Genomic DNA, 57,671 nt, shown 5'->3' with positions numbered 1-57,671 from the left:
CGAGGACATCTGCGCGGCCTTCACGCTCCAGTGCGTCGAACAAGCCCACGAATTGCGACAACGAGCCGCCCTGCGCCAGTTGCCCGTTTTCGACGACGAGCCGCACGTCCGCGCCTTGCAACTGCGCGGCGATTGCATCGCCGTGCGCCTCGCTAGCAAAACCGCCGAGTTGCAGTTTCACGAGGCGCGCGCCGAGCGCGAGCGCTTCGTCCAGCGCAAGGCGCAACGCGGCGGCGTCGAGCCGGCCGCCTTCCACGTACAGCGACGCCGGCGTCGAATACACGGACCACAAGCCAAATTCCGCAATCTGCTTGCCCAATTCCCGAAGGCGCGACAGCGAGGCGTCGGCCTCGTAACCGAACAACTCCCGGCGCACTTCGAAACCGGCCGCGCCGGCGCGCTTGCTCGCCTCCGCCCACTTGCGATGACCCGCCGTGCGCACTGCGTCGACGCCAAAGGCGCTCGCGACAATCGTTATGTCCACCGCATCTGTCATCTGTGGATACCGTCATTTGCCCTGCTTCTGCGTCTTGGAACCGGTTCCAAAAGCAGGTTTCAAAAAAGCGCCGAAGCGCTTGCGATGCCCGAATATTGCGCCGAGGCTCGCGCTGCGCACCATAGTGGAAATCCCCAGGCGCGGCGCTTGGAGCCTGCCCACCGGTTCGATAACTCAAGCGCCATCTGCCAGACAAAGCGCAAGAAACTGCTGGACCACGCGCGACGGCGCGCTCGCGTGCGGCACGACAATAGACAGCCGCCGCGTCAACGGCTCGGGGCTGAGCGAAAACACGCGCAAAGCGCCGTCTTCGTGCCGCATCGACATCGCCGAAACGAAGCCGATGCCCATACCGGCTCGCACTGCTTCCTTCACGCCTTCAACACCCGCTATTTCCAGCGCCACGCGCATCGGCACGCCTGCGCGGGCGAACGCGCGCTCGACAATCTGGCGCACGCCCGACCCCGCCTCGCGCACGATCAGCGGCTCGGCACCGAGCGCCGCGAGATCGACGCCGGCTCCCTGCGCCGACGCTGCAAGCGGGTGCGCGCGCGGCATGATCGCGACGATCTCGTCTTCGCGCCACGCGTGGACCGCGGTGTCCGGCGGCAGATCCGCGCCGACCGGACCTTCGATCAGCGCAATATCCACCGATCCCAGCGCGCCGACGATGTCGGTCGTATTGCCGTCGGCCGTATGCAGCGCCACTTCCGGATATCGCCGGTGAAAATCAGCGATCAGATACGGCAGCAGGTAGCTCGCAGGCGTCGTGGTCGCGCCGATCCGCAGCGTGCCCTGCTCCAGGCCGCGCAACGCGTCTCTATATGCATGAGCCTGCCGCCACGTGTCGCGTAGCCGCACGGCATAGCTCGCCAGTTGCTCGCCGGCCGGGGTCAGGCGCACGCCGCGCCCTTCGCGCTGATAGAGCGGCTCGCCGAACTCATCCTGAAGCTGGCGCAGCTGCCCGGACACCGCGGGCTGCGACAGATGCAAAGCTACCGCCGCGCGACTGATGTTCAGGTGTTCGGCGACTGCGGCAAACGTTATAAGCTGATCGGGGGTCATGGTACGAAAATATCGGATTCGCTGATACTTGTCATTCTAAATGACGATTTTTCATATCCATATATCTAAATTAGGATTAGACCTATCCGATCCAGTCAGTCCCAGAGGCTGCAACCATGACCACCGCTCGCCTCACCGCCGCTACCTCCGAACAGTCGTCAACCCGTGGGCAACTCAACGGCATCCTGTTCGTCGCGCTGTTCGCCGCAGCCGTCACGCGCATTGCCGAAATCCCGGCCGTTGCGGGGCTGGGCCTGAGCCCGCTGATCGTCGGCATCGTCGCGGGAGCAATCTACGGCAACGCGTTGCGCGACGGCATGCCGGCAAGCTGGGCCGCCGGCGTCAATTTCTCGGCGCGCAAGCTGCTGCGTATTGCGGTCGCTTTCTTCGGACTGCGAGTGAGTCTTCAGGAGATCGCCCAGGTCGGCCTGCCCGGTCTTGCGGAATCGGTACTGGTCGTCGTCAGCACGCTGCTGATCGGCACCTGGGCCGGCATGAAAATCATGAAGCTGGACCGCGACACGGCGCTCCTTACGGCTGCCGGCAGTGCGATTTGCGGCGCGGCGGCCGTGCTCGCGTTCGAGTCCACGCTGCAGTCCAAGCCGCACAAGAGCGCGATGGCCGTCGGCAGCGTGGTTCTGTTCGGAACGCTTTCCATGTTCCTTTACCCGGTTCTGTTCAAGGCGGGCTGGCTGCATCTCGACACGGTCGGCGCGGGGCTCTTCTTCGGCGGCACGATCCACGAAGTCGCTCAGGTGGTCGGCGCGGCGAGCAACGTGAGCCCGGAAGCCACACATATCGCCACCATCGTCAAGATGACTCGCGTGATGCTGCTCGTACCGGTGTTGCTTCTGGTAGGCCTGTGGGTGAACCGCGCTGCGCGCCGCGACGCGTCAGCCGCAGGTACGCAGCAAGGCGCTGCCGTTCACCAGGGCAAGCTTGCGATTCCCTGGTTCGCACTCGGCTTCCTGGCCTTCGTCGTGATCAACTCGCTGCATGTGTTGCCGCAAGCCGCCACTACCACGCTGAACACGCTGGATACCTTCGCACTGACCATGGCCATGACCGCGCTCGGCATCGAAACGCGGCTCTCGCAGATTCGTCAAGCGGGCCCTCGCGCACTGACCACCGGCTTGATTCTTTATGTATGGCTGATTGCGGGCGGACTCGGAATCACATGGACTGTCCAGCATTTCCTCGGCTAAGCCCCTCGTTTCAGAAGCCAACCCCGCCGCGCGCGGGGTTTTGTGCGTTATGCGCGAGCGCCCGGTGCGCTCGCGCGGCATACTGGCTGCCCGAGCGGCGCACGAGCCGTGCGCGCTGCGTTGAGCGAGCGTTCATGCAACCGGAATGAGGACCAATCGATGAGCCTGGAACTTTACTACTGGGACGGCCTGCAAGGCCGTGGCGAATTTGTGCGGCTGGCGCTGGAAGAAGCCGGCGCCGACTATGTCGAAGTAGCGCGCGGCGACGCGTCCGAAGGTCTTGGCACCGGCGCGATGATGGCAGTGATGAAGAGCAAGGACGAACCGTACCCGCCGTTTGCGCCGCCGTTCCTGAAAGACGGCGACCTGGTGATCTCGCAGACCGCGAACATCCTGTTCTATCTGGGCCCGCGCTTGAACCTCGCGCCCTCGGTGGAGAGCCTGCGTTACGTGGCAAACGGCTTGCAATTGACGATCGCCGACGTGGTCACGGAAGCGCACGACACGCATCATCCGCTGGCAAGCAACCTCTATTACGAAGATCAGAAAGACGCGGCGAAGGTGCGTGCGCACGACTTTATCGACAACCGGATTCCGAAGTTCATGAAGTACTTCGAGCGCGTGCTGAAGCAGAATCCAGCCGGCGATACATTCATGGTGGGCGACTCGCTGACCTACGTCGATCTGTCCATGTTCCAGCTGATCGACGGACTGCTGTATGCGTTCCCGCGCGCGTTGAAGCGCTTCGGCGAGCACTACCCGCGGCTCGCCGCATTGCACGCGGCGGTGAGGGAGCGGCCGAACATCGCCGCGTACCTGCAATCGGAGCGCCGCCTCTCACATAACGAGGCGTGCATCTTCAGGCACTATCCCGAACTCGACAAGGCGGCGGCTTGACCCGCGTCGCGATTCCCCGCTCATGCCCGGCAGCGCGCCCGCTTCGTCCAGCGGGCGCGCTGCCGTTGTCGTGTGCGCTTTTCTAACTTTTCATCACGCCTGTACCGTCGACGTGCTCTCATTTCTGCTGAAGCTGCGCACCCGCGCCCATGACCTTTTCCGTCTCTCCGACGCCCATACGATGCTGGTCTGGTCCGTGGTCGTCGGCGTCGCGGGCGCCTTTGCGACGATCGCATTCCGCCAGGGCATCGAGTTGCTGCAACTGCTGGTGGCCGGCAAGTCCGGCAGCTTCGTGGAAATGGCCCGCAGCCTGCCGTGGACGGTGCGGATCTGGCTGCCGGCGGCGGGCGGGCTCGTCGCCGGTTTCCTGCTGCTGATCGCGCAGCGTCACGCGGACAAATGCAATCACATCGACTACATGGAGGCGGTGGCGATCGGCGACGGCGTGGTCCCCGTGAAGCTGAGCCTGTGGCGCAGCCTCTCGTCGCTGTTCACGATTTCGAGCGGCGGATCGATCGGCCGCGAAGGTCCGATGGTCCAGCTTGCCGCGCTTGCCGCCTCGCTGATCGGACGCTGGGTCCACTTCGATCCGCCGCGGCTGCGCCTGCTGGTCGCGTGCGGCGCGGCGGCGGGCATTACGTCGGCGTACAACGCGCCGATCGCGGGCGCGTTCTTCGTCACTGAAATCGTGCTCGGCTCGATCGCAATGGAGAGTTTCGGGCCGGTTGTGGTCGCCGCCGTCGTCGCTAATATCACCATGCGCGAGTTCGCTGGTTACAAGCCGCCGTACGAAATGCCGGTGTTTCCGCCGGTGGCGGGCATCGAAGTGCTGCTGTTCGTCGCGCTCGGACTGCTGTGCGGCGCGGCGGCGCCGCAGTTCTTGCGACTGCTCGACGGCTCGAAGAAATTGTTTCGCAAGCTGCCGTTGCCGCTGCCCGCGCGGCTCGCGCTTGGCGGGCTCGTCGTCGGCATTCTGTCGGTCTGGACGCCGGAGGTCTGGGGCAATGGCTACAGCGTCGTCAACTCGGTGCTGCACTCGCCGTGGACGTGGACCGCGCTCGTCGTCGTGCTGGTGTTCAAGCTGGTGGCAACGGCGGCCACCGCGGGCTCCGGAGCCGTAGGCGGTGTGTTTACGCCGACGCTTTTCGTCGGCGCGGTGGTCGGCTCGCTGTTCGGCCTCGCCATGCATGCGCTGTGGCCGCACGGCACCTCGGCGCCGTTCGCGTATGCAATGGTCGGCATGGGCGCATTCCTCGCGGGCGCCACACAGGCGCCGCTGATGGCGATCCTGATGATCTTCGAGATGACGCTCAGCTACCAGGTCGTGCTGCCGCTGATGCTGTCGTGCGTGGTTGCGTATTTCGTGTCGCGCGCGATCGGCAAGACCTCGATGTATGAAATCACGCTGCGCCGCAATCAGGAAGAAATGGAGCGCACTCGTCTGCGCGCCACGCAGATGCGCGAGCTGATTCGTCCCGCGCAAACCGTCGTGCCGCCCAACGCGACCGTGCACGACATGACGCGGGTATTTCTCGAATATCCGGTGAAGTATCTGTATGTGGCGAACGAATCGGGCGCGTTTCTCGGCGTGGTCGCATTGAAGGACATCACCTCCGACCTGCTCGACAAGCGCGACACCTCGACACGAACGGCCGCCGACTATCTTCAGCCGCATTTCGACGTGCTCACGCCGGACATGCCGCTCGGCGTCGCGCTGCAGCACTTCATGGCTTTCCAGGGCGAGCGGCTGCCGGTTGTCGAAAGCGCCGCGCATCCGCGCCTCGCGGGTGTGGTCTATAAGACGTCGCTGCTCGACGCGTATTTCCGCATGAATCCGACGCGCTGACGCCAGTCGGCGCGGGACCAGGCGCGGGCGCGGGCCGCGCCATGCAAAGCACGACAAATTCTCTACAATGGGAAGACGCTGCGGTCACGCGCCGCAGCGCGGTTACGCGAGGACGGGCGCGCCGGGACGCCCGCCATTCGATCGGAGCGAAGATGAGCGAACCGTCCCTCGACGCCGTACGCCGCGACCAGGCGGGCTGGATTTTCCTGCATATCGAAGGCGAGCCGTACGATCGCGGCGAACAGCACGGCCAGTTGCTTTCCGCGGAAATTCACAACGCTATCCGAACCGCCCGCTACCTCGCAAAGTGGGACACAGGGGAAGATTTCGACACGTTCGTCGAAGCCGCCGTCTCCCAGTTCGCCAACAAGCTCGACACCGAATTCGCCGATGAAATCCAGGGCATTGCCGACGGCGCGAAGCTGCCGTTTGCCGAAGTGCTCGCCTGGAACGGCTACATGGATCTACTCCAAAGCTGGTGGCCCGCGCACGCGGCCGAGCAGAAACCGAGCCTCGGGCTCAAACCGTGGCGCGGCCGGCGCGGACATCATTGCAGCGCGTTCATCGCAACGGGCAATGCGACTCGCGACGGCCGCATCGTCATGGCGCACAATTCCTGGGACCGCTATGCCGCCGGCGACGCATTCAATGTCGTGTTCGACATCGTGCCGGATCAGGGCAACCGGATTCTGATGCAGGGCGTGCCAGGCTGCATTTCGAGCCTCACCGATTTCTGGGTGACGGAAGCCGGATTGATGGTGACCGAAACCACCATATCGAACTTCGTGGGCTACAACGCGGCGGGTGCGCCCGAGTTCTACCGCTCGCGGCGGGCGTCGCAGTACGCGAACAGCATCGGCGAATGGTGCGAGATGTTCTCGATTGCGAACAACGGCGGCTACGCGAACAGCTGGCTGCTGGGCGACACGAAGAGCGGCGAAATCGCCCGCTACGAACTGGGGCTGCACTATTCCGGCTTCGAAAGCACGAAGAACGGTTTTTACAGCGGCTACAACACGGCGACCGATCTGAAGATCCGCAATCAGGAATGCATCGGCGAAGGCGAAGACTATACGGACGTGCGCAAAAACGGCGCGCGACGTTTGCGCTTCATGCAGCTGGAGGAGATGCACCGCGGCAAGATCGACGTGGAACTCGCCAAGGCGATGATCGCCGACCATCACGACGTCTATCTGGATCGCAGCGACAACCCCTGCTCGCGCACGATCTGCGGGCATCTCGAACTGGATGACGCGCGCTTTGGCGGCTCGGATCATGGGCCTTTCAACCCTTGGGGCGCCAACGACGGCAAAGTGGTCGACAGCGAGATGGCGCGTGAAATGGCGTTCGCCGCGCGCTGGGGGCATCCGTGCGGGCGGCCGTTCGACGCCCAGGCGTTCATGAAACGGCATCCGCAGTGGAACTGGCTGAACGGCTATATGCGGGACCGGCCGTCATGGCCGTGGACGCGGTTTGAGATTTTGCGCTAGAGGGACGCTAGTTGCGGCTCGGGTTGGCGCTTGGGGGCGAATCCGCAATCAGGCTGCCATTCCCGCGCCATTATCGGCGATCTACAATGAGTGGTCGCGAAGCGCGCGTTGCAGGATTTGCGCGTCGGGCATGACGAAAGCGCGCGGCCTGCAAGCCCGGGCCATGCGCGGCTTGCGCCATTCTTTGGTGCGTGGACGGCACAGCACTTGCTCAACCGTTAGCGCCGCATGAGCTTAGGAGGTCGGGCATGAAAACCTCGACACTGTTGACCATGGTGACGCTGTCCGCTTCGTGCTTTGCCGCGCCGGTTCATACGGCGCCGGACGGCATGCCCGCGAACGCCCTTGCCGAAACTGCCAACGCCGCACCCGTCGCCCCGCCGGCGCCGGAGGTGGCGGTCACGGACGAGAATCGTCCACAGGAATGGCAGCATATTGTGTTGCCGAAGTCGCGACATCCCGAGCGAGGCTTCGCGGCGCACAGCGAGCGGCTGCAGACCTGAGCGCGGCGTTGGAGCTGTGCGCTGAACCGCGAAGAAGCGTGGCTGGGCGCGGCTAAGCGGGACTGGGCGGAACCAGGCGCGCTAAGGTTCAACTAGCGTCCCGCTCGACCAGCTTTGACAGCCTCCGAGCGTCCAGAAGAGCGGGAGCGAACTCGATACGACGCGAGAATTCCGGGCCCTCGAGTGGCAAGCAGAGGCAGTCACCCGCCAATCCGGCGACAATACGCAACAACAGACGCCGATCGAACGCGAACCAAACCGGCATCCGACCGCCACCAATCCCTCCCAACCGTACCAACAGGAGCTTGCATGACGACATCGTCCATCCCCGGGGAATCCATCGACTTGCAGATCTCCGACGTGCTCAGCGACGTCCACTTCCCGGCGAACAAGGACGCTCTGGTCGATGCCGCCCGCGAAGCCGGCGCGAGCAACGAGGTACTGTCGATGCTCGACGGCCTGCCTGAACAGGATTACCCCGACGTCGCGTCGGTCACGAAACTGATCGGCGGCAATTACGGGCCGGGTCTGAGCGCGTGAGCGAACCCGCAAAGGCGCCCCGGCACCTCGCCGCACCGCTGGAACGGCGAGGCGCGGACTGGATCTATCGCTCGCCTCAATCCGGCAGCACGGGTGGGCCGTCCGGCGGCTCGGGGCGCGGCGACATACACGGCGCAGGCGGCGCAGGCGGCATCGAAAGAATCGAGGCGTTTTTCCACGGCGCCGGCTACGCGATGCACCGGCACGATACCTACGCGATCGGCCGCACGCTGGCCGGCGTGCAAAGCTTCCGCTATCGCGGCAGCCTGCGCCACAGTTTGCCCGGCGGCACCATGGTGCTGCATCCGGACGAACCGCACGACGGCCAGGCCGGCACCGGCGAAGGTTTCCGTTACCGCATGGTTTATGTCGACCCGGCCCTCTTCCAGCAGGCGCTCGGCGGCAAGCCCCTGCCCTTCGTGCAAGGCGGCTTGTCGAACGACCCGCGTCTTTTCGCGGCCACGGAGAATCTGCTGCGCAGCATGGATCGCGCGATGGACCCCTTGGAACAGGATGACGGGCTCTACGAACTGGCCACGGCGCTCGACGCGGCAGCGGGCACCCGGCCCGTGCACCGCCCGGTGGATTACGCCGCTGCCCGCCGTGCCCGCGAGTATTTACTTGCGTCGCTCGAACACACGGTGACGCTCGACGAACTCGCGGCGGCCGCGGGACGCGACCGATGGAGCCTGTCGCACGATTTCCGCGCGCTGTTCGGCACGAGCCCCCACCGTTACCTCACGATGCGGCGTCTCGATCTCGTGCGCCAACTCGCGCTGGCCGGCATGCCGCTCGCCGAGGCCTCCGCCGCAAGCGGCTTCTCAGACCAGAGTCACATGACGCGGCACTTCAAACGCGCATGGGGCGTGGCGCCCGCACAGTGGCTCAACATGCTCGGGGCTACATCGCCAGCCACGCGCTAGGCGCGAAAATGCCGCGCGTCGCGCGCGGCGCTCGCCCACAAACGTTCAAGACTCGCCGGCACTTCGCGCAGTACGCTCGTTCCAGAGACGTCAATCATCTTTGGAGAAGGAGCACAGCATGTCGGACATTCAGGCAACCCAGCAAACCTACCGCGCGATCAATTTCGCTGACAAGCTCGCGCTGTTCAGCGATCAGTGGCAAGCGCGGGTCGTCGCGGAAATGAACGACTACCAGTTCAAGGTCGTGCGCATCGAGGGCGATTTCGTGTGGCACCAGCACGCGGACACGGACGAAACTTTCATCGTGCTGGACGGCCAGTTGCGCATCGACATGCGCGACGGCTTTGTGATGCTGTCGGCGGGCGAAATGTTCGTCGTGCCTAAAGGCACCGAGCACAAGCCGTTCGCCGAACGCGAGGTCAAGCTGCTGCTCATCGAGCCGCGCGGCGTCAAAAATACCGGCGACGAAACCAACGAACGAACGGCCGCCAACGACCTGTGGATCTGAGCGCGACTAGCCCCTATGCGGGCAACGGCGCCGACAGCGGCGCGTTTGCAGGCGGGCGCGGCCACGGCTGACAGACCGCGCCGGCAGTTGGGCGCGCGTGCTTCGCGCGTCGAGAATCGCGCGCGGGCACCGTCGCGTCCGACTGGAAATGCTCGACGAGGTGATCTACGAAAGTGCGCACCTTCGCGGGCAAGTGCAGACGGCTTGGATAAGCGATCGTGATCTCGATCTCCGGCAGACGGTAGTCGCCGAGCAGTTCGACGAGTCGTCCAAACGCGAGGTCGCGCGCGATCAGATAGCTCGGCAGAATAGCCACGCCCATGCCGAGCAGCGCGAATTGCCGCAGCATTTCGCTATTGTTCGCGGCAATCGCGGTCGCGGGCCTCACGCGAACGAGCCCTTCCGGCCCGCTGAACACACGCTCCTCGCCGCCCTGCTCGGGTGGCCGGCTCAGGCACGGATGATCCAGCAGATCTTCCGGCCGCGTCGGCGCGCCATGCTGGGTCAGGTAGGCAGGCGTCGCGCAGACGGTCAGCTGACACGTAGTCAGCCGACGCGTGACGATACTCGCGCTGCGCGCCGGGCGCCCGGCCAGAATACCCACGTCGAAGCCTTCTTCGACCAGATCGGCGTGACGGTCGGCGAGCGTCACGTCGGGCACCACCTCGGGATAGCGCGCGGTGTACGACTGGACCGCCGGCGCGAGGCTCTGCAACCCGAAGACGACCGGCGCCACGATGCGCAACGTGCCGACGGGCTCGTGATGACGCGCGACCACCATCTGCTCGACGCCGTCGAGGTCGTCGAGAATGTGGCGCACGCGCTCCAGATAAGTCGTGCCCGATTCGGTCAACGAAAGACGACGAGTGGTGCGATTCAGCAGGCGGGTGCCAAGACGCGCCTCCAGATCCGCCACATGGCGGGTGACAACGGCGGTGGAAAGATCCAGCGCGCCCGCCGCGCGGACGAAACTGCCGAGGTCCGCCACCTTGACGAACACGCGCATCGACTGCAATTGATTCATGGGACGACTCCTGCCTCGAGATGCCGGGCCGGCGCAGCGCTGCCGCCTGTATCACCCCGCGCGGCAAGGCTCGCGCGGATTTGCCCAACGAATCGATTGTATCGACCCGACCTGTCCCAACCCTGACCTGTACATGACAATCACGTCAGCTTTACCGATGCGCACGCCCCATTGTTTCAAGCATTATTGCGGTTTTTGGCTAGGTATAAACCCTTAGCCGCTGGTAAGATGGCGACCGGAAGAAATTCATCGCTATACCGTTCGCAAACTGCCATGCCACATCGTTTCCAACTCTTCGAAAAAATTGCGTTTTCTCTGGTCTGCTGGTCCGCCGCGGCCTGCTCGGCTTTCATCGCTTATGAGCGCTGCCCGGATATCCAGGTCGTCCTGCATGCAGGCGAGGAAGTTTTGCGCACCAGCGGGGAGTATTCGTTCGTCTGCGCGAGCCCAGTTGCGGATAGCTGCACGCAACTCGCGACTAACTGATTGAGCCATCGTCGCGCGCAAGGCGGCCGACCGGCCGCCTCGCGGCGTTATGCGCTGCGGCCGAACACCACGCGCGAAAAGAATCCCGCCAGCACCGCTTCTGCCATTTCACTCGGCACATTCTGCGGATCGACGGTATAGAAGAACTGCACACCGTCGCACAAGCCCATCAGGCCCATGGCCAGCATCTCCGGCGGCAATAGCAGCGGCGTGCCGACCCGCGCCGAAAATTCGCGGACGTAGGCGGCCAGTTGTTCGAGCTTCTCGTGCAGGAACGCGTTGAAACGCAGCCTGAAGCGCCCGTCTCGCGCAGCCAGAAGCTTCGCCTCCACCCACAGCAAAAAGCATTTGTTCTCACGATGCAGGTTGCTGTAGTAGCGCATCACGCGCTCTTCCATCACTTCCCGCGTGGCCGCGTTCTCGAAAATGGCCCGCAAACCCGCCTGCATGGTTTCGTGGTCGCGCCGCAGTAGCTCGAGAAACAGCTCGTTCTTGCTGCGGAAATTCGAATAAAACGCGCCGCGCGTATAGCCTGCCGCCCCGGCAATGTCTTCGACACTCGCCGCGACAAAGCCCTTCTTCATAAAAATTGCTTGCGCAGCGTCGAGCAGACGCTGACGTGTCTGGTCTTTGCTTTGCTCGCGTGTCAATCGTTGCCGTTTCATGGGCAAGAGTCTAGCACCTAAAAGAATTCCAATTCGCCTCCACATTCAAATACAGGTGTGTATTAGAATGCGAATCATCATTGGAAGTCAGGCACGTATGCCAGTTGCATGAACCGGCATGCGCTCTTCGCTGGCGAGCCGCTGCGGCTTGCCGTGTTCGTTCGCTGTCTCCTGTTGGGGTAATTGTGAAGCGTCCCGGTTTTCCCGCATCGTCGGCGATGCGCGAGCAGTCCCATCGTCTCGCGCGGCCAAGGCCTGTGCGCCGCGCCGCGTTCGCGCTCGCGCTCGCTCTTGCAGGCGTCGTCGCGTTGAACGCATGTTCGAAGAAAGAAGCAGGCGCGCCCGAGCCGCGTCCGGTGGTAGCCGTCGCGGTTCATGTGGACGGCAATACGGCGCCCGTCACGTCGCTGCCCGGTGAGGTGCAGGCGCGCTATTCGACGCCGCTGTCGTTTCGGGTCGGCGGCAAGATCGTCGAGCGGCGCGTGCGTCTTGGCGACGTGGTCAGGAACGGCCAGGTCGTCGCGCGGCTCGACCCGGCGGATGCACAGAAGAACGCAGCCAGCGCGCAGGCCCAACTCGCCGCCGCCGAGCACAGCTATAAATACGCGAAGCAGCAACTGGACCGCGATCAGGCGCAGGCAAAAGAGAATCTGATCGCACCCGCGCAGCTTGAGCAGACCACGAATGCGTATGCATCGGCTGCCGCGCAGCGCGATCAGGCGGCGCAGCAGGCGGCCTTATCGAAAGACCAGTTGCAATACACCACCCTCGTCGCCGATCACGCCGGCGTCATTACCGCAGAGCAGGCCGACACGGGCCAGAATGTGTCGGCAGGCCAGGCGGTCTACAACCTCGCGTGGAGCGGCGAAGTCGACGTAGTCTGCGACGTGCCGGAAAGCGCGCTGGCCGGACTTGCGCTCGGGCAGACGGCAAACGTCACGCTCGGCGCGCTGCCGGGGCGCAAGTTCACAGCGCGTGTGCGCGAGCTCTCGCCCGCCGCCGATCCGCAAAGCCGCACCTATCGCGCGAAACTCACACTCGACAATCCGGGCCCCGACGTGCGCCTCGGCATGACCGCGGACATCGCGTTGTCCGCGCCGGCGCCGTCGTCGGCAAGCGGCGCGCAAGGCCAGCACGGCTTTATCGTGTTGCCGGCCACTGCGCTCTTCCATGACGGCGCGCAGCCGGCCGTGTGGGTCGTGCGTGCCGCGGACAGCATGCTCGAACTGCGCCGCGTCACCGTCGTGCGCTATAACGAACGCACAATCGTCATCAGCCAAGGCCTCAAAGACGGCGAACATGTCGTGCTGCAAGGCGTGCACACCGTGAGCGCCGGCGAGAAAGTCCGCGCAATCGCACCGCTGCATCCCGAGGACTTCGCTTCATGAGCACGACGCATGAAGAGGGACGCTTCAACCTGTCCGCGTGGGCGCTGCGTCATCAGGCGCTGGTCGTCTTCCTGATCGCGCTTGCTACCGCATTCGGCATCCTCGCCTACACGCGGCTTGCGCAATCCGAAGATCCACCGTTCACGTTCCGCGTCATGGTGATCCGCACGTTCTGGCCCGGCGCGACCGCGCGGCAGGTGCAGGAACAGGTCACGGACCGCATCGGCCGCAAGTTGCAGGAGACGCCCGCAATCGACTTCGTGCGCAGTTACTCGCGCCCCGGCGAGTCGCTGATGTTCTTCACGATGAAAGACTCGGCGCCGGTGAAGGACGTGCCCGAAACCTGGTATCAGGTGCGCAAGAAAGTCGGCGACATTGCGGCGACCTTGCCGCAAGGCATCCAGGGGCCGTTTTTCAACGACGAGTTCGGAGACGTCTACACCAACATCTACACGCTCGAAGGCGACGGCTTTTCTCCCGCGCAACTGCACGATTACGCGGATCAGTTGCGCACCGTTCTGCTGCGCGTGCCCGGCGTTGCCAAGGTCGATTATTTCGGCGATCCGGATCAGCACATCTACATCGAAATAACGAATACGCAGTTGACGCGTCTCGGCATTTCGCCGCAGCAACTCGGCCAGGCGATCAACTCGCAGAACGCGGTGTCGCAAGCGGGCACGCTCACCACGACCGACGACCGCGTGTTCGTGCGCCCGAGCGGCCAGTTCAAGGACGTGACCGCGCTCGCCGACACGCTGATTCGCATCAACGGCCGTTCGTTCCGTCTCGGCGACATCGCGACGATCAAGCGCGGCTACGACGATCCGGTCGTCACCCAAATGCGTGCGGGCGGCCAGGCGGTGCTCGGCATCGGCGTAACGATGCAGCCGGGCGGCGACGTGATTCGTCTCGGCAAGGCGCTCGACGCAGAAATGGTCCGCCTGCGTAAAGCCTTGCCCGTCGGCTTGCAACTGACCGAAGTGTCGAGCATGCCGCACGCGGTCGCCCATTCCGTCGACGACTTTCTGGAAGCCGTGGCCGAAGCCGTGGCCATTGTGCTCGTGGTGAGTCTCGTGTCGCTCGGCGTGCGTACCGGCATGGTGGTGGTGATCTCGATTCCGGTCGTGCTCGCCGTCACCGCGCTGTGCATGTACCTGTTCGACATCGGGCTGCACAAGGTGTCGCTCGGCACGCTCGTGCTCGCGCTCGGCTTGCTCGTCGACGACGCGATCATCGCTGTGGAAATGATGGCGGTGAAACTGGAACAAGGCTGGAGCCGCACGCGTGCCGCGGCGTTTGCCTACACCAGTACCGCGTTTCCGATGCTGACCGGTACGCTCGTCACCGTGTCGGGCTTCCTGCCGATTGCGTTGGCCAAGTCGAGCACAGGCGAGTACACGCGCTCGATTTTCGAAGTCTCCGCCATCGCGCTGATTGCGTCGTGGCTCGCAGCCGTCGTGTTGATTCCGCTGCTCGGCTATCACCTGCTGCCCGAGCGCAAGCGCGCGGCGCACGAAGCCGACGACCACGAGCACGACATTTACGACACGCGTTTCTACTCACGTCTGCGTGGCTGGATCGGCTGGTGTATCGAACGGCGCTTTGTCGTGCTCGCGATCACCGTCGTATTGTTCGTTCTCGCGATGGCGGGTTTCACGCTCGTGCCGCAACAGTTCTTCCCGAGCTCCGATCGGCCCGAATTGCTGGTAGACGTGCGGCTGCCCGAGGGCGCCTCCTTCAATGCCACGTTGCGCGAGGCGCAGCGGCTCGAAAAAGTGCTGGTGGGCCGGCCCGAAATCGATCACACGGTGGATTTCGTCGGCACCGGTGCGCCGCGTTTTTACCTGCCGCTCGACCAGCAGTTGACCCAGCCCAACTTCGCGCAGTTCGTGATTACGGCGAAATCCGTGAAGGACCGCGAGAAACTCGCGCAATGGCTCGAACCCGAATTGCGCAACAACTTCCCTGCCATTCGCACGCGCCTGTCGCGCCTCGAAAACGGGCCGCCCGTCGGTTATCCGGTGCAGTTCCGCGTGAGCGGCGACGACATCGCGACGGTCCGCTCAATCGCGGAACGCGTTGCCGCGACGCTGCGCAGCGACCACGGCACGCGCAACGTGCAGTTCGATTGGGACGAGCCTGCCGAGCGCTCGGTGCGCTTTGAAGTCGACCAGAAGAAAGCCCGGGAACTCGGCGTGAGTTCCGACGACATCTCGAGCTTCCTTGCGATGACACTGTCCGGCTACACCGTCACCCAATACCGCGAGCGCGACAAGCTGATCAGCGTCGATCTGCGTGCGCCGAAGGCCGAGCGTGTGGACCCGGCGAAGCTGCTTACGCTCGCCATGCCGACGCCGAACGGCGCGGTGCCGCTCGGTACGCTCGGGCATCTGCGCAACGATCTGGAGTATGGCGTGATCTGGGAACGCGACCGGCAGCCCACTATCACTGTGCAGTCAGATGTGGCGCCAGGCGCGCAAGGCATCGACGTCACGCATGCTGTCGACAAGGCGCTGGGTCCGATCCGGGCGAACTTGCCCGTTGGTTACCGCATCCAGATAGGCGGCTCGGTCGAGGAAAGCGGCAAGGGCCAGACCTCGATCAATGCGCAGATGCCGATCATGATCATCGCCGTGCTGACGCTGCTGATGATCCAGTTGCAGAGCTTCGCGCGTGTGCTGATGGTGGTGCTCACCGCGCCGCTCGGCCTGATCGGCGTCGTCTTCACGCTGCTGCTGTTCGGCCAGCCGTTCGGCTTCGTCGCAATGCTCGGTGTGATTGCGATGTTCGGCATCATCATGCGTAACTCGGTCATTCTGGTCGACCAGATCGAGCAGGACATTGCTTCGGGGCATAAGCGTTTCGATGCGATCGTCGGCGCCACGGTGCGGCGTTTCCGCCCGATCACGTTGACCGCGGCGGCCGCCGTCCTCGCGCTGATTCCGCTCTTGCGCTCCAACTTCTTTGGTCCGATGGCGACCGCGCTGATGGGCGGCATCACGAGCGCGACCGTCCTCACCTTGTTCTATCTGCCGGCTCTTTACGCCATGTCGTTCAGAGTACGCAACGACGAGCGCGAGCCGCAAACGCCGTCCGCGTCCGGCGCGGCGCATACGGGGAATTGAGCATGATCCACTTCGCACGTTCCTGCGTCGTTCGATGCTTCGGCGGTTTGAAGGCCGCACACCTGCCGTCGAGCGTTGCGTTCGCGGGCTCCGCGTTTGTCTTGGCGGCCTGTTCGTTCGGGCCTAACGGCGAGCCGCCGGCGATGCCGCAGCCGGTCCACTACGGCAGCGAAGCGCAACCGGCGCAGACGGTCCTGGCGCAAGGCGTCGCGCAGCAGTTCGTGGTCGGCGCGAAGCCGGTACCCGAATGGTGGAAGCTGTATCGATCGGACGCGCTGAATGCGCTCGTCGACGAAGGGCTGCGCAACAGCCCGACTCTCGCGGCGACCGAGCAGAGTCTCGCCGCCGCGCGCGAACAGCTGCGCGGCCAGATTGGCAGCTCGATGCTGCCCACCATCGACGCAGGCGGCCAGGCGACGCGCAATCGCGCGCTCGCGATTCCTGAGATTGGCCCTAACACGTTCCTGTACAACATCTTCGTAGGCCAATTGCAGGCGCATTACACGATCGACCTGTTCGGCGCCTCGCGCCTCGCCGACGCTGCGCTGGCCGCACGCGTGAACGTGCAGGCGTATCAGCTGGATGCTGCCCGTCGCGCGCTCGCGGCGAACATCGTGAGCGCCGCGATTACGAGCGCCGCGTTGCGCGTGCAGATCGACACCACCGAACGGCTCGTGACGCTTGCCAATGATCAGGCACGCGACGCACAACGACGCTATGCGCTCGGGGCCGTGTCGCACGCCGATCAGTTGAGCGCGCAACAGAGTGCGGCGAGCTTGTCCGCGAGCCTGCCGGGGTTGCGGCAGCAATGGCAGACCACCCATCATGCGTTGGCCGTGCTGCTTGGCCGTACCCCGGACGCCGCGCCAGCCGATCTCGAACTCGCGGGCTTGCATCTGCCCGAGCAGGTGCCGGTGGTTGTGCCGAGCGAACTGTTACAGGCTCGGCCCGACATTCAGGCTGCCGACGCCGCGCTAAAAGCTGCGGCCGCCGATGTGGGCGTAGCGACCGCGCAGATGTACCCGAGCCTGTCGTTAAGCGCATCGATGGGACAAGGCGGCTTCAGTTGGCCCGTCGCGCTCTCCGGCGCGGGCGCCATCTGGAGCATCGGCGCCTCTTTATCGCAGCCGTTATTTCACGGCGGCGCGCTGGTCGCACAGCGCCGCGCGGCCATGAACACCTATGAAGCCACGGTGTCGCAATACAAGCAGACGGTGCTTGCTGCGTTTCAGAATGTCGCTGACACGCTGGCCGCGCTCGAACACGACGCGCAGGCGCTGGACGCCGCGAATACAGCGACGCGTTCCGCTCAGGGAATTTTCGATGAAACCTCCGGCCGCTATCGGCTCGGCGCCGTACCTGTATCGTCCACGCGCACGAGCGAGCAGCAATTTCGCAACGCGCAACTCGACGAGATTCGCTATACGAGCGCGCGTCTGACGGACACGGCGGCGCTATTTCAGGCGATGGGCAATCCGCCCGTCGAGGCGGCGGGATCGGGAGCAAGTCCAGGCGCAACTGCGCAGGCAACATCAAGGGCAACTGCGCACGCGTCCGGGGCCGAACCAGGCAATCCGAATTGACGCCCCGCACTTATCCCCAGTTGATGTTGAATAGGCTGTTGAAAACTTTCTGACAAGCGGGCTAACTCGTTGAGCCGACTGGTGTTATGGGTGGCGGCGTGGAATGAAGCATGGGTCGACAGGATGGGAAGCGTCCGTCGGATCAGACGTCGGTACCCCTATAGTTTTTCGCCCAATGCCTTGCCGAACCAATCTATCCACAGACTTTGTTCACAGCTTTGTGGATAACCATAGGACACAACAGCCAAGTGCTTGAACGCACAAGCGTTTGCCCTCGTGACGCGTTTGCCGCCACTGCACGCGCAACGACAGCACGCACATACAGGCGCACGCTGCGTCAATAAACGCCCGCCTCCCCTTCCGGACGATTCTTGAAGCGCTTGTGCACCCAATAATATTGATCAGGAATCCGTCGCACCTGCGTCTCGAGAAACTCGGTGATCCGTCGTGCGTCCACCGTTACGTCGTTCGACGGAAAACCGGCTAGCGGCTCGAAGATGCTCAGCTTGTAGCCGCGATAGCCCGGCAGCACCTCCGTCACGAACGGCACGACCCGGGCGTTCGCCGCGCGCGCCATCCGCGAGACCGATGTGAGCGTGCAGGCCTGGACGCCAAAGAACGGCACGAACACCGAATCGCGCAAACCGAAGTCCATGTCTGCCGCGAGCATCACCGGCGTGCCGTCGCGCAAGGCCCGCAACGCGCGCCGCACACTGTCGCTGCGCGGAATCATCTCGGTGCCGAAACGCCCGCGCTGGCGCCTCGCCATCGCGTCGAGCAACAGGTTCGACATCGGCGTGTAAAGCGACGCCACTGGATGCCGCGTCGAATACATCATGCACCCGGCCTCGATGCCGACAAAGTGGAAGCCTACGAAGATCGTCGGCTGAGACCGAACCTCCGCGAGATCGATTGCGCTTTCCACTTCGACGAGACGGGCCAGCGCCTGCGCATTGCCGAACCATTGCGGCCCACGCTCGACATAACTGCGGATCACGTGGCAGAAATGCGCGCGCGCAAGACGTTCGCGCGCCGCGTCGCTCATGTCGGGGAAACACAACTTCAGGTTGGTATGCACCACCCGCCGCCGCGTGCTCGGAATCCGGTACAGCAGAGCGCCGACGCCGTTGCCGAACCGCGCGACGAGGCCATACGGCAATATTGCGAAGGCGCGCAGCAGCCCCGTCATCAGACAGATGAGAATTCGACTTTTCAATGCGGAACCCGGTGGATGCTGGAAGGCAAATACGTCGGCGGCTGCGGCTCTTGTGCCGCCAGCGCTCAACGTGGCATGTGCGCGCATCCGGCCGGGTCCGGGCGCGCTTGAGGGATGGTGACGCCTTGCTCGCCGCAAGACGCAGCCATGCTCGAGATAGAAACAGCTAACGAATCCAGCCTGCTAATGGACCCCGATCGAGCATCGCAGGCGTGATTAAAACACAGCGTGCGTCTCGCAAACAGAATCGGCAGGCTAGCTACCGGCCGAGCGCCGCCGGAAAGCGTGAAGCCCGCACGTGTCACCGCTGCGGGCACCGCGTTGCGCGCGCGGCCGATCGGCCAGCACGCGCATTGTTCATCAAGGCTTGTTCGATTCGAACAGATCCATGATCTGCTTCTTCTCATTGGACGACACGCTCGGCGGCGGCACCGCCGGCGGCGTCAAGCCCGCGGGCCCCACGCCTCCAACCGCGTCGTTTACACCCGCCGTCGGATTCGCCGAATCGAGACCGATGCTGGCGACAAAACCGTTGCCCGGCGTCATGTCCGAGTAGAACAGTTCGCCGTCGACGGAAGTCACCCCTTGAGGCTGCGCCGGCTCGCTCTGCGGCACGCCGCGCAACGCGCGCTGCATGTACTCGACCCAGATCGGCAGCGCGAGCTGTGCGCCGAATTCGCGGCTGCCGAGCGTCTTCGGCTGGTCGTAACCCATCCACGCGACCGCGACAAGCGATTGCTGATAGCCGGCGAACCAGCCGTCCTTCGCGTCGTTGGTCGTTCCGGTCTTGCCCTGCAGGTCCGACCGATGCAGCACGTTGGTGCCGGCGCCCGTGCCTGCGGTCGCGACCGAATGCAGCAGGCTGTTCATGATGTACGCGTTACGCGGCTCAAGCGTGCGCGGCGCGTCGCGACCTGCGGTAAGCGGCTGCGCTTTTGACAGCGGCTCGCCGCGTGCGTCCGTCACTTCGTTGATCAGATACGGGTTGATGCGATAACCGCCGTTCGCGAAGACCGAATACGCCCCCGCCGACTGCAACGGCGTCACGAGCCCCGCGCCGAGTGCCATCGGCAGGTAAGGCGGAGTCTTGTCGGCGTCGAAACCGAAGCGTTGCGTAACGAAGTCTTGCGCGTACTTCGTGCCGATATACGACAGGATCCGGATCGAAACCAGGTTCTTCGACTTCTGCAACGCGAGACGCATCGGCATCGGCCCGTCGGGCTGGTCGTCGTCCTTCGGCTCCCACGCGTCGCCGCCCGGCGTGCTCGACGGGAAGTACAGCGGTGCGTCGTTGATGATCGTGGCGGGTCCAAGCCCCTTGTCGAGCGCCGCCGAATAAATGAAGGGCTTGAAGCTCGAACCGGGCTGACGCCAGGCTTGCGTGATGTGATTGAACTTGTTCTTGTTGAAGTCGAACCCGCCGACGAGCGCGCGAATCGCACCGTCCTGCGGCGTGAGCGACACGAGCGCGCCCTCCACCTGCGGGAGCTGCGTGATCTGCCAGTTGCCCTTGGCGTCGTTCATCACGCGCACAATCGATCCCGGCCTGATCTTCGTTGCCGCCGCGCCGCGTGCGCTCAACGCACTGGCGGCAAAGCGCAAGCCATCACCGGCGATAGTCACCTGCGTGCCGTCCACCAGTTGCGCCTTCACCTGCTTCGGGCTCGCGTCCGTGACGACCGCGGCGATGATCTCGCCGTTATCGGGATGATCGTTGAGTGCGTCGTCGATCGTCTGATCGCGGTCGTCGCCAGGCGCGGGCAATTGCACGAAGCCTTCCGGCCCGCGGTAACCGTGGCGCCGCTCGTAATCCATCACACCCTTGCGCACCGCGCGATACGCGGCGTCCTGGTCGGCGGAATCGATGGTGGTCGTGACATTCAGGCCGCGCGTATAAGTTTCGTCCTTGTACTGCGCGTACATCATCTGGCGAACCATTTCGGCAATGTACTCGGCGTGCACGCTGTATTCGTTGCCGGGGTTCCGCGTGTGAATCTCTTCCTTCACCGCCTGGGCGTACTGCTCCTGGCTGATGTAGCGCAACTCCAGCATGCGCCTGAGAATGTATTCCTGACGGATTTTTGCGCGCTTCGGATTCACGACCGGGTTATACGCGGACGGCGCTTTCGGCAGACCCGCGAGCATCGCGGCCTGCGCAAGCGTGATGTCTTTCAGATCCTTGCCGAAGTACACGCGCGCTGCCGCGGCAAAGCCGTAAGCGCGCTCGCCCAGATAGATCTGGTTCATGTACAGCTCGAGAATCTGGTCCTTCGTCAATGCGCGCTCGATCTTGTAGGCGAGCAGCATTTCGTAGATCTTGCGCGTATAGGTTTTCTCGCTCGACAGAAAGAAGTTGCGCGCGACCTGCATCGTGATCGTGCTCGCGCCCTGCGACGCGCCGCCGTGCGCGAGGTCGGCAAAGCCGGCGCGCAGAATGCCGAGGAAGTCGACCCCGCCGTGCTCGTAAAAGCGATAGTCTTCAATTGCGAGCACTGCTTTCTTCATCTGGTCGGGAATGTCCTGGAAGCGCACGAGACTGCGCCGCTCCTCGCCGAATTCGCCGATCAGCACATGGTCCGCCGTATAGACACGCAGCGGCACTTTCGGACGATAGTCGGTCAGCGCGTCGAGCGAAGGCAGTTGCGGCCCCATCACCACAAGTGCGTAGCCGACGATCAGCGCGCCCACCACGGCGACAATCGCGACGAGGCTCGCGAACCAGATTGCAACCGTCGCGCCGATCGAGCGGCCGCCCTCTTCGGCGTCGCGCGAAGCGGCGTTGCGTCCCTGCGTGCGGTGGTAGGAGTCCCGGTCTTGACCGGCCGGAGATTGCGAGGAATGCGGTCGTTTGATGATTGGCATGACTGGAATAGTGGGCGCGTAACTCAACGCCTTGTTCTCGCGCGTCAGGCGCGCATGAATCGTGAGCGGCGTAGTCTGGGCGCAGACCGCCGTGCGACTCTGTGCCCCGGCGAGTCGCCACGGCGCACCCGGGACATCGTCCGGCGCAACGTAACAGCGCATTTTAAAGAAATCAAGCGGCGCTCAACGGAGTTTTTTTGTAAGAATTCCCTTCGCTTCCACGCCCGGCGGCAGACCGTGGGTAGATTCGGCAGGCTTGCGAGGCGCTTGCGCACGTTCGCAAAGTTATCCCCAGTTTTTGTTGAAAGGCCTGTGGACAAGACCACAAAAAGCGCGACAACTCGTTGATGTCACGGCATTTTCATGAAGCGCCCGTTTGCGATCGGCGCAACTCGTCATATGATGGACTCCGCGCATGCCGATGTGCGCCGATGCGCGCCGTCAGGCGCCATGCCAACAAGTATGCGAGCCGATCATGACAAAGCCCAGCGAACGCATCGTCGTATTCGTCACGCCCGCGCAGAAACGCGCGATCGCCGCCACTGCGGACGAACTCCGCATTAGCGTCAGCGAGCTCATGCGGCGCGCCGTGCTGAGTTTCAGCGCGACCAGCGAGCAGGTGAAAGCAGCGAGTATCGTCGATCGGCTCAATGTGCCCCGCGCGCCTGATGCGCTCGACGCGGCGCTGCAGCGTGTCGCGCACGACGCGAAGGTTGCGCGCGACGCGCTGCCGGCCGCGTTGCAAACGCGCGTGAGTCTCCGGACCGGTTCGGATGCCAATGGTGCGGGTATTCCGGGCGATCCGACAGCGTCGGCCGCTGCAACTCCGGCTGAAAATGTGCCACCCGTGCCTGCACCTGCCCCGCTGCTGCCTGCTGACGTGCTGGCGGCGCTTACCGCCGAAGTCGACGAAGACGCCGTGGCAACCGCCGAGGCTGTCGCAAGAATGGCGGCGGCACGCGCTGCCGCGATCGAGGAACTGCTGCCCGCCGCCGTGACGGTGCAGACTCACGTGAAAAGCGTGCTGAAGCGCCCTCGTCTCGACCCCATGCGCGATGAAGACGATCCGCACAGCGATCTTGGCCCCGAAGGCGGCCGCTTCGCGTAACTATCGCGATAGCGGGCAGCAATGGAACGCGCAACGTCGATGCAAGCGGCTTGCACCGGCTTGCAAGCGGTCGACTGCGCACATTGTCACTCGCTTGCTTATGAGCGGCGCGTGCGCCGTTCACGTTCGCGACACTCGCCGCAGGCACACTGAGCGGCTCGCTCATCGCGCCCTTTAAGCCCATTTTAAGAGAGCCCGTGGTGTAATATCCGCGAGCTGCTGAGGGACAGGTCGGTGCGCTCATCGCCGAAAACCTTTCGCTTTGTCATGCGATACGTGCACAGGCGAAACCGACAATTTCTTGTTGCGCTATTGCAATCGGCGAGCAAGCCCCGACCTCCGGTCCGAACGCTGCGCAGCTTCTCGCGCGGCGGCGTAAAGTAGTAGTGACAAGCAGTTGAGTGCGCAGGAATATTCAGCGCCGACACCATTCTCTGGAGGTTTTCATGTCGCTTTTTGACAGCATTTCGCGCACGCTAAAAGGTCTCCTCAACGACGCTGCGGACTCGGTGCAAGACCCGTCGCGCGATTCGCGCCAGATCGTACGCGAACTCGACGAGAGCATCGGCCGCGCCGAGAACTCGCTGATCGAGATCCAGGCGCAAGTGGCCACACAGCAAAGCAAGCGCGATGTTGCCGCCGACAAGGCGAAGAAGTACGAAGACGGCGCAAAGCGCGCGCTGCAATCCGGCGACGAAGCGCTGGCTCGCGAAGCGCTCGGCGCGCAAGCCACGGCCGAAGCAGAACGCGATGCGCTGACCAAGGAACTCTCTACGCTGGAGCCCTCGGTCGCGCAGCTCAAGAGCCAGATCGAGGACATGCGCAGCCGTCGCAACGATCTGAATGCGCGCTCGAACATTCTGCAAGCCAAGCAACAGATCGCCGAAGCGAAAGACGTCGCTGCAACGGCGTTGGGCGGCATCGGCGGGAAAAACCTGTCCGAGGATTTCCAGAAGCTCGAAGACAAGGTCGCGTTGTCGAATGCCCGTTCGGACGCACGTCTGAATTCCGCCGACGTCAAAAGCGGCAAGGCGCTCGACGACAAGCTGGCAGACCTGAACCGCGGCCCGTCGGTGGAAGACCGGCTGGAAGCACTGAAAAAGCAGATCAACTCGCCGGCTCAGTAATTGCGTCGCAGTGTGCGGTAAGGCGGCCCCCGGTTAGCCGGCCTCCGGTTGGCCGGCCCCCGGTTAGCCGGCCTCCGGTTAGCCGGCCCCCGGTTAGCCGGCCTCCGGTTGGCCGGCCCCCGCAATCGACTGAAGGAGACGGGCGCGTGGCGCCCGGTCTGCAAATGAAAAAAGTTATTGCAAGTGCGTTCGTCTCGCTGATGCTCGTATCCACGGCAGCGTTTGCCGTGCCCACGGTGCAGCAGATCGAATCGGCAATGTCGCAAGGCAACTGGCAGCAGGCCGATGCCGGCCTGTCCGAAGTGCTGAAGGCGCATCCAAACAACGCACATGCGCACTACCTGTACAGCCAGGTGCTCGACCGTGAAGGTCGTTATGGCGACGCGCTCGCGCAAGTCCAGCAGGCCAAGACGCTCGATCCGCAGATCCGTTTCACCGACCCGACGCGCTTCGCGCAAGTCGAGGCACGCATTCGCCGCGACGCCGAACGCACTGCGAGCACGAGCGGCAACGGCGGTGAAAGCGGGATTGGCTCGTTGACGAACCGCACGACCAATCCGTTCGGCCAGCAGAACACGCCGGCCGTGCAGCAAGCGCCTGAGCGCCATGGTCCTGGCATCGGCATGTGGGTCGGCATTCTGATTCTCGTTGGCGTGATCGCGCTGGTGCTGCGTTGGACCTTGCGCCGTGCGCGCTCGCAGGACGATACGCGCGCGGACGACGACCGTCGCGTGCAACTCAAGCGTGCGACCGAGTTGCTCAACTCAGTGCGCTCGCTCAAGCTCGACGTAAAGCTTTCCACCGCACCGGGGCACGAAGCATTGGAGAAAGAAGTCGAAGCAACGGAGGACCAGTTGCGAACGCTAGTTGAAGCGCTATCGAACAGCAAGAACCCCGTGCCGCCGTATCAGCTCGACGAGTTGGAGCAGCGCATCGGCAGCTTGCGCGCGCGAGCCGATGGCCGGCCCGATCCAAATGCAAGCGCCGCGGCTGACAGCGCGCAATCGCCGTATGCACGCGAAGCCGAGCGCTTTGGCAATCCGCAGCAAGGGCCGTATCCGTCGCAGCCGCCTTATCAACAGCAAGGTCCCTATCAGCAGCAGCAACCGCCGGTTATCGTGCAGCAAGGCGGCGGTTTCGGTGGCGGCATGGGTGGGCTGCTCACCGGCGTTCTGCTTGGAGAAGCGCTGAACTCCGGACGTGAACGCGTGGTCGAGCGTGACGTGATCGTCGACGATGAAACGCGCCGGCGCGGCAACGATGTCGACAACGGCGGCGGCCTCGACTTCGGCCAGGGCTCGAACGACTGGAACGATAACAGCGGCGGCGGAATCGACATGGGCAGCAGCGACGATTCCGGCGGCTGGAGCGACAACACGTAGCCCTCGCCCGCCGCGCCGCTCAAAGCGCGGTGCACCGTGGTGCACCTGACAATACGATGCAAAACAGGCTCCCTTCATGGAGCCTGTTTTTTTGCACACCCGACGAATCACGCACGCTTCGATACGGCCGCCTGCACTTCCTCGTGCCGCGCGAGCGACATCGCGCCCGCAAATAGCCGCACGACAAAGCGCTCGGCATAACTCACGAGCGCATCGCGACGGGCGACGTTGACGTTGACGTCGGCGTTAGCGTTGTCTTCTTCGTTCACGTCCGCATCTGCGCCGATGAACTCCGCTGACAGATGAAACAGTTGCAGCACGATCTGCGTGCACACTTCGTCGACGACATCGCGCGGCAGTGCCGGCATCAATTGCAATTGCACGACGTCGTCCGCCATTTCCGCCGACACCGCATGAAGCGTCGCGCGCACGGCTTCGCGCAACGCAGGCGACGTGCCGTGATACTCAGCTAAAGCGCTCAGAAACGCCTCGCGATTTTCCAATGCGAACGCGAAGAACGCCGCGCATGCGCGCCGTGGCACGCTGTGCGGTTCGTCGTGCGCGGCGAGCCAGCGCTCCCGGCGCAGCATCGGCCGCAACCGACGGCTTACCGAATCGACGGCTTCGCGCGCGAGATCGTCGAGCGTATCGAAATGACGATAGAACGTGTTCGGGTTCAGCCCCGCCTCTCGCGCGAGTTCGCGCAGACCGAGGCTCGCGAAGCCGCGCCCGCCCGCGGTCAACCGCAGCGCGGCTTCAATCAGCTTGCGTTTGCCGGCCGGCAATTCCTGAGTGGCCGCAGTGTCGCCGGCATTCGGCACGGCTTCGAATACGGATTTCATGGCCTTGGTGATGGGTTTTGAATCACCGCGCAGCACGCGCGTTTAATAGGCGTACTCTAAACGATCTTGACGCGAGGTGCACAGTTGTCTACCCTGCGCGTAACGTTCGAGCGGCCGCCTGTTCGCGGCCACGCCGCGTCTCCTGAATGACGACACGGCCCGAACTTCCTTGCCGGAGATTGCTGTGACGCCCGCTTCATCCGCCGCATTCGCACAAGCCGCCGCGCCGCGCATTGCAATCGTGGGAAGCGGCTTCGCCGGCATCGGCATGGCCGTGCGTCTGCTAAAAATGGGCATTACGTCGTTCACGCTCTACGAGGCCGCCGGCGACATCGGCGGCACCTGGCGCGACAACACCTATCCGGGCGCCGGGTGCGATGTGCCTTCGCATCTGTATTCGTTTTCTTTCGAACCGAACCCGGCGTGGTCGCGCGAGTTCAGCGGCCAGGCGGAAATTCTCGCTTACCTCAAGCACTGCGCGCGCAAGTACGGCGTGGATCGTTACGTGCGTTGCAATGCACGCGTCGTGGCCGCGCGGTTCGATGAAGCGCGTCACGTGTGGCACATCGACCTGGATGTGGACGGCATGCGCGAGAACGTCGAGGCGGATGTGCTGATCGGAGCAAGCGGTGGACTATCCCGCCCTTCCATGCCGCAAATTGCGGGGCTCGAGAGTTTCAAAGGCAAGCTGTTTCATTCCGCGCGCTGGGACCACGCGTATCCGCTCGAAGGAAAACGCGTCGCGGTGATCGGCACCGGCGCGAGCGCGATCCAGTTCGTGCCGGAAATCCAGCCGCGCGTCGCGCAACTCGATCTGTTCCAGCGCACCGCGCCATGGATCATGCCCAAGCCCAACAAGCGCATCAGCGAACGCACGCGCTGGCTCTTCGAGCATGTGCCGTTCACGCAGCGACTTGTACGCAGTGCGATCTACTGGAAGCTCGAATCGCAGGCCATCGCTTTCGTGAGGCATCCGCAACTGATGAAGCGCCCGATGAAGCTGTGTCTCAGCTACCTCGCACGACGCGTGAAAGACCCGGAACTGCGCGCGAAGCTCACGCCGAATTACCGCCTCGGCTGCAAGCGGGTTCTACTGTCGAGCAACTACTATCGCGCGCTCGTCGAACCCAACGTGAACGTGATTACAGCGGACATTCGTGAAGTGGTCGCGGACGGCATCTTGACACAAGACGGCGCACATCACGCGGCGGACGCGATCATTTGCGGCACCGGCTTTCAGTTCAACGGCTTCGGCGCGCCGTTCGAGGTGACGGGCATCGGTGGCGCGGATCTCCGTGCGCTATGGCTGCGCGACGGTCCAGAAGCGTATCTCGGCACGAGCATCGCCGACTTTCCCAACTTCTTCATGATCGCTGGTCCGAACACCTTTCTCGGCCACAACTCGATGATCTACATGATCGAGTCGCAAGTGCAGTACATCGGCGATTGCCTGCGCGTGCTTCGTGAGCGCAACGTACGCGCGATGGACCTGCGTCCCGACGTGCAACGCGAATACAACGCGCGCCTGCAGAAGAATATGCAGCGCTCCGTGTGGTCGAGCGGCTGCCATAGCTGGTATCAGACAGGAAGCGGCAAGGTGACCGCGCTGTGGCCGGGCTTCACGTTCAGCTTTCGCAAACGGACGCGGCGCGTGCGGCCGCAGGATTATCGTTTCTTGCCTTGATTCGGTGGCGGCTGAGGTTGGCTCGATGTCCGTTTGCAGTTTCGATTCGAACAAATAGGGAGACGCAAAACATGGCAAGCAGAGAACCTCGGTCGTCGGCCTCGTCATCTACGAGACCATCGAACTCTGCCGCGCTGCCGCCGCGCTCGCTCGCCGCTCGCCTCGGCATTACGAGTGTGCCGCGCGACGAATTGCGGCGGCGCTACACGCAAAGCGGCTCCAGGTTCGTCCGGATCATGGGCGCGGATGTCCATTACGTCGACGAAGGCAGTGGCGGCACCATCGTGATGATTCATGGTTTCGCGTCTTCGCTGCACACCTGGAACCGTGTCGCCGATGAACTCAAGCACGCGCACCGCGTGATTCGTCTCGACCTGCCGCCGTTTGGCGTGACGGGACCGCTGCGCTCCAGTACCGGCGTCATTGAAACGATGAACCTGCCGACCTACCGGCGTTTCATCGACACGTTCCTGCAGGCGCTCGGCGTCTCACGCGCGATATTCATCGGCAATTCGCTTGGCGGGCTTATTGCGTGGGACTACGCGGTGCGTCATCGCGACGCGGTCGAGCGGCTGGTACTGATCGACTCGGCCGGCTTCCCGATGAAGCTGCCCATCTACATCGATCTTTTCAATCACGCGCTGGTCCGCGCGAGTTCGCCGCGATGGCTGCCGGAAATCATCATCAAAAGCGCCGTGCGCAACGTGTATGGCGATCCGCGCAGACTCGACGCCGTCACGCTGCGGCGCTACGTCGACTTTTTTCACGGCGAAGGCACGCGCGCCGCGATCGGCAAGATGGTGCCGACGCTCGATTTCGAAGAACTCGATACAGACGTGCTGACTACGCTCGCGGTTCCCACGCTCGTCTTGTGGGGCGCGAAGGACCGCTGGATTCCCACTGCGCACGCCGCTGAATTCGCCCGGCGCATTCCGGGCGCGAAGTCGGTTATGTATCCGGGTCTTGGACACATTCCAATGGAAGAAGCGCCCGAGCGGGTGCTTGCAGATTTGCGGGCTTTTCTTGGCGGGAATGCGAGCAACAGTGAAGAGTTGCTGCTCCGGGAAGAAGGCTCGCGACGGGCGTCGGTGTAGGGGGCAGCGGGACGGCGCGCTGGGGGGGAACCGGGATGGGTTGGACTGGGGCTGATTGCGAGGTCAAGGCTTACTGACGAATTCGGTCATGTGCCTGTGACGCGGGGCCCGATAAACTGGACTCGGCGGGTTTGTGACGCGAATTCGTTGGGTTTGCCGGAGTGTGAGCGCGGCCGCGTTGCGCCGGTTGGGGAAAGGCTGAGTGCGGCCAGAAGCGGTCAGTCGACGAAGCTGTGTAGATCGTTGACAATGAGCTTCTGGTTCAAAGCCCAAGCCCCCGACGCCCATGATCCACGACTATGATCTTTCCGTTATCTTGCCTCGTCTCACCGGCCCTCTTCGCGAGATACTCGACGCCGAACTTTCTGCCGGGAACGTCATGGTCGAGATCAGCAGTGGTTGGCCCATGCCAAGCGTGAATGTATGGCTAAGGAACCCACTGGGGCAGAAGTACACGGCCGACTTCCCGGACCTCGAATACGCCTATCTCGGGGACCCGCGGAACTGGCTGGAGCACTATATAGATACCAAGACCGGAGCTATGGTTGCAGCGAAATGCTAGCGAATACGTCACCTGCATAAGGCAATGATCGGCCCACTTTGGGTCACTCGATGGCCGCCCCCAGATCGTAGACAGGCCAGTCGACAGCGCGTGCCTGAGCGGTGACAATGCACCGAAGGGAATTGAACACCGTACACGCACATGAACATTCTTGGGCATCGCAAACTGCATCGACCCGCGACCAACAGCTTAGGTGGGGCCACCTGCGTAGAGAGAACCTCTGCGGACTTCCTGGTCGATCATCGGTCTTTGCTCGAACTGCTGGTGCAACGCGCTGGCGGCCACTCCGATTTTATGGGCTGTTTTGTGAATGGTTACGCCGAGGAATGCCAAAGAGCGCTGACAAGGCTGCTCGGAACCCCATCACAAAGCGGATTTGAAAAGCGAGTTCTCTTGTATATCTGTCCCGAGTGCGGTGACGTTGGATGTGGCGCCTATTCGGCTGTCGTACGGCGGGACGCAAAATCCTACTTCTGGGATAGCTTCGCGTATCAGACATCGGAAAGAGATCTGAACGTGCTTGAATTGCTTGGGCCGTTTGTCTTCGAGGCAAGCCAATATGAAACTGCCGTGCTGGCCGCCGCTGCGTTTGATGCGCCCGATGACGGATGCGCTCGTTGAATCAAGGTGAGTAATGATTGAAGGTAAATCACGTTCCGCAAGCGTGGCAATTGGCGTGCTGAAGGCGCTTCACCTTTTGAACGCTGAAAATCACCCGACGACGCTCAAGGCAATCTGTGGCTGGCTCGCCACATCAGAAAATTTCTACTACGACGATTGGTTGACCGTCGGCGGACGCAGCGCTAAGCAATATATCGCTGACCTCCTCGAGGATCTGCGCGAGCTCGGCGTCGTTCGCATAGTCGAGCGCAATACGGGGGCGCATTCGCAGACGAGCGCGGAATGGAGTCCGTGTCTACTACCGTCTGCCTAAGCAGCGCCGCAAAGATTGTCGATATTGACGTCAATCGCTCGCTGTTCGCAGTGACTCAACGACTGCTTTGTAGAGCGCTGGATGCCCCCTTCGCGTCGGTTTAAGTCGGTCCGCCACCGCAAGACCTGGATCCGCGAGCACGTCCCTGCACTGCTGGTCATGTACCAGCACCCCGGCCTCCTTGGATACCAGACCCAGCGCCCCGCCGTCGATTTGCCGAAAGGACAATCCCGGCAGTCATCAGTCTGGTCTTCCCACTTTCACGTCCTCCGTTCCCCCGCACACCCCTACCCCCCACCCCCAAGAAAACGCAACAAGCTCCAAAGAAACTTGCAGAGCATGACGATCAGCTCCCACAAATGATAAAGCTGTTGCCAGCCCGAAACGCGCGCTAAGGAGTCGTACATCGTTACCGTCGAAAAAAGGGATGGCCACGGCCGCACGCCTGATTGCGGCTGTCGCGACGCCAAACCGCACATGATAGCGACTGCGGGATACCCCGTATCAAGTCCACCGAAAGCCAGCCGTAAACGCGTTGAGAAGACGCTGTGCGCCAACCGCCAGCGCCGTTAGCGTCAAAGGAGACGTCCATGTCGCGTTTCAGCTTTCGCCGGCCGGCCCGCTCCGAGGCGGTGGTCGGCGATATTGCCTCGCAGGCGGGAAAACTCGGTATCGAAATTTGCGATGTGTCCGGCCACGTCGATGAAGTCGCCGCGCGCGTGCAGCATCAGGCTCAAGTCTGCAAGGCGTTGCGCGAGTCCGCCGCGCAGACGCTCGCGGGCAATCATCGGATCGCGACCGCTGCGCGAGGCATGCGCGAAGTCTCGGCGCATGCGGCAACCGGCGTGCAGGAATCGCAGGAGACGCTGGAGGCATCGCTCGCCGACATCCACGGTCTGGTGGAAGGGGTGACCGTGATCGAAAGCCAGATCGGCGCGCTGCGCAGCGCGCTTGCACACGTGAGCCGCGTCTCGGAGGAAATCTCCTTGATCGCGCGGCAGACCCATCTGCTCGCGCTGAACGCCGCGATCGAAGCGGCGCGCGCCGGCGAGTCCGGCCGCAGTTTCGCCGTCGTGGCGGCCGAGGTGAAGAATCTGTCGGCAAAGACCGCGCAGGCAACCGGACAGATCGAGACGACGCTCGCGCAACTCACGCAGCAGACCGAGCAGTTGATCAACGAAGGCTCGGTGAACACGGAGCGAGCGCACCGGGTGCGTGAGGGCACGCGCAAGATCGGCGATGTCGTGCATGCAACGGGCGACGCCATCGCGCATCTGAACAACGAGGCGGAGCAGATCGCGGCATTGACCGGCGAGATCGAAACGCAGTGCGACGGACTTGAGGCGCAAGTGCTCGAAATGGCGACCGGCGTCGAAGATTCGAGCGAGAACTTCGTGCAGGCGAAGAATCGTCTCGGCAACTTGCTGGGCGTGTCGGAGACGTTGATCGAGTTGACAGCGGCGGCGGGCGTCGAAACCGCTGACACACGCTTTATTGAAGCCGTGCAGGAGGCTGCCGCCAAGGTAAGCAAGGTATTCGAGGCGGCTGTCGCGCGCGGTGAGATTTCTCTCGACGATCTTTTCGATCAACACTACGTGCCCGTGCCGGGCACTAATCCGCCACAGTTCATGACGCGTTTCACTGCGTTCACCGATCGCGTTTTGCCGGCGATTCAGGAGCCGTTACTCGATCTCGATCCACGCGTGGCGTTCTCTGCGGCAATCGACGTGCGCGGTTACCTGCCGACACACAATCTGAAGTTCTCCTTGCCGCAACGCGACGATGTCGTCTGGAACATGGCCAATTGCCGCAACCGGCGCATTTTCAATGACCGGACAGGACTTGCTGCCGGATCGCATACGAAGAAGTTTCTGCTTCAGACTTATCGGCGCGATATGGGAGGCGGAGAGTTCGTTTTAATGAAAGATGCGTCGGCGCCGGTTTTCGTCCGCGGGCGGCATTGGGGCGGAGTCAGGATCGGGTATAGGGTCTAGGTGGTGGTTTGGGTTTTTAGCCTTGTCAGCCGGTGAACGCGGACCACCGCGCAGGCGCACCCGGACGATTGACCGAACACCGTTCGGTCAATCGTCGGACTTGGGCCTGCTAGTCTTCTGACGGCCTTTCTATCGGATGCTGCGTCAAATTCAGCTGCTGTCTAACTTCCGGCCGACCTGCTGCAATCACATTAAGCATTGCAACTCCCAGTTGCCGTGCCAGTTCATCGTCAAACCGGAATTCCTCATCATCGAGGAAAAACGGCACCGCCATCTTTCCCTCAATGAGCGGAGCCACTAGAGCCGAGTCCACGGCTTGCATCGTCAATTGCCGCGGTTCGCGTCGGTATAGGTCAGCACAACGGTGTACGGTGGGTGATTAATCATTAATATGCCCTGCCTTGCTGGTATCGCTCAAAAGCGTTCTCCCCACAGGTCGGACGAGAGTGGGGGCCTGCACTGTCAGATGTTGCAAAAGTTTGCGGATAGTTCTTTGGAAGCTGCCGCATTGGCGGGAAAGGCTGCGTATGGTTCCAGCACCGACGAAAGCACAATCGAAAATCATAAAACCCTAGGCCACCTGCACCCTCCTCCTTTCCGCCCGCTGCATAAAATAATTAACCGCCACCACCCCAACGGTCACGACGGCGATAAACAGCGTCGCCAACGCGTTCATCTCCGGATTCAAACCGAGCCTCACGCGCGAGAAAACCACCAGCGGCAAAGTCGTCGACCCAGGCCCCGACAGGAACGCGGACAAAACCAGATCGTCGATTGACAACGTGAACGACAACAGCCACCCCGACACCAGCGCCTGCGAAATCAATGGCAACGTGATCGAGAAAAACACGCGAAGCGGCGTCGCCCCAAGATCGAGCGCCGCTTCCTCCAGCGAAGGATGCAACTCCTTCACGCGCGACTGCACGATGATCGCCACGTACGAAATGCACAGCATCACGTGTCCGATCCAGATCGTGAATATGCCGCGCCCGGCCGGCCACCCGAGCCACTTCGCCATTTCGATAAACAGCAACAGCAACGAAATGCCCTGAATCACCTCAGGAATCACCAGCGGCGCGTTGATCATGCCGGTATAAAGCGTGAAGCCGCGAAACCGCCCCATGCGCGCGAGCACGAAGCCCGCCCATGTGCCGATAATCACCGACGCAAACGCCGTCAGCACCGCCACCCTCAACGAGAGCCACGCCGCAGCGATCAACTCGTCGTCCTGCAATAACGCCGCGTACCAGCGCGTCGAAAAGCGCGTCCATACGGTGACCAGTTGCGATTCATTGAACGAGTAGACGATCAGACTCACAATGGGCACATACAAAAACAGAAAGCCCAACGCCAACGCGGTGAACTGCAAAATCCGGTTCGGCTTCATTAGCGTCTTTCCTCCATTGCCTTCGCCTGCGCATACTGGAAGAACGCCATTGGCACCAACAGCAGCAGTACCATCGCACACGTCACAGCGGAAGCCATCGGCCAGTCCGCATTGTCGAAGAACTCATTCCACATCACGCGGCCGATCATCAGCGTATTCGCGCCGCCCAGCAATTCCGGAATCACGTACTCGCCCACCGCCGGAATAAACACGAGAAGGCAACCGGCGATAATGCCGTTCTTCGAGAGCGGCAACGTAATCTGCCAGAACGCTTTCCATGGCTTCGCGCCGAGGTCGTATGCGGCCTCCAGCAGAGTCATGTCCATTTTCACCAGGTGCGCATACAGAGGCATGACGAGAAACGGCAGATACGAATACACCATGCCGATATAGACGGCGGTATTGGTGTGATACAGCTCGATCGGCGAATGAATCAGGCCGATCGACATCAGGAAATTATTGAGCAAGCCGTTGTTCTTCAGAATGCCGATCCACGCATAAACGCGAATCAGGAACGATGTCCAGAACGGCAGCATCACGGCCATCATCAGCAGATTGCGGCGCGCCGGATCCGAACGCGCGATGTAATACGCCATCGGATAGCCGATCAGCAGACACAGCAGCGTCGAGATTGCAGCAACCACCACCGAATTCACATACGTCGCAAAGTACAGGCTGTCCGTGACGAGAAACGCGTAATGCGACAGGTCGAGCTTGAGGTTGATTGCGCCGTCCACGAAACTCGTCAGTTCGGTGTACGGCGGAATGCCAAGCTGCAGATCGGCAAAGCTGATCTTGACGACCAGTAGAAACGGCACGAGAAAAAACAGCAGCAGCCAGACGAACGGACCGGCCACGACCGCGGTGCGGCCAGTCAGGTTGAAGCGCCGCACCGGCCAGTTGACCAACGAATTGAACTGGCGCTTCATGACGTGAGCACCACACCGGCCGACGCGCTCCAGCGCACGTACACCTCGTCGCCCCAGGTCGGCGGATCGATCTCGGTGAGCGCGAGGCTCGTCACATTGGCGATCACCGTTTTGCCGCTGTCGAGCTTCACGTGGTACAGCGAATAGCCGCCCATGTAGGCAATATTGGTGACGACGCCCTTGCCCCAGTTGTATGCGCCCTCAGGCGGCTTACGCGTCAGCGCAATGCGCTCCGGCCGCACGGAAATCGTCACCGGCATGCCGAGCGGACCGGTAATGCCGTGATTGACATACAGGCGGCAAGTGAGATCGGGCGTTTCGATAAAGACGTGATCGGGCTCGTCTTCGACCGTATGTCCTTCGAACAGATTCGTCGAGCCGATGAACTCCGCCGAAAAGCGGCTATTCGGATACTCGTACACCTCGTGCGGCGTGCCGAGCTGCACGATCTCGCCTTCGCTCATCACCGCGAGGCGCCCCGCCATCGTCATGGCTTCTTCCTGATCGTGCGTCACCATGATGCAGGTCACGCCGACCGTGTCGAGAATGTTGACGAGTTCAATCTGCGTGCGTTGACGGATCTGTTTGTCGAGCGCGGACATCGGCTCGTCGAGCAGCAACAGCTTGGGCCGCTTCACGAGAGAGCGCGCCAGCGCGACACGTTGCTGCTGCCCGCCCGAAAGCTGATGCGGCTTGCGGTTTGCGAAGCGGCCCATCTGCACGAGTTCGAGCGCAGTCTGCACGCGGTCCTTCAATTCCGCCTTGGGCACGCCTTCCTGCTTCAGACCAAACGCGACGTTCGATTCGACCGTCATATGCGGAAAAAGCGCATACGACTGAAACATCATGTTGACCGGCCGGCGATACGGCGGCAATTGCGCAAGGTCCTCGCCATCGATCAGGATCTTGCCGGAGGTCACGGTTTCGAGTCCCGCCAGCATACGCAGCAACGTGGACTTGCCGCAGCCGGAACTGCCGAGCAGCGCGAACAACTCGCCCTTCTTCACCGACAGGTTGACCTGCTTGACCGCCACGGTCTCGCCGAATTTTTTCACGACGTCGACGATCTGCACGAAGTTCTCGGCTGCGTCGTTCATCGCGGCGTTGCCGCCAGCGGACGGCGCGGCCACCCGGTCCAGCGCGCCCGACTGCTCACTACTCATCACAATGCTTTACTCCGGCGTTTGACGAACAAAGCCCCCGGTGGACACCGAGGGCTTCTTGATGATGCTTACCCATTCACCCGGCCGGGTTAGCGGCCGGACTTGAACTCGGTCCAGAGCCGCGTCTGCAGCCGCTGGACTTCAGGCGGCAGCGGCTTGAGCAGGAACAACGTCTTGATGACGTCGGGCGGCGGGTAGACAGCCGGATCGTTCGCGACGTCCTTGTCCACGTACTTGCGCGCTTCGAGATTCGCGCTCGGATAGTAGACGGCGTTGGTGATCGCGGCATGGACCTGCGGCGTTTCGATGTAGTTGATCCACTCCAGCGCGGCTTCCTTGTGCTTCGCGTCTTTCGGAATCGCCATCACGTCGAACCACACGGGCGCGCCGCCCTTCGGAATGTAGTACTCGATCTTGTACGCCTTCTTCGCCTCGATCGCGCGATGCTTGGCGATCACGACGTCGCCGGACCAGCCGTATGCGAAGCACACGTCGCCGCCGACCAGGTCGTTGATATAACCCGACGAGTTGAACTGCGTGATGTACGGACGGATCTTCTTGAGCATGGCGAGCGCGGCGCGGTAGTCGGCCGGGTTCGTGCTCATCGGATCTTTGCCGATGTAGTGCAGCGCGGCGGCGAACATCTGATCCGGCGCGTCGAGCACGGACACGCCGCACGCCTTCAGCTTCGAGATGTTTTCCGGCTTGAACAGAATGTCCCAGTTATCCAGCGGCACATTCTTGCCGAGGATCTGCTGTGCCTTCGTGACGTTGTAGCCGAGCCCAGTCGTGCCGTATGCCCAAGGCACCGTGAACTTGTTGTCCGGATCCGCGCCCGCGACGAGCGACATCAGCGAAGGGTCGAGGTACTTCAGGTTCGGCAGTTTCGATTTGTCGAGCGGCGAGAAGATGCCGGCTGCGATCTGTTTGCCCGCGTAATTGCTCGTCGGCACGACGATGTCGTAACCGGAATTGCCGGTCAGAAGCTTGGCTTGCAGCGTGTCGTCGCTGTCGTAGTTGTCGTATTTGACCTGGACGCCGGTCTGCTTGGTGAAGTTCGGAATGGTGTCCTTGGCGATGTAATCGGACCAGTTATACACGTTGAGCTGCGTATCCTTCGCTGCCGCCGTCAGCCACGGCGCCGCGCACAAGACCAGCGCAGCCACTTGCCCCACTACCCGTCTTTTCATCCCGTTCTCCGATCCTGACCGGTCCGAACCGGCCGTCCTCACGCATGCCGCGGCGCAGTGCGAACGCAGCGCCCCACGGCTCCCCTGAAAAACCCGAAAACTACCACCAATTATTGCGCGGTCCAAAAAAAACGCCGCATTGTCGCGCAAACGGTACAGCGTATGCCGCGCCGCCGGAAAATGGGCGCAATTTTAGCGGGTTATGAGCGCGTGTCTACCCGAAAAAAACCCCGGCGCGCGGCACGCTGCGAAGTTGCCGCCGCAGTAAGGCTGCGTGTCGGCCAGCGCGGGCGCTTCGCGCCGCCTGGCCGGACGCCGCAATGCCGCCGGCTTTACGGCGGCATCGCCCGGCGGCGCAATGCCGTTCGACGGAGCACAATGGCTGACAGGCGCAGATCGCGACGGCCCGAGCCTCGGTAGCGTGCGTGCGGCCGCCCGCGAGACCCGGCAGCGCCCGGCACGGCTTTCCCCGCGAGGCTCGCCGCGTTGCAGGCTCGGGCTCACACAAGCCCTGCGGGCACGGCCCTTGCGGAAACTGGCAGTCTTTTGACCTCAGGCATCCATGAACACCAATCCGTTCGCGCTGCGCCCTAACCGCCGTCGACGTCTACCCGAAAAAGGACCCGCGCACTGGTTCTCGTTCGTCGGCGCCGGGGCGCTGATCGCGGTCGGCTATATCGATCCTGGCAATTGGGCCACGGCGCTCGGCGCGGGCGCCGGCTATGGCTATCAGTTGCTGGGCATGGTCGTGCTCGCGAGCATGATGGCAATGCTGCTGCAATGGCTGTCGTCGCGCCTGGGCGTCGTAACCGGGCGCGACCTCGCGCAGGTTTGCCGCGAACATTCGGGGCGGCGCCGCACGATCTTTCTGTGGCTGACGAGCGAGGTCGCGATCATCGCCTGCGACGTCGCCGAGGTGGTTGGCAGCGCCGTCGCGCTGCAATTGCTACTGGGAGTATCGCTGACTGTCGGTGTGCTGATGTCGGCCGTCTGCACATTCGCGCTGCTCGCGCTTCAGCAGAAAGGCGGCCGCAAGCTGGAAGCGGTGATCGCGGCGCTGATCGGTTTCGTCGGCTTGTGCTTCGTGATCGAACTGGCGCTCGCGCGGCCCGACTGGCATGCGGCGCTGGCGGGCACGGCGCCGAGCATTGAGCTATTGCGCAACGCGGGAATGGTGTGGCTCGCGGCGGGCATCGTCGGCGCGACGGTGATGCCGCACAACCTCTATTTGCACTCGTCGCTCGTCAAGCATCACGCGCCCGACAGCAGCGACGCGCAGATCAAGGCCGCGTTGCATGTCGTCAATATCGACACCATCGGCTCGCTCCTCTTTGCCTTCGTGATCAATGCAGCGCTGCTGATCGTCGCGGCGGCCGTGTTTCATGCGAGCGGCCATCGCGACGTCACCGATCTTGCGGACGCTCACCGCCTGATTGCGCCGCTGCTGGGCACGCACTGGGCCGGGATTCTGTTCGCGTCGGCGCTGCTGGCGTGCGGCCTGAGCGCGACCGTGACCGGCACGCTGGCGGGCCAGGCGGTCATGGAGGGCTTCCTGCAACTGCGCCTGCCGCGCTGGAAACGCGCGCTGCTCACGCGCGCGCTGGCCATCGGGCCGGCGCTCGTGGCCGTGACGATGTACGGTCAGGAAGGCTCCAACCAGCTGCTGGTCGCAAGCCAGGTCGTGTTGAGCCTGCAATTGCCGCTGGCGGTCGTACCGTTGATCCGTTACGCATCGGATGCACGTCTGATGCGCGGCTGGCGAGTGCACGGCGTAGCGCTGGTGCTGGCGTGGATGTCGGCCACCTTCATCATCATGCTCAACGGAGCGCTGCTGTGGCAGGTAGCGTTCGGCAATTGAGGGCGCCTTGGCGTTAGACCCGCTTGTGATGCAAATTCGCCGACGGCTGCAGTCAACTTGTAAATAATCTTTTAGTATTTCAACCTGTGCGGCGCCGCCGATTGCCGAGGCGCCGCGCCGTGCTGCTGTGAATCACGGTGGCTGCCTGCGGTTCTCGTAGCCGTCCGGCAGCCATTCTTTTGCCACCTCCTCGCCTCTCGCATCGACGCGGCGGCGAAGCAGGCGCCGCGCTTGATCTCATTCGAGACGCGCCGCGCCGTTTCGCTCGCAGCCTCGCTCCTGGACGACAGCCCATGCACCTTGTTGCTTCATTCGACCGCTTTGCTCGCCGTATCGTCGTGACGATTCGCCGCGCTCATCTCTTTCCACGCCGCAACAGACTCACACTGGCTTTCGCCGTCTTTGCATTGTCAGGCGCGTTGCCGGGCGAGGCTGCCGCCACGGTCGCGATGCTGCAGCCCGCGCGCATCGCGGCGGCCCGTGAGCCGTTGCAGCTGACGCTGCTCTATTCCGCCGACGACGGCCACCCAGACGGCCACCCGTTAACCGTCACCGTGCCGCAAACCTTGCGCGTGAATCTGACCGGCGGCGAACAAGCGCCGCAGCCGCTCGAACTCGCGCGGGAAGCGGGCGTGCCCGACACGCTGCGTCTGCGGCCGGGGCAGTTTCGTAAAGTGCGTTTTTCAGCGCCGTGGCCGGAATCGGCGCGCGGCGAGATGCGTATCGATCCGGTCGGCTTCGATGCATCGCCGGCGCTCGTCGTGATAAATCGCGGTCCGCAGCAGGAGGCGATTGCGCAGGCCGAGCGCAGCGAGACCCAGGCGAGCACGCCCGCGCAGGCTGCGGCGACGGCGGCGGCGCTCGACGGCCCCACGGGCGACGCCATCTCGCCGCCCGGCGACTCTCTGTCGACCACCGGACGCGGCGTGTTCGCGCACGTCTCCTACTACGAGCCGATGTACTTCGCCGTCGGCCACAACGGCGACACCAACGCGCGGCTGCAACTGAGCTTCAAGTATCGATTGCGCATTCCCGACGACCTGCGCTCGAAGGCGTTCATCGACAACCTGTACTTCGCGTACACACAGACGTCGATATGGGATCTGTCCGCCGAATCCCGGCCGTTCCGCGACACCACCTACTCGCCGCAACTGTTCTACTACGTGCCGGACACGGGCTGGCGCAGTCCGCTCTTTACGCGGATGGGCTTCGCCGCAGGCGTCGCGCATGAATCGAACGGCAAGGGAGGAGCCGATTCGCGCAGCATCAACATGCCGTTCATCCGCCCGACGTGGGAATTCGGCGATCTGACGGCCAACCATCTGACGGTGTCGCCGAAAATCTACTATTACTTCGGCAAGGAAAGTAACCCCGACATCGCGGACTATCGGGGCTATGTCGATCTACTCGTCAAATACGGCAGCCCCGACGGCTGGCAGCTTGCGACCACGCTGCGCAAAGGCACCAAGCACTGGTACGGCAGCGTGGATACGCAATTCACCTATCCGCTCGCAAAGTTGCTGAACAGCGCGTGGGGCGGCTACTTGTGGATCGGCTACTTCAACGGCTACGGCGAAGACCTGCTCGACTACAACAACCGTCAGCACTGGATGGCGCGAATCGGTTACAGCATTGCGCGGTGACACTGAGGATCAGGCAGCGGCGCGCTTGGGCCGCTGTGCTTATCGATACGCTTGTCGACGTGCAACTGACTGCACTTTTCGATGCGCTGCCCGGCTCGGCGGGTCTCATGCTTCGTATCGGTTAACATAGCGGAACTCCGCTTCCCTGCTGCAAGGTTTCCGATGGCTTCCAATCTCCACGCTCTTCCCGACAGCCCGTGCATCGGCGTGTGTTCCACGCTGTTCGACGACATCTGCAAAGGCTGCGGCCGCACCGCCGGCGAAGTGTCGAACTGGGTTTTTCTCAGCGACGAAGAAAAGCGGGCCGTGTGGGTACGCATCGAGCAGGAAGGCACAGCCATGCGCTTTCAGAACGACAAGCTTTGAAACTTCGCCGGAATAGTCATGCAGAATGTTCCGGCAAAGCTCGCTCGATGCCAGCACGATGCGACTAGTTGCGACTAGTTGCGACTAGAAGCGCATACCCACACCTAGCCCCACCACCACCGGATCAATGCTCACGCGGCCAAGCGGCTGACCGTTGAGCGACGCGTCCGTGTGCATCCAGATTTTCTTGATGTCCGCGTTCACGAAGAACGACTTCGTCACCTGGACGTCGACGCCCGCCTGCAACGCCGGACCGAAACTGTGATTGCTGATCGACACCGGCTGCGCGCCGACGTGCAGACCGTTGTTGTAGAACAGCGTGTAGTTCAGACCCGCGCCGACATACGGACGCACGCGCCCTGCGTGATTGAAGTGATATTGCAGCAGCAATGTCGGCGGCAATACGTTCACGCCGCCCAGACCGCCGACGCTCGACGTGAGCTGATGACGCGACGTGCCGAGAATCAATTCGACGCCGAGATAGTCGCGAATCATGTAGGTCAGATCCAGTTCAGGCACGGTCGCGTTGTTGACGCCGACGTTCAGCGCCGACAGCGTGCCGGTCGTGTCCACGTTCGGCACAATGCTGATCGCGCGTAGTCGCACGAGCACATCGCCGGCGTGAATGCCGCTCAGTGTGTCATCGCCGGCAGCATGTGCCTGGGGCGCTACCGCGGCCGCGCATAGCAGGCTCGATGCAATGACGGCGGTTCTGATCCTGTTGAGCGAGAGTTTCATCTACTTCCCCGATTGTTGATCATGTGCGGGGATTGTCGAAGCTCTAGCCGCGCGGCAAGTTGACTCCCGTCAACCGGGCGAGAAAGCGCAGCGCCCTGCGACAGCCGGTCGCGTCACGCCGGTCAGCAGCAGTTCGAGCAGATCGTGCACGCTGCGAATCGCCGGGCCGAACGGCAGCGCTTCTTTACCGCGGAAAAAGAGGCCATTCGCTACGTCGCCGCGCAAGGCCGCCGCGAGCCGCGTGTCGATGCAGAAATGGCCGAACTTCTCCACGCCGTCGCGCCAACCACACACGCTCAGACACTCCAGCGCCGTCGGGCACGCGTGTTTGAGCGCGCCGACCTTGTCGCGAATCCTGCTTTCATGCCGCAAATAGCGCGTGAGCCATGGCGTTTTCACCGCGCGGGCGGGCAAGCCGGTCACGCTGACGAATTCGACGATATCTTCCGGCGCCGCATCGGCGAGCACGCGCTTGAAATTCGGATGCGCGTCGCCTTCCTCGGTCACGGCGAACGGCGTGCCGAGTTGCACACCGTTCGCCCCCGCGTTGAGCAGCGCGCGCACGGCCTCATGGCTATTGATGCCGCCCGCGAGGATCAAAGGCACCTGCTTGCGATCAAGCCCGAGAGAGACGAATACGGCGTCGAGCTCCTGCAGAATCCGCACGAAGTCAAAGCGCTGATCGTTCATATCGGCGATGTTCGCGACGCCCAGATGACCGCCCGCGTGGGCCGGATGTTCTATTACGACAGCGTCGGGCAAGCGGCCTTTCTTCATCCACCTTTTGAGCACGAGCGCAACGCCGCGGCTGTCCGACAGGATCGGAATCAGCGCGATATCGCAGCCTTGGGTCATCTCCGGCAGGTCGAGCGGCAGACCCGCGCCCATCACGATTGCGTCGGCGCCGCTTTCGCAAGCCACGCGGACGTAATCGGCCTGCGCGCTGACCGCCTTCATCACGTTGACGGCGATCATGCCGCGGCCTTCGCTGAGCGCCTTCGCCGCGTGGATTTCGCGTGCGAGCGCCGTGAGGTTGGCCTGTTCCAGCGTGGCGTGATCGGCCGGCCGGCTGCAACGCTCGACGAGGTCCGGATGGTGATGGCGCAGATCGATGCTGGCAATGGTGCCGAGCGCGCCCTCGCGTGCGACGCTGCCTGCGAGCCGGTGCGCTGAGATACCGACGCCCATGCCGCCCTGCACGATCGGCAGTAGCGAGCGGCCGCGGATAACTAGCGGTGAAAAGGAGTGAGACTGGAGCATGACTGATCCGACGGACGATTAGCGAACCGCCGATCATCGTCCGTCGGGCGCAGCCGGGGTTGCGTCAGGTCAAGCAGTGCGCGAATGACGTTCGCGCGCGTGCCGGGTGCTTGACGCCGGTCATCCGGATCAAACTTTGAACTGCATCGATTTGAGTTCGAGGTATTCCTCGAGCCCGTAGACGCCGTTTTCGCGTCCAAAGCCCGATTGCTTGAAGCCGCCGAACGGCGCGGCCATATTCCATGCGCCGCCGTTGATGTCGATCTGGCCCGTGCGGATGCGGCGCGCCACATCTTGGGCGCGCTCGTCGCTGCCCGCCCACACCGCGCCGCCCAGTCCATACGGCGAATCGTTGGCAATCCGAATCGCCTCTTCTTCGTCCTTGTAAGTCAGAATGGACAGGACCGGGCCGAATATCTCCTCTTGCGCGATCGTCGCTTTGGGATGCACCCGGCCGAACACAGTAGGCTTGACGAAGAAGCCTTTCGACACGCCGTCGGGCAGCCCCGCGCCGCCGGTCACCAGTTCGGCGCCCTCCTCGATTCCTTTCGCGATGTATTGCTGCACTCGCGCCTGCTGCGCCGCGGATGCCAATGGCCCGAGGCGCGTTTTCTCATCGCGCGGATCGCCGGCTGCATATGTCTCGGCCACCTGTTTCGCGAGCGCTCGCGCTTCGTCGTAGCGAGCCTCGGGGACCAGCATGCGTGTGTGTGCGGAGCACGTTTGCCCCGAGTTCAGGAAGCACGCGCCGACGGTGCCTTTCACCGCGGCGGCGAAGTCGGCGTCGTCGAGAATCACCGAGGCCGACTTGCCGCCCAGTTCGAGCGCGACGCGCTTGATCGTCGCCGACGCCAGTTCGGACACACGCTTGCCCGCGCGCGTGGAACCGGTGAACGACACCATATCGACCGATGGATGACTCGCGAGAATCTCGCCGACGACCGGTCCGTAACCGCTGACCAGATTGAACACGCCGGCAGGCAGCCCGGCTTCGTGAATCGCCTCGGCGAGCACAAAGGCATTCAAAGGCGCGATTTCCGAAGGCTTGAGCACGACGGTGCAGCCGGCGGCGAGCGCCGCCGCCACCTTCAGCGTGATCTGATTGAGCGGGTAATTCCAAGGCGTGATGGCGGCGACCACGCCGACCGGTTCGCGCACGACAAGCGAATTGCCGACGCGCGTCTCGAATTCGAACTCGCCGGCGAGCTTCGCATACGCGTTCCAGTTGTACACGGGGCTGCCCACCTGAATGGCGCGCGAGAGCTTCAGCGGCATACCTACTTCGCCTGCGATCAGCGCAGCCAGTTCATCGGTGCGCGCTTTCAGGTTTTCTGCAATGCGCCGTAAATACTCGCTGCGCTGCGCAGCGGGCGTCGCGGCCCAGCCGTCGAAGGCCACGCGCGCGGCGGCAATCGCGCTTTCGGCATCGGCTTCGACGCCCTCGGGGATGCGCCCCATGACTTCCTCGGTGCCCGAATCCACCACGTCGATCGTGCCGGTGCCACAGGGCGCAATCCATTTTCCGTCGATATAGAGTTTGTCATAGGTCTTCATGATGGTCGGCCTCTGTCTGCGGACTTTGATGGTCCTATTGTAATCAGCGTCGCGACGAACGCGCCGCCGCCCTGATCTGGAAGCCGGGTAGCCAATAGCGTCGCGCTCGCTTACTATCCGGCTTCAAAAGAAAGCGCCCGCCCCGTGGCGTTAGACGTCGAGACCAACATGAACCCCACACGACATCCGAAACTTTCGCTGATCGCAGCGCTGATTGCTATCGCCGTGACGGCAGGCACCGCGCGCGCGGCGGAATCCGCGCTGGACGCGGCATCTGAAGCCGAACTGGACCTCACGAAAGAGGCCGCGCATCCAGTGGCCGATCTTCCCGCCGGTCTTGGCAACTTCTGCTTCTTTGCACGGCTGCCGCCGGCGAGTCAGAAGTACAAGGTCATCAAGAATGTGAAGATCGGCAAAGGCACCTACGGCGGCGTCGCGGACATCCTTCCGAAAATGGCGGAGTATGCGCAACTGCGCGGAGCCGATGCAATCGTCGAGTACAGCGGTTCGCAGCGCTTCGGCTTCTGGCCGTGGCGGATGGTCCGCCCCGTAGTGCGCGGCGTCGCCGTGCAATGGACGGAACCGAGGCAGGCGGATTGCGAATCGATAGGTGGCACGAAACTAAGCACAATCCTGTCATCGGGCCAGCCGCCGGCCAAATGAAAAACGGCGGTCCGGCATGCACAGGCATGCCGGACCGCCGTTCCTGGAAGCCATGTTTCCGACGGGGCAAACCCGACGGTCAATGGCTTCGCCAACCCTGCTTGTCAGACGCTTACTGCACGCCTTGGCTCGCCAGGAAGTCTTCGTAATTCCCGCCGAAGTCGTTCAGCGTGCCGTCGGTCTTCACTTCGATGATCCGGTTGGCCAGGCCGCTCACGAACTCGCGGTCGTGCGACACGAAAATCAGTGTGCCTTCGAACTTGTCGAGCGCGATTTGCAGCGACTCGATCGATTCCATGTCCATGTGGTTGGTCGGCTCGTCCATGAGCAGCACGTTATGGCGGCCCAGCATCAGCTTGCCCCAGATCATGCGGCCCTTCTCGCCGCCCGACAGCACCTTGACCGACTTGCGGATGTCGTCGGCATTGAACAGAAGACGGCCCAGCGTGCCGCGCACCATCTGCTCGTCGTCGCCTTCCTTGCGATAGGAGTCGATCCAGTCCATCAAGGTGACGTCGTTCGGAAACTCTTCGTACGTGTCCTGCGGCATGTAGCCGACGTTCGCGTTCTCGGCCCACTTCACCGTGCCGTGATCGAGTTGCAGATTGCCGAGCAGCGAGCGCAACAGCGTGGTCTTGCCTGCGCCGTTCTCGCCGATGATTGCGATCCGCTCACCAGGCTGCACGCTGATGCTGAAATTATTGAAGATGGTGCGCTCGTACTTCTTCGAGATGCTGTCCGCGACCACCGCGATGTTGTGCAGCTTCTTTTCGAACTCGAAGCGAATAAACGGATTCTGCCGCGACGACGGCTTGAATTCCTCGATCTTGATCTTGTCGATCATCTTGAGACGGCTGGTTGCCTGGCGCGCCTTCGACTTGTTCGCGGAGAAGCGGCGCACGAAGTCCTGCAGGTCGGCGACACGCTCCTTGGCCTTCGCATTCGCGTTCTGCTGACGCTCGCGCGCCTGCGTGCTGGCCAGCATGTAGTCGTCGTAATTGCCCGGATAGACCTTCAGCGTGCCGAAGTCCATGTCGGCCATGTGCGTGCAGACCTGGTTCAGGAAGTGTCGATCGTGCGAGATGATGATCATCGTCGAGTTGTACTGGTTGAGCACGTCTTCCAGCCAGCGGATCGAGTTGATGTCCAGGTTGTTGGTCGGCTCGTCGAGCAGCAGCACGTCCGGCTTCGAGAACAGCGCCTGCGCGAGCAGCACGCGCAGCTTCCAGCCAGGCGCGACGTTGCTCATGGGGCCGTTGTGATCTTCAATCGCGATACCGATGCCGAGCAGCAGTTCGCCCGCGCGCGCCTCGGCGGTATAGCCGTCGTATTCGGCGAACTTCGCTTCGAGTTCGGCCGCGTGCATGTAGTCGTCGTCGGTCGCGTCGGGGTTCGCGTAGATCGCGTCGCGCTCGGTCATGGCGGCCCACATTTCTGCGTGGCCCATCATCACGACGTCGAGCACGCGCACGTCTTCATACGCGAACTGGTCCTGGCGCAATTTACCGAGGCGCACGTTCGGCTCGAGCATCACGTTGCCCGAGCTCGGCTCCAGATCGCCGCCCAGGATTTTCATGAAGGTGGACTTGCCGCAGCCGTTTGCACCGATCAGGCCATAGCGGTTCCCTCCCCCGAATTTGACCGAGATGTTCTCGAACAGGGGCTTTGGCCCGAATTGCATGGTGATGTTGGCAGTAGACAGCACGGCGCGTCCCTTTGAATGTGATATCGGCGAAAAACCCAATATTTTAGCAGGTTATCGCGAATCCAGCCCACGCGCGATGCGTGGCCGGCCGGTGACGGCGCGCGGCGTCTGCAAAATGTCGATGAACGCCGAATTCGGGCTCGCGTCGGCGCTGTCCGCGCGCCGTTCAACACGTTCAGCTGACGCCCGGCGCGCGGCAAATAGCAGGTATCGGCCCTTCCGGCCTCGTTGAGCGGGCACGCGCCGTGCAACATCGGATCGTCACGCGACTGACGTTTTACCCGTGCGCGTTACCTATACTTCCTGAACGCCAACGAAGATCAAAGGAGAGACCTCATGTCAGACCACGTCTACAAGCAGATCGAACTGACCGGCTCATCGCCGAAATCGATTGACGACGCCATCAGCACCGCCATTGCGAAGGCGTCGAAAACGCTGCGCAATCTGCACTGGTTCGAAGTGACGGAAACCCGGGGCCAGATCGAAAACGACAAAGTCGCCTTCTGGCAGGTGACGATCAAAGTGGGCTTGCGCATCGACGATTGATGCGGCTAGCGCCGGCGACGTGGAGCCGCCGGACAGCGCCCGACTGAAACCGGAAGAGCCGCGTCCGTAGCAGACGCGGCTCCGGCAGTCTTTTCATGCGGCGGGGGCCCGCCGCAATGTAGCGCGTTATTTCGGCAACGAACCGTCCACGCCTTCCACGTACCAGTTCAGACGCTGCAATTCCGGATCGGTCAGGGTCTTGCCGGCCGGCACCTTCACCGTGCCGGACTGGTCCTTGATCGGACCGGCGAACACATCCCACTTGCCGCCCGCCAGTTCGTCGCGCTTCGCGGCGACCTTCTTCTGCGCGTCAGCCGGAATCGCCGACGTGTTCAGGTCTTCCAGATCGACGGCCTTCTGCGGAATGCCCCACCACACCGGGTCGTTCTTCCATTTGCAGTCGAGCACCTGCTGGATCGCCGCGTTGTAGTACACGCCCCAGTGCGCGACCACCGAACCCAGATGCGCGCTCGGGCCGAACTTTTTCATGTCCGAATCCCAGCCGAACGCATGCACATGTTTCTCGGATGCGGTCGCGAGCGTCGCGCTCGAATCCGTGTTTTGCAACAGCACGTCCGCGCCCTGGCCGATCAGCGTTTCGGCGGCCTGCTTCTCCTTGCCCGGATCGAACCAGCTATTGATCCAGATGACCTTCGTATGCACTTTCGGATTCACCGAGCGCGCGCCGAGGGTGTACGCATTGATGTTGCGAACCACTTCCGGAATCGGCACCGAAGCGACGAAGCCGAGCGTGTTCGTCTTCGTCACGTAACCGGCGGCCACGCCGGCGAGGTATGCGCCCTGGTACATGCGCACGTCGTAAGTCCCGAAATTCGGCGCCTTCTTGTACCCGGTTGCGTGCAGGAAAACGGTGTCCGGAAAGTCCTTTGCGACTTTGAGTTCGAAGTCCTGATAGCCGAAGCTCGAACCGATGATGATCTTGTTGCCCTTGTTCGCCAGATCGCGGAATACGCGCTCCGAGTCGGCCGATTCCGGCACGTTCTCAATGCGCGTGATCTTGACCTTGTTGCCGAACTTCGCTTCGGCTTCCTTCGAACCCTGGTCGTGCGCGAACGTCCAGCCTGCATCGCCCGGATTGCCCAGATAGACGAACGCCACGCCCGGCGCGTCCGCGGCTTGCGCGGCCTGCGGCAGCGACGCAACCAGCCCGAGCGACGCCGCGCCCCAGGCAAAAGCGGTCAGCAGATTTCTTCTCTTCATGTTTTCTCCTGTCGTGTTTATCGATTGATTTGAGATTTGGGGGAGCACTTGCCGACGGTGCCGACGATCCTCAGCCTGCCGAGAAAAACGGCTTGCCAAGCGATGCCGGCGCGTTCAGGCGGATCGTGTTCGGGTTGCGCGAGATCAGCACCAGGACGACGACCGTCGCGACGTACGGCAGCATCGCGAGGAATTGCGTCGGCACCGGCACGCCGATCGCCTGCGCGTAGAACTGCAGGCCGGTCACGGCGCCGAACAGCAGCGCGCCGATCAGCAGGCGCCCCGGGCGCCACGTCGCGAATACGACAAGCGCGAGCGCGATCCAGCCTCGGCCCGATGTGAGTTGCTCCTGCCACAGGTGCAGATTGACGATCGAATAATAGCCGCCGGCCAGTCCCGCCATGCCGCCGCCGAATGCGACCGCGCCATAGCGCACGCCTACCACCGGGAAGCCTACCGAATGCGCGACCTGCGGCGACTCGCCGACCGAGCGCAACACGAGCCCCGCGCGCGTGCGATACAGAAACCAGCCGATTACCGCGAACATCAAAAACGCGAGGTAATCGAGCGGCGTGAGACTGAAAAGCGCGGGACCGAGCACCGGAATCTTCGAGAGACCCGGAATAGTCCACGTGTCGATGGTCGCGCGTACCGCCGCCGACGTGTACGGCTTGCCGACATAAGCGGACAGGCCGATGCCGAAGATGGTTAGAGACAGGCCCGTGGCGACCTGGTTGGCGAGCATGGTCAGCGTGAGAAACGCGAACAGCAGCGACATGGCGAGGCCCGCGCCGATCGCGGCGAGCACGCCGAGCCAGGGGCTGCCGGTGATCGCGGTAACCGCGTAGCCGGTCACGGCGCCCATCAGCATCATGCCCTCCACGCCGAGATTGAGAACGCCCGACTTTTCGGTGACGAGTTCACCCGCGCCCGCGAACATCAGCGGAATCGCGGCGGTGACGGCGCTCGAAGTGAGCGCGCTGGCTTGTTGAATATCCATGGATTGCGGCAGCGAAGCGTTAGACGGGTCAGTGGGCTTGCGCGGCAACGGAGCGCCGGCGTACGCGGTAATTTACGAACAGATCGGCGCCGAGCAGGCAGAACAGCAGCAGTCCCTGGAATACGCCTGAGAGCGCCTGCGGCAACTGCATCGAGGTCTGCACTGCTTCGCCGCCGAGATACAGCAAAGCCATCAGCAGGCTTGCGAGCACGATGCCGACAGGATGCAGCCGTCCGACGAACACGACGATGATTGCCGTGAAGCCGTAACCCGGCGACCACGTCGCCTGCAACTGGCCGATAGGCCCGGCAATCTCGCCCATGCCCGCGAGGCCCGCGAGTCCGCCGCTGATCAGAAGCGACATCCAGATAGTTTTCTTGTCCGAGAAGCCTGCGTAACGGGCGGCAAGCGGCGCAAGACCGCCGACATTCATCCGGTAACCGGCAAAGCTTTTGCGCATGAAGAGCCAGACGAGCGGGATCGCAATCAGCGTGACGAATACCGACGCATTCAGACGCGTGCCACGCAGCCATTTCCAGTGCCAGTCGCCGTAAAACGTCGGATAGAGTGCGTCGCCGCTGAACATTTCCGACAGCGGGAAATTCATGCCCTGCGGATCGCGCCAAGGGCCGCTCACCAGATAGATCAGCAGTTGCGTGGCCACGTAGGTGAGCATGAGGCTCACGAGAATCTCGTTGGTGTTGAAACGGCTTTTCAGCAGCGCGGGAATCGCCGCCCACAACATGCCGCCGATCACGCCGGCGATCATCATGAGCGGCAAAATCCACCAGCCGGTCGCCTGATCGAAATAGATCGCGACGCCGCTCGCGGCAATGCCGCCGAGCAGCATCTGCCCTTCCGCGCCGATGTTCCATACATTCGCGCGATATCCGATCGCAAGCCCGAGACCGATCAGGCACAACGGAGAAGCCTTGAGCAGAAGCTCCGACCAGCCGTTCACGCTCGACAGCGGTTCGATGAAGAACGCGCGCATCGCTTGCAGCGGATCGCGGCCGACGAGGCCGAAAATCACGAAGCCAATGGCGAGTGTGAGCAATGCCGCGATCAGCGGCACGGCGAGTTGCATGGTGCGCGAGGGCGTCGTGCGCGCTTCGAGTCGATACGGAAGAATCATGGGTAGCGTGTGTTTTTTCGGGTTCTGATAACGGACGCGGAGACAGATGCCGGGAGATACCGCGGCTCAAACATGCGCCGGCTGTTCCGCTGAAGGCGCCGTGCCCTCGCGGCCACCGAAAAGGCCCGCCATCCAGCGGCCGATTTCCTCGGCGTTGGTCGCGCCGGTTGCGCGCACCGGCGAGAGCCTGCCGCCCGCAAGCACCGCAATGCGATCGCAGATGTCGAACAGTTCTTCGAGTTCCTCGGAAATCACGAGGATCGCCACGCCGCTTGCCGACAGATCGAGCAACTGCTGGCGAATGAAGGCCGCCGCGCCCACGTCGACGCCCCATGTGGGTTGCGCGACCACCAGCACCTTCGGCGCCTGCAGTATCTCGCGGCCCATGATGTACTTCTGCAGATTGCCACCCGACAGGCTTTGCGCGAGCGCCTCGGAGCCGCCGCATCGCACATCGAAGGCTTCAATGCAGCGCCGGGCAAATGCTCGCATCGCGCCCGAGTTGATCCAGCCCGACTTGACCATCTTCTGACGATGCGCGGTGAGCAGCGCGTTTTCGGACAGCGTCATTGCGGGCACGGCACCCCGGCCCAGGCGCTCTTCCGGTACGAAGCCGAAGCCGAGCGCGCGCCGGCCGCCTGCGCCAAGCCGCCCCGCTGGCTTGCCGCAAATGGTGACGGCGTCCGCTCGCAGGCCGCGCTTCTCTCCTGAGAGCGCCGACAGCAATTCCGCCTGACCGTTGCCCGAGACGCCCGCAATGCCGAAGATCTCGCCCGCGTGAACGGCGAACGACACGTTCTCGAGCGACGTGCCGAACGGGTCGTCGCTCGTCACCGACAACGCCTTCACATCGAGCAGCACCGCGCCCGGATTGTGCTCACGACGCGTGTAGTCGGGCAGCGAATGGCCGACCATCAACTGCGCGAGCGACGCATGCGTTTCCTCTTTCGGCTTCACGTGGCCGGTGACACGGCCGCCGCGCATCACCGTCGCCGTGTCGCACAGTTCCTGGATTTCATCGAGCTTGTGGCTGATGTAGAGAATGCTGCAGCCTTCGGCCGCGAGCCGCCGCAGCGTCGCGAAGAGTTTGCGCACCGCTTGCGGCGTGAGCACGGACGTGGGCTCGTCCATGATCAGCAAACGCGGGTTCTGCAGCAGGCAACGCACGATTTCGACGCGCTGCCGCTCGCCCACCGTCAGGCTATGCACATGACGCTGCGGGTCGATGTCGAGGCCGTAGTCGGCGGAGACTTCGCGAATGCGTTTGGACAGCGCTTTGAGATCGAAGGGTTCGTCGAGTGCAAGCGCGATGTTTTCGCCGACCGTGAGCGTTTCGAACAGCGAAAAGTGCTGAAACACCATGCCGATGCCGAGCTTGCGCGCGGCCGCGGGGCTCGCGATGTCGACCGCTTCGCCTTCCCATTGAATCTCTCCGGCATCGGGCCGCACCGCGCCGTAGATCACCTTCATCAGCGTGCTCTTGCCCGCGCCGTTTTCGCCGAGCACGGCGTGGATCTCGCCCGGCGCGACGATCAGCGTGACGTCGTCGTTGGCCCGCACGGCGGGATATTGTTTGGTGATGCCCTTGAGCATCAACCGGGGCGCCGCCTGTTCCGGCCTCGTTGCCGGCTGCGCGGCGGCGCCGTCGCTATAAAAAGAGTCGCTCATGTGATTCCGTAGTGCGTCGGTGACTGCGGTTGCTGCGCGGTCGTCCACCTTGCCGGCGGTCGATCCGTCACCACAACCGGATGACAATACCTAATTCGACCCGCTCAGTCGAGCCGCCAAAATTCCCGCAAACCCGCGCCACAGCAAGCTCTGCGGGTATGTCTCTCTTGACGCCGTTTTTCGTTCATATTAAAACGCATATACCCACGCCCCCACTCGATCAGCCAGAACATATATTTCGGAGAAGTCATGAGTCAGCAACGCGAGGCGATCGATACCTACCTTCTGCGCGTCTTGCACACCTTGTTGATGGAACGCAGCGTCACGCGCGCGGCCGTCAAACTGAACCAGTCGCAACCCGCTATCAGCGCCGCGCTGCGCCGGTTGCGCGACATTACCGGCGACCCGCTCCTCGTGCGCGGCAAATCCGGCATGGTGCCCACCGAATACGGCCTGCGCCTCCTCGAACCGGTGCAAAACGCGCTGCGCGAGATCGAACGCATCAAGTTCCAGCAACACAATTTCGACCCGGCCACTTCGATTCGCTGCTACCGCATCGGCTGCCCGGACTACCTGAACGTGCTGTTCGTGCCGACGGTGGTCGAGCGGTTTCGCCAGGCGGCGCCGAATGCGACGCTCGAGTTTCACTCGCTCGGCCCCGCGTTCGACTACGAACTCGCGCTCGAAGACGGCAAGCTCGACATCGTCGTGGGCAACTGGCCGGAACCGCCTGAGCAACTGCATCTGTCGAACCTGTTCGTCGATCAGATCGTCTGCCTGATGAGCAACGCGCATCCGTTCGCCAAACGCGGCGGGCTTACGCTCGACCAATACCTGAACGCCCCGCATCTCGCGCCGACTCCTTACTCGGTGGGTCAGCGCGGCGCGATCGACGTGCACCTCGCGCGCGAGCGGCTCAAACGCCACGTGGTCGTCACGCTGCCGTACTTCAATCTCGCGCCGTACGTGCTGATCAAGTCCGACCTGATCTTTACGACGACGCGCCTCTTCGCCGATTACTACGCCAAGTTCCTGCCGCTGACCGTGGTGCCCGCCCCGCTCGACTTTCCGCCGATGCAGTACTACCAGCTGTGGCACGAGCGCGTGCATTACTCCGATGAAGTGCGCTGGCTGCGCAGCCTCGTCGCCGAAGCGACCAGGACACTGATCGACAAACCTTGAGACGTTAGACGTTAGACCACTGGCGGCGCTTGCGTGTGCGATTGTGCGCAGGCGCCGCGACGCTTCATGTCATGCCGCCGCTTCGTAAAGCGTCTTTGCCAGCCGGTTATGCCGCTCGATCACCGGACCGAGTTCGAGCGTCGCCAATTGCCCGTCCCTCACGACGACGTTGCCTCCAATCACGCTATGGCTTACCTGCGACGGCGCGCAGAACACCAGCGCCGCGACCGGGTCGTGCAACGCGCCGGCAAAGAGCGGCTGACGCAAGTCGAACGACACGAAGTCCGCCGCCATGCCAGGTGCGAGCGCGCCGATGTCGTCGCGGTTGAGCACCTTCGCGCCGCCGAGCGTGGCGATCTCCAGCGCTTCGCGGGCCGTCATCGCGTCCGGACCAAAGCCGACTCGCTGCAATAGCAACGCCTGGCGCACTTCGGCGACCATCTGCGCGCCGTCGTTCGACGCCGAGCCGTCCACACCCAGCCCCACCGGCACACCCGCAAGCCGCATCCGCTTGACGGGCGCGATACCCGACGCGAGCCGCATATTCGAGCACGGACAATGCGCGACACCCGTGCCGGTACGCGCAAACAGTTCGATGCCCGCGTCGTCGAGTTGCACGCAGTGGGCATGCCACACGTCGCGTCCGACCCAGCCGAGGTCTTCCGCATACTGTGCGGGCGTCATACCGAACTTCTCCTGGCTATATGCGACGTCGTTCGTGTTTTCGGCAAGGTGCGTATGCAGAGACACGCCGTATTGCCGCGCCATCGCCGCCGACTCGCGCATCAGATCGCGGCTCACTGAAAACGGCGAGCATGGCGCGACAACCACGCGCAGCATCGCGTAACGCCCGTCGTCGTGATACGTCTCGATGAGGCGTTGCGTGTCCTTCAATATGTCCGCTTCACGCTCGACCACCGAATCGGGCGGCAAGCCGCCGTCTTTCTGACCCACGCTCATGCTGCCGCGCGCCGCATGAAAACGCATGCCGATGCGCCGTGCCGCGGCGATGCTGTCGTCGAGCCGGCTGCCGTTCGGATAGATATACAGATGGTCGCTCGACGTCGTGCAACCCGACAGCAACAACTCGGCCATTGCCGTCAATGTGGAGACTTCGATCATCTCCGGTGTGAGATTCGCCCACACTTTGTAGAGGCTCGTGAGCCAGCCGAACAACTCGGCGTTCTGCGCGGCCGGAATCGCGCGCGTCAGACTCTGATACATGTGGTGATGCGTGTTCACGAGACCGGGAATCACCAGATGCCCGCGCATGTCCAGCACCTCGTCGGCGGTTTCCGGCAAATCCGCTGTCGGACCTACCGCGACGATGCGGTTGTCCTCGATATAGAGACCGCCATCGCGCAGTTCGCGCCGTGCGCCGTCCATCGTGACGAGCACGTCTGCGTGCTTGACCAGCATTGTTCTGTTCGGCTTGCCCGTTTGTTGTGCTGCGTGTTCCATCGTCATCCGTTTCTCCGCCTGATTGCTTCCGTGCAAAGTCGTCCGAACGCGATGTGACGGCGCGTAAGCCGCGCCGCCGCGTCCCGTCGAACGCCGTTGGCCCGGTTACCCAGCGTATTGCGCCGTCTTCGGGACGTGTGCCGCGCTCAAAGCCTCTCGGGCTTGCCGTTGCTGCGGCGCACAGGCGTAACCTTCGGCCGTCAAAATAACGCTGACAACACGCGCCGTTGCGATAACCATCTTCAGGCTGCCGATATAGTGGGGCATTTTTGACGCCGGTACGATCGAACGGAAGCGCTATGTGCTGCAACGGCTGCGCGAGATTGCTCGCTGCGCCTTTCGGCAGACTGTGCGTCATGCGCCAGCTATTATCTTTCTTATCGCGCCCGCGCTGGACGGAACAACTTTCTACAATGGCTGCAACGGCGCTCGCTTCAATTCGCCGACGGGTATGTAGCCACTGACGTGGAGCCTCGATCCGCCGCAAACGTATCTGGATCGGGCTGCCGCCGAAACCTCGCAAACACACAAGGAAAATTGCGAATGGGAAAGCTCACTACCCATGTGCTCGACACCGCGAACGGTCGTCCCGGCGCGGGCATCAAGGTCGAACTCTTCGCGCTCACGGGCGACACGCGCCGCGCGCTGAAAACCACCATCACCAACGACGACGGCCGCTGCGACGAACCGTTGCTGCAAGGCGACGCGCTCGTTGCAGGCGAGTACGAACTGGTGTTCGCCGCCGGCGACTACTTCGCTTCGATCGGTACCAAGGTACCCGAGCCGCGTTTCGTGGATCGCGTCGTGTTGCGCTTCGGCGTCGCCGACGCCGCTGCGCACTATCACGTGCCGTTGCTCGTGTCGCCGTGGTCTTACAGCACGTATCGCGGCAGCTGACAGGTATCGCCGAACGGCGCCGCCCAGTAACCCCTAACAACAACGACGTCGTGCGAACTGAGCGCACCGCGTCTTTCACCCCGCAGTCCGCGTGGTGACGCTCTGCCCGCCCTCGTCTATCGGCCGGGCGCAAAAGGCGTCGAACGTCGCCGCGTGTACAACGAATCAGAAGTGGAGGAGTTTCATGGAAGGCTTTATCACCGACTGGTTGAATCTTGCGATTCGCTGGTTCCACGTCGTCGCCGCGATTGCATGGATCGGCGAGTCGTTCTATTTCGTCGCGCTCGACAACAGCCTGAAGCCGCCGCACGACCCGAACCAGCGCAAGCGCGGCGTGTTCGGCGAACTGTGGCACGTACACGGCGGCGGCTTCTACAACATGCAGAAGTACACTGTCGCGCCGCCTGAAATGCCCGACGATCTGCACTGGTCGAAGTGGCCGTCTTACACCACGTGGCTGTCGGGCTTCGGTCTCTTCACCGTGCTGTATCTGTTTTCTCCGTCCACGTATCTGATCGACAAGAATGTGCTCGATATGGGCCCCGTGGTTGCCGTCGCATCCGCGCTAGGCTTTCTGGCTGCCGGCTGGATCGTGTACGACTCGTTGTGCCGCATTCTCGGCAACAAGGACAAAGTACTCGGCATCTGCGTCGGCGTGTACGTGCTGATCGCGGCCTGGCTCGCGTGTCACATCTTCGCGGGACGCGCGGCGTATCTGATCATGGGCGCGATGCTGGCGACGATCATGTCGGCCAACGTGTTCTTCGTGATCATCCCCGGCCAGCGCAAGATGGTCGACGCGATGCTCAAGGGCGACACGCCGAACCCGATCTACGGCAAGCGCGGCAAACAGCGCTCGGTGCACAACACGTATTTCACATTGCCGGTGGTGTTCGCGATGCTGTCGAACCACTACGCGATGACCTACACGCATCCGTACAACTGGGCGGTGCTCGTTGTCATCATGCTGGCCGGCGCGCTGATCCGTCAGTTCTTCGTCATGCGTCATCGCGGCCAGGTGCTGTGGTATCTGCCGCTCGCGGGCATTGCGCTGATGTTCGGCGCTCTCTTCTGGACCATGCCGAAGCCGATGGTGCCGCAAGCCCAGGCGGCCAACGCGCCGACGCTGAAAGTGGCCGACATTGCGCCAGTGCTGCAACAGCGCTGCGTGGCATGTCACTCCGCGCATCCGACGATGATGGGCAGCGCCCCCGCCGGCGTGCTGCTCGATACGCCGGATGAAATCTCGCAGAACGCACAGCGGATCTATCAGCAGGCAGTGATGCTGAAGGCGATGCCGCTGGGCAACGTGACCCACATGACCGACGACGAACGGATGAAGATCGCTGCTTGGTTCCAGGGTGGCGCGGCGAAATAGTCGAACTCTGGCCTTTGCTGGGCCGGGTGTAGTCGAGCGTCATGAAGCGGGCTTTTCGCGGAAGCGGGAAGCCCGCTTTTTATTGGGGCGTTCTTATCTCTTTGCTGGTTGCCGTTTGCCGGGATCAAGTGCGCATGGATAGCGGGCTCGCCTGCACCGCTGGGGTGTGCGTCGGTTA

49 protein-coding genes (1 of these 49 only partly in view) are annotated in these 57,671 nt (G+C 62.9%); 29 read left to right on the top strand and 20 right to left on the bottom strand.

All coding sequences use genetic code 11. From position 1 onward, the window contains the following. A protein-coding gene (locus H281_RS0126825; RefSeq protein WP_020070228.1) for a TIM barrel protein crosses the window boundary here: on the bottom strand, nt 1-496 show its 5' portion. Its footprint begins 278 nt before the window's first position; only the first 496 of its 774 coding nucleotides appear in the window; the start codon lies at nt 494-496; its stop codon lies off the left edge, out of view. Between the two features lie 174 nt (nt 497-670). Then, entirely contained in the window at nt 671-1,561 is an 891-nt protein-coding gene (locus tag H281_RS0126815; protein WP_020070226.1) for a LysR family transcriptional regulator, read from the bottom strand. 116 nt (nt 1,562-1,677) lie between these two features. Between H281_RS0126815 and H281_RS0126810 the strand changes: the two genes are divergently transcribed. The 8 genes from H281_RS0126810 to H281_RS0126760 all read left to right on the top strand — a co-directional run bounded on the left by H281_RS0126810 (nt 1,678) and on the right by H281_RS0126760 (nt 9,473). Next, nucleotides 1,678-2,766, top strand: coding sequence for a YeiH family protein (locus tag H281_RS0126810; protein WP_020070225.1), 1,089 nt, complete (start codon nt 1,678-1,680; stop codon nt 2,764-2,766). Between the two features lie 159 nt (nt 2,767-2,925). Beyond that, the gene (locus tag H281_RS0126805; RefSeq protein WP_020070224.1) at nt 2,926-3,663 is read left to right on the top strand and encodes a glutathione S-transferase; all 738 of its coding nucleotides are present in this window, start codon (nt 2,926-2,928) and stop codon (nt 3,661-3,663) included. Between the two features lie 112 nt (nt 3,664-3,775). Beyond that, nucleotides 3,776-5,509 (top strand): ClcB-like voltage-gated chloride channel protein, encoded by a 1,734-nt coding sequence (locus tag H281_RS0126800; RefSeq protein WP_027804977.1) that lies wholly within the window; start codon nt 3,776-3,778, stop codon nt 5,507-5,509. Nucleotides 5,510-5,661: 152 nt separating this feature from the next. Then, nucleotides 5,662-6,999: a C45 family autoproteolytic acyltransferase/hydolase gene (locus tag H281_RS0126795; RefSeq protein ID WP_020070222.1), complete on the top strand. Its 1,338-nt coding sequence runs from the start codon at nt 5,662-5,664 to the stop codon at nt 6,997-6,999. 248 nt (nt 7,000-7,247) lie between these two features. Then, nucleotides 7,248-7,502 carry a hypothetical protein gene (locus H281_RS0126785; RefSeq protein ID WP_020070220.1) on the top strand — a complete coding sequence of 85 codons (255 nt, stop codon included), beginning with the start codon at nt 7,248-7,250 and terminating at the stop codon, nt 7,500-7,502. A gap of 309 nt (nt 7,503-7,811) precedes the next feature. Further along, entirely contained in the window at nt 7,812-8,042 is a 231-nt protein-coding gene (locus H281_RS0126775) for a DUF2795 domain-containing protein (RefSeq protein ID WP_020070218.1), read from the top strand. After that, nucleotides 8,039-8,965: an AraC family transcriptional regulator gene (locus tag H281_RS0126770; RefSeq protein ID WP_020070217.1), complete on the top strand. Its 927-nt coding sequence runs from the start codon at nt 8,039-8,041 to the stop codon at nt 8,963-8,965. Before H281_RS0126775 ends, H281_RS0126770 begins: the two co-directional genes overlap by 4 nt. Nucleotides 8,966-9,083: 118 nt before the next feature. Then, on the top strand, nt 9,084-9,473 hold the full coding sequence (locus H281_RS0126760) for a cupin domain-containing protein (protein WP_020070215.1): 390 nt from the start codon (nt 9,084-9,086) through the stop codon (nt 9,471-9,473). Nucleotides 9,474-9,486: 13 nt separating this feature from the next. On the opposite strand, the gene H281_RS0126755 is transcribed toward H281_RS0126760, so the two are convergent. Then, nucleotides 9,487-10,497 (bottom strand): LysR family transcriptional regulator, encoded by a 1,011-nt coding sequence (locus H281_RS0126755; RefSeq protein WP_020070214.1) that lies wholly within the window; start codon nt 10,495-10,497, stop codon nt 9,487-9,489. 273 nt (nt 10,498-10,770) lie between these two features. Here H281_RS0126755 and H281_RS0126750 point away from each other — a divergent pair, with 273 nt between their 5' ends. After that, entirely contained in the window at nt 10,771-10,983 is a 213-nt protein-coding gene (locus tag H281_RS0126750) for a hypothetical protein (RefSeq protein ID WP_020070213.1), read from the top strand. A gap of 47 nt (nt 10,984-11,030) precedes the next feature. On the opposite strand, the gene H281_RS0126745 is transcribed toward H281_RS0126750, so the two are convergent. After that, entirely contained in the window at nt 11,031-11,648 is a 618-nt protein-coding gene (locus tag H281_RS0126745; protein ID WP_020070212.1) for a TetR/AcrR family transcriptional regulator, read from the bottom strand. 218 nt (nt 11,649-11,866) lie between these two features. Between H281_RS0126745 and H281_RS0126740 the strand changes: the two genes are divergently transcribed. From H281_RS0126740 to H281_RS0126730, 3 genes are read left to right on the top strand one after another with little or no spacing between them, the layout of a single operon-like run. After that, nucleotides 11,867-13,036, top strand: a complete 1,170-nt coding sequence (locus H281_RS0126740; protein ID WP_027804976.1) for an efflux RND transporter periplasmic adaptor subunit — start codon at nt 11,867-11,869, stop codon at nt 13,034-13,036. Beyond that, nucleotides 13,033-16,161 carry an efflux RND transporter permease subunit gene (locus H281_RS0126735; protein WP_020070210.1) on the top strand — a complete coding sequence of 1,043 codons (3,129 nt, stop codon included), beginning with the start codon at nt 13,033-13,035 and terminating at the stop codon, nt 16,159-16,161. Before H281_RS0126740 ends, H281_RS0126735 begins: the two co-directional genes overlap by 4 nt. Before the next feature lie 2 nt (nt 16,162-16,163). Then, nucleotides 16,164-17,744, top strand: a complete 1,581-nt coding sequence (locus tag H281_RS0126730) for an efflux transporter outer membrane subunit (protein WP_020070209.1) — start codon at nt 16,164-16,166, stop codon at nt 17,742-17,744. A 337-nt stretch (nt 17,745-18,081) separates the two neighbouring features. On the opposite strand, the gene H281_RS0126725 is transcribed toward H281_RS0126730, so the two are convergent. Together H281_RS0126725 and H281_RS0126720 are read right to left on the bottom strand one after the other, a co-directional pair. Next, on the bottom strand, nt 18,082-18,960 hold the full coding sequence (locus H281_RS0126725) for a lipid A biosynthesis lauroyl acyltransferase (protein ID WP_027804975.1): 879 nt from the start codon (nt 18,958-18,960) through the stop codon (nt 18,082-18,084). 360 nt (nt 18,961-19,320) lie between these two features. Next, complete coding sequence (locus tag H281_RS0126720) at nt 19,321-21,822, bottom strand: penicillin-binding protein 1A (protein ID WP_027804974.1); 2,502 nt, start codon at nt 21,820-21,822, stop codon at nt 19,321-19,323. 475 nt (nt 21,823-22,297) lie between these two features. On the opposite strand from H281_RS0126720, the gene H281_RS0126715 reads away from it, so the two are divergent. The 3 genes from H281_RS0126715 to H281_RS0126705 all read left to right on the top strand — a co-directional run bounded on the left by H281_RS0126715 (nt 22,298) and on the right by H281_RS0126705 (nt 25,439). Then, complete coding sequence (locus tag H281_RS0126715; RefSeq protein ID WP_027804973.1) at nt 22,298-22,930, top strand: hypothetical protein; 633 nt, start codon at nt 22,298-22,300, stop codon at nt 22,928-22,930. A gap of 446 nt (nt 22,931-23,376) precedes the next feature. After that, nucleotides 23,377-24,057, top strand: a complete 681-nt coding sequence (locus H281_RS0126710; protein WP_020070205.1) for a PspA/IM30 family protein — start codon at nt 23,377-23,379, stop codon at nt 24,055-24,057. Between the two features lie 164 nt (nt 24,058-24,221). After that, on the top strand, nt 24,222-25,439 hold the full coding sequence (locus H281_RS0126705) for a tetratricopeptide repeat protein (protein ID WP_027804972.1): 1,218 nt from the start codon (nt 24,222-24,224) through the stop codon (nt 25,437-25,439). 107 nt (nt 25,440-25,546) lie between these two features. On the opposite strand, the gene H281_RS0126700 is transcribed toward H281_RS0126705, so the two are convergent. After that, nucleotides 25,547-26,281, bottom strand: a complete 735-nt coding sequence (locus H281_RS0126700) for a TetR family transcriptional regulator (RefSeq protein ID WP_020070203.1) — start codon at nt 26,279-26,281, stop codon at nt 25,547-25,549. A 184-nt stretch (nt 26,282-26,465) separates the two neighbouring features. Between H281_RS0126700 and H281_RS0126695 the strand changes: the two genes are divergently transcribed. The 6 genes from H281_RS0126695 to H281_RS0126670 all read left to right on the top strand — a co-directional run bounded on the left by H281_RS0126695 (nt 26,466) and on the right by H281_RS0126670 (nt 32,549). After that, the gene (locus H281_RS0126695) at nt 26,466-27,965 is read left to right on the top strand and encodes a flavin-containing monooxygenase (protein ID WP_020070202.1); all 1,500 of its coding nucleotides are present in this window, start codon (nt 26,466-26,468) and stop codon (nt 27,963-27,965) included. Nucleotides 27,966-28,036: 71 nt separating this feature from the next. Continuing rightward, the gene (locus H281_RS0126690; protein ID WP_027804971.1) at nt 28,037-29,059 is read left to right on the top strand and encodes an alpha/beta fold hydrolase; all 1,023 of its coding nucleotides are present in this window, start codon (nt 28,037-28,039) and stop codon (nt 29,057-29,059) included. A gap of 286 nt (nt 29,060-29,345) precedes the next feature. After that, on the top strand, nt 29,346-29,621 hold the full coding sequence (locus tag H281_RS0126685) for a hypothetical protein (protein WP_020070200.1): 276 nt from the start codon (nt 29,346-29,348) through the stop codon (nt 29,619-29,621). A 141-nt stretch (nt 29,622-29,762) separates the two neighbouring features. After that, nucleotides 29,763-30,242, top strand: coding sequence for a hypothetical protein (locus H281_RS0126680; RefSeq protein WP_020070199.1), 480 nt, complete (start codon nt 29,763-29,765; stop codon nt 30,240-30,242). 13 nt (nt 30,243-30,255) lie between these two features. Beyond that, nucleotides 30,256-30,555 (top strand): hypothetical protein, encoded by a 300-nt coding sequence (locus H281_RS0126675; protein WP_020070198.1) that lies wholly within the window; start codon nt 30,256-30,258, stop codon nt 30,553-30,555. A 590-nt stretch (nt 30,556-31,145) separates the two neighbouring features. Then, nucleotides 31,146-32,549, top strand: coding sequence for a methyl-accepting chemotaxis protein (locus tag H281_RS0126670; RefSeq protein WP_020070197.1), 1,404 nt, complete (start codon nt 31,146-31,148; stop codon nt 32,547-32,549). 571 nt (nt 32,550-33,120) lie between these two features. Here the strand turns inward: H281_RS0126670 and H281_RS0126660 are convergent. The 4 genes from H281_RS0126660 to H281_RS0126645 form a co-directional block, all read right to left on the bottom strand. Continuing rightward, the gene (locus tag H281_RS0126660) at nt 33,121-33,936 is read right to left on the bottom strand and encodes an ABC transporter permease subunit (RefSeq protein WP_020070195.1); all 816 of its coding nucleotides are present in this window, start codon (nt 33,934-33,936) and stop codon (nt 33,121-33,123) included. Beyond that, on the bottom strand, nt 33,936-34,865 hold the full coding sequence (locus H281_RS0126655) for an ABC transporter permease subunit (protein WP_020070194.1): 930 nt from the start codon (nt 34,863-34,865) through the stop codon (nt 33,936-33,938). The genes H281_RS0126660 and H281_RS0126655 overlap by 1 nt, the downstream gene beginning before the upstream one ends. Then, entirely contained in the window at nt 34,862-35,962 is a 1,101-nt protein-coding gene (locus H281_RS0126650; protein ID WP_087753247.1) for an ABC transporter ATP-binding protein, read from the bottom strand. Before H281_RS0126650 ends, H281_RS0126655 begins: the two co-directional genes overlap by 4 nt. 155 nt (nt 35,963-36,117) lie before the next feature. Continuing rightward, nucleotides 36,118-37,218, bottom strand: a complete 1,101-nt coding sequence (locus H281_RS0126645) for a polyamine ABC transporter substrate-binding protein (protein WP_027804970.1) — start codon at nt 37,216-37,218, stop codon at nt 36,118-36,120. Nucleotides 37,219-37,780: 562 nt separating this feature from the next. Here H281_RS0126645 and H281_RS0126640 point away from each other — a divergent pair. From H281_RS0126640 to H281_RS0126625, 3 genes are all read left to right on the top strand, one after another. Continuing rightward, nucleotides 37,781-39,076: an Nramp family divalent metal transporter gene (locus H281_RS0126640; protein WP_020070191.1), complete on the top strand. Its 1,296-nt coding sequence runs from the start codon at nt 37,781-37,783 to the stop codon at nt 39,074-39,076. Nucleotides 39,077-39,369: 293 nt separating this feature from the next. Then, nucleotides 39,370-40,719 carry a phospholipase A gene (locus H281_RS0126635; protein WP_020070190.1) on the top strand — a complete coding sequence of 450 codons (1,350 nt, stop codon included), beginning with the start codon at nt 39,370-39,372 and terminating at the stop codon, nt 40,717-40,719. 162 nt (nt 40,720-40,881) lie between these two features. Continuing rightward, complete coding sequence (locus H281_RS0126625; protein ID WP_020070188.1) at nt 40,882-41,085, top strand: DUF1289 domain-containing protein; 204 nt, start codon at nt 40,882-40,884, stop codon at nt 41,083-41,085. 84 nt (nt 41,086-41,169) lie between these two features. Here H281_RS0126625 and H281_RS0126620 read toward each other — a convergent pair whose 3' ends face one another. From H281_RS0126620 to H281_RS0126610, 3 genes are all read right to left on the bottom strand, one after another. Beyond that, nucleotides 41,170-41,823 carry an OmpW/AlkL family protein gene (locus H281_RS0126620; RefSeq protein ID WP_020070187.1) on the bottom strand — a complete coding sequence of 218 codons (654 nt, stop codon included), beginning with the start codon at nt 41,821-41,823 and terminating at the stop codon, nt 41,170-41,172. A 69-nt stretch (nt 41,824-41,892) separates the two neighbouring features. Next, complete coding sequence (locus tag H281_RS0126615) at nt 41,893-43,083, bottom strand: NAD(P)H-dependent flavin oxidoreductase (RefSeq protein WP_020070186.1); 1,191 nt, start codon at nt 43,081-43,083, stop codon at nt 41,893-41,895. Between the two features lie 129 nt (nt 43,084-43,212). Continuing rightward, nucleotides 43,213-44,637 carry an aldehyde dehydrogenase family protein gene (locus tag H281_RS0126610; RefSeq protein WP_020070185.1) on the bottom strand — a complete coding sequence of 475 codons (1,425 nt, stop codon included), beginning with the start codon at nt 44,635-44,637 and terminating at the stop codon, nt 43,213-43,215. A 168-nt stretch (nt 44,638-44,805) separates the two neighbouring features. On the opposite strand from H281_RS0126610, the gene H281_RS0126605 reads away from it, so the two are divergent. Beyond that, a complete protein-coding gene (locus H281_RS0126605) occupies nt 44,806-45,300 on the top strand; it encodes a hypothetical protein (protein ID WP_020070184.1) in 495 nt (164 codons plus the stop codon). A 112-nt stretch (nt 45,301-45,412) separates the two neighbouring features. Here H281_RS0126605 and H281_RS0126600 read toward each other — a convergent pair whose 3' ends face one another. Continuing rightward, the gene (locus H281_RS0126600) at nt 45,413-47,005 is read right to left on the bottom strand and encodes an ABC-F family ATPase (RefSeq protein WP_027804968.1); all 1,593 of its coding nucleotides are present in this window, start codon (nt 47,003-47,005) and stop codon (nt 45,413-45,415) included. A gap of 336 nt (nt 47,006-47,341) precedes the next feature. On the opposite strand from H281_RS0126600, the gene H281_RS0126590 reads away from it, so the two are divergent. Beyond that, complete coding sequence (locus tag H281_RS0126590; protein ID WP_020070181.1) at nt 47,342-47,551, top strand: dodecin; 210 nt, start codon at nt 47,342-47,344, stop codon at nt 47,549-47,551. A gap of 126 nt (nt 47,552-47,677) precedes the next feature. On the opposite strand, the gene H281_RS0126585 is transcribed toward H281_RS0126590, so the two are convergent. The 4 genes from H281_RS0126585 to H281_RS0126570 all read right to left on the bottom strand — a co-directional run bounded on the left by H281_RS0126585 (nt 47,678) and on the right by H281_RS0126570 (nt 52,575). Further along, nucleotides 47,678-48,772 (bottom strand): BMP family ABC transporter substrate-binding protein, encoded by a 1,095-nt coding sequence (locus tag H281_RS0126585; protein ID WP_020070180.1) that lies wholly within the window; start codon nt 48,770-48,772, stop codon nt 47,678-47,680. A gap of 70 nt (nt 48,773-48,842) precedes the next feature. Continuing rightward, nucleotides 48,843-49,772: an ABC transporter permease gene (locus tag H281_RS0126580; protein WP_020070179.1), complete on the bottom strand. Its 930-nt coding sequence runs from the start codon at nt 49,770-49,772 to the stop codon at nt 48,843-48,845. 28 nt (nt 49,773-49,800) lie between these two features. Continuing rightward, nucleotides 49,801-50,907: an ABC transporter permease gene (locus H281_RS0126575; RefSeq protein WP_020070178.1), complete on the bottom strand. Its 1,107-nt coding sequence runs from the start codon at nt 50,905-50,907 to the stop codon at nt 49,801-49,803. Between the two features lie 66 nt (nt 50,908-50,973). After that, the gene (locus H281_RS0126570; RefSeq protein ID WP_020070177.1) at nt 50,974-52,575 is read right to left on the bottom strand and encodes an ABC transporter ATP-binding protein; all 1,602 of its coding nucleotides are present in this window, start codon (nt 52,573-52,575) and stop codon (nt 50,974-50,976) included. A 249-nt stretch (nt 52,576-52,824) separates the two neighbouring features. On the opposite strand from H281_RS0126570, the gene H281_RS0126565 reads away from it, so the two are divergent. Further along, nucleotides 52,825-53,757 carry a LysR substrate-binding domain-containing protein gene (locus H281_RS0126565; protein WP_007181594.1) on the top strand — a complete coding sequence of 311 codons (933 nt, stop codon included), beginning with the start codon at nt 52,825-52,827 and terminating at the stop codon, nt 53,755-53,757. A 69-nt stretch (nt 53,758-53,826) separates the two neighbouring features. On the opposite strand, the gene H281_RS0126560 is transcribed toward H281_RS0126565, so the two are convergent. Continuing rightward, nucleotides 53,827-55,224 carry an 8-oxoguanine deaminase gene (locus tag H281_RS0126560; protein ID WP_020070176.1) on the bottom strand — a complete coding sequence of 466 codons (1,398 nt, stop codon included), beginning with the start codon at nt 55,222-55,224 and terminating at the stop codon, nt 53,827-53,829. Nucleotides 55,225-55,761: 537 nt separating this feature from the next. Here H281_RS0126560 and uraH point away from each other — a divergent pair. Together uraH and H281_RS0126545 are read left to right on the top strand one after the other, a co-directional pair. After that, nucleotides 55,762-56,115: a hydroxyisourate hydrolase gene (gene uraH, locus H281_RS0126550; protein ID WP_020070174.1), complete on the top strand. Its 354-nt coding sequence runs from the start codon at nt 55,762-55,764 to the stop codon at nt 56,113-56,115. Nucleotides 56,116-56,299: 184 nt separating this feature from the next. Beyond that, on the top strand, nt 56,300-57,493 hold the full coding sequence (locus H281_RS0126545) for a urate hydroxylase PuuD (protein ID WP_020070173.1): 1,194 nt from the start codon (nt 56,300-56,302) through the stop codon (nt 57,491-57,493). The last annotated feature ends 178 nt before the right edge of the window (nt 57,494-57,671 follow it).

The organism is Paraburkholderia caledonica, from assembly GCF_000383275.1.
In the GTDB taxonomy this organism is placed as follows: domain Bacteria; phylum Pseudomonadota; class Gammaproteobacteria; order Burkholderiales; family Burkholderiaceae; genus Paraburkholderia; species Paraburkholderia caledonica.
This window is presented reverse-complemented; position numbering and strand designations above follow the sequence as displayed.

Bases quoted from the DNA above. Each gene is read 5' to 3' on its own strand.
- H281_RS0126815 (WP_020070226.1), bottom strand. From the start codon at position 1,561: ATGACCCCCGATCAGCTTATAACGTTTGCCGCAGTCGCCGAACACCTG.
- H281_RS0126810 (WP_020070225.1), top strand. From the start codon at position 1,678: ATGACCACCGCTCGCCTCACCGCCGCTACCTCCGAACAGTCGTCAACC.
- H281_RS0126805 (WP_020070224.1), top strand. From the start codon at position 2,926: ATGAGCCTGGAACTTTACTACTGGGACGGCCTGCAAGGCCGTGGCGAA.
- H281_RS0126795 (WP_020070222.1), top strand. From the start codon at position 5,662: ATGAGCGAACCGTCCCTCGACGCCGTACGCCGCGACCAGGCGGGCTGG.
- H281_RS0126785 (WP_020070220.1), top strand. From the start codon at position 7,248: ATGAAAACCTCGACACTGTTGACCATGGTGACGCTGTCCGCTTCGTGC.
- H281_RS0126775 (WP_020070218.1), top strand. From the start codon at position 7,812: ATGACGACATCGTCCATCCCCGGGGAATCCATCGACTTGCAGATCTCC.
- H281_RS0126760 (WP_020070215.1), top strand. From the start codon at position 9,084: ATGTCGGACATTCAGGCAACCCAGCAAACCTACCGCGCGATCAATTTC.
- H281_RS0126755 (WP_020070214.1), bottom strand. From the start codon at position 10,497: ATGAATCAATTGCAGTCGATGCGCGTGTTCGTCAAGGTGGCGGACCTC.
- H281_RS0126750 (WP_020070213.1), top strand. From the start codon at position 10,771: ATGCCACATCGTTTCCAACTCTTCGAAAAAATTGCGTTTTCTCTGGTC.
- H281_RS0126745 (WP_020070212.1), bottom strand. From the start codon at position 11,648: ATGAAACGGCAACGATTGACACGCGAGCAAAGCAAAGACCAGACACGT.
- H281_RS0126740 (WP_027804976.1), top strand. From the start codon at position 11,867: ATGCGCGAGCAGTCCCATCGTCTCGCGCGGCCAAGGCCTGTGCGCCGC.
- H281_RS0126735 (WP_020070210.1), top strand. From the start codon at position 13,033: ATGAGCACGACGCATGAAGAGGGACGCTTCAACCTGTCCGCGTGGGCG.
- H281_RS0126730 (WP_020070209.1), top strand. From the start codon at position 16,164: ATGATCCACTTCGCACGTTCCTGCGTCGTTCGATGCTTCGGCGGTTTG.
- H281_RS0126720 (WP_027804974.1), bottom strand. From the start codon at position 21,822: ATGCCAATCATCAAACGACCGCATTCCTCGCAATCTCCGGCCGGTCAA.
- H281_RS0126715 (WP_027804973.1), top strand. From the start codon at position 22,298: ATGACAAAGCCCAGCGAACGCATCGTCGTATTCGTCACGCCCGCGCAG.
- H281_RS0126710 (WP_020070205.1), top strand. From the start codon at position 23,377: ATGTCGCTTTTTGACAGCATTTCGCGCACGCTAAAAGGTCTCCTCAAC.
- H281_RS0126705 (WP_027804972.1), top strand. From the start codon at position 24,222: ATGAAAAAAGTTATTGCAAGTGCGTTCGTCTCGCTGATGCTCGTATCC.
- H281_RS0126700 (WP_020070203.1), bottom strand. From the start codon at position 26,281: ATGAAATCCGTATTCGAAGCCGTGCCGAATGCCGGCGACACTGCGGCC.
- H281_RS0126690 (WP_027804971.1), top strand. From the start codon at position 28,037: ATGGCAAGCAGAGAACCTCGGTCGTCGGCCTCGTCATCTACGAGACCA.
- H281_RS0126685 (WP_020070200.1), top strand. From the start codon at position 29,346: ATGATCCACGACTATGATCTTTCCGTTATCTTGCCTCGTCTCACCGGC.
- H281_RS0126680 (WP_020070199.1), top strand. From the start codon at position 29,763: ATGAACATTCTTGGGCATCGCAAACTGCATCGACCCGCGACCAACAGC.
- H281_RS0126675 (WP_020070198.1), top strand. From the start codon at position 30,256: ATGATTGAAGGTAAATCACGTTCCGCAAGCGTGGCAATTGGCGTGCTG.
- H281_RS0126670 (WP_020070197.1), top strand. From the start codon at position 31,146: ATGTCGCGTTTCAGCTTTCGCCGGCCGGCCCGCTCCGAGGCGGTGGTC.
- H281_RS0126660 (WP_020070195.1), bottom strand. From the start codon at position 33,936: ATGAAGCCGAACCGGATTTTGCAGTTCACCGCGTTGGCGTTGGGCTTT.
- H281_RS0126655 (WP_020070194.1), bottom strand. From the start codon at position 34,865: ATGAAGCGCCAGTTCAATTCGTTGGTCAACTGGCCGGTGCGGCGCTTC.
- H281_RS0126650 (WP_087753247.1), bottom strand. From the start codon at position 35,962: ATGAACGACGCAGCCGAGAACTTCGTGCAGATCGTCGACGTCGTGAAA.
- H281_RS0126645 (WP_027804970.1), bottom strand. From the start codon at position 37,218: ATGAAAAGACGGGTAGTGGGGCAAGTGGCTGCGCTGGTCTTGTGCGCG.
- H281_RS0126640 (WP_020070191.1), top strand. From the start codon at position 37,781: ATGAACACCAATCCGTTCGCGCTGCGCCCTAACCGCCGTCGACGTCTA.
- H281_RS0126635 (WP_020070190.1), top strand. From the start codon at position 39,370: ATGCACCTTGTTGCTTCATTCGACCGCTTTGCTCGCCGTATCGTCGTG.
- H281_RS0126625 (WP_020070188.1), top strand. From the start codon at position 40,882: ATGGCTTCCAATCTCCACGCTCTTCCCGACAGCCCGTGCATCGGCGTG.
- H281_RS0126620 (WP_020070187.1), bottom strand. From the start codon at position 41,823: ATGAAACTCTCGCTCAACAGGATCAGAACCGCCGTCATTGCATCGAGC.
- H281_RS0126615 (WP_020070186.1), bottom strand. From the start codon at position 43,083: ATGCTCCAGTCTCACTCCTTTTCACCGCTAGTTATCCGCGGCCGCTCG.
- H281_RS0126610 (WP_020070185.1), bottom strand. From the start codon at position 44,637: ATGAAGACCTATGACAAACTCTATATCGACGGAAAATGGATTGCGCCC.
- H281_RS0126605 (WP_020070184.1), top strand. From the start codon at position 44,806: ATGAACCCCACACGACATCCGAAACTTTCGCTGATCGCAGCGCTGATT.
- H281_RS0126590 (WP_020070181.1), top strand. From the start codon at position 47,342: ATGTCAGACCACGTCTACAAGCAGATCGAACTGACCGGCTCATCGCCG.
- H281_RS0126585 (WP_020070180.1), bottom strand. From the start codon at position 48,772: ATGAAGAGAAGAAATCTGCTGACCGCTTTTGCCTGGGGCGCGGCGTCG.
- H281_RS0126580 (WP_020070179.1), bottom strand. From the start codon at position 49,772: ATGGATATTCAACAAGCCAGCGCGCTCACTTCGAGCGCCGTCACCGCC.
- H281_RS0126575 (WP_020070178.1), bottom strand. From the start codon at position 50,907: ATGATTCTTCCGTATCGACTCGAAGCGCGCACGACGCCCTCGCGCACC.
- H281_RS0126570 (WP_020070177.1), bottom strand. From the start codon at position 52,575: ATGAGCGACTCTTTTTATAGCGACGGCGCCGCCGCGCAGCCGGCAACG.
- H281_RS0126565 (WP_007181594.1), top strand. From the start codon at position 52,825: ATGAGTCAGCAACGCGAGGCGATCGATACCTACCTTCTGCGCGTCTTG.
- H281_RS0126560 (WP_020070176.1), bottom strand. From the start codon at position 55,224: ATGACGATGGAACACGCAGCACAACAAACGGGCAAGCCGAACAGAACA.
- uraH (WP_020070174.1), top strand. From the start codon at position 55,762: ATGGGAAAGCTCACTACCCATGTGCTCGACACCGCGAACGGTCGTCCC.
- H281_RS0126545 (WP_020070173.1), top strand. From the start codon at position 56,300: ATGGAAGGCTTTATCACCGACTGGTTGAATCTTGCGATTCGCTGGTTC.